The 53196-nt window shown below is 64.2% G+C and carries 61 protein-coding genes and 1 pseudogene (1 of these 62 only partly in view); 30 read left to right on the top strand and 32 right to left on the bottom strand.

Features of this window, described 5'->3' with window-relative positions:
- Positions 1-10 precede the first annotated feature (10 nt).
- From XH87_RS02630 to fabI, 4 genes are all read right to left on the bottom strand, one after another.
- Positions 11-1201 carry an adenylate/guanylate cyclase domain-containing protein gene (locus XH87_RS02630; RefSeq protein ID WP_271586055.1) on the bottom strand — a complete coding sequence of 397 codons (1191 nt, stop codon included), beginning with the start codon at positions 1199-1201 and terminating at the stop codon, positions 11-13.
- 159 nt (positions 1202-1360) lie between these two features.
- Positions 1361-2449 carry a chorismate synthase gene (gene aroC, locus XH87_RS02625; protein WP_271586054.1) on the bottom strand — a complete coding sequence of 363 codons (1089 nt, stop codon included), beginning with the start codon at positions 2447-2449 and terminating at the stop codon, positions 1361-1363.
- Between the two features lie 158 nt (positions 2450-2607).
- Positions 2608-3207: a histidine phosphatase family protein gene (locus tag XH87_RS02620; RefSeq protein ID WP_035710972.1), complete on the bottom strand. Its 600-nt coding sequence runs from the start codon at positions 3205-3207 to the stop codon at positions 2608-2610.
- Between the two features lie 12 nt (positions 3208-3219).
- On the bottom strand, positions 3220-4035 hold the full coding sequence (gene fabI, locus XH87_RS02615; RefSeq protein WP_035710971.1) for an enoyl-ACP reductase FabI: 816 nt from the start codon (positions 4033-4035) through the stop codon (positions 3220-3222).
- Positions 4036-4207: 172 nt separating this feature from the next.
- On the opposite strand from fabI, the gene XH87_RS02610 reads away from it, so the two are divergent.
- Both XH87_RS02610 and XH87_RS02605 read left to right on the top strand, forming a co-directional pair.
- Positions 4208-4696, top strand: coding sequence for a sigma-70 family RNA polymerase sigma factor (locus XH87_RS02610; RefSeq protein WP_027570971.1), 489 nt, complete (start codon positions 4208-4210; stop codon positions 4694-4696).
- Between the two features lie 106 nt (positions 4697-4802).
- Positions 4803-5573, top strand: coding sequence for an anti-sigma factor family protein (locus XH87_RS02605; RefSeq protein ID WP_158669225.1), 771 nt, complete (start codon positions 4803-4805; stop codon positions 5571-5573).
- 378 nt (positions 5574-5951) lie between these two features.
- Here XH87_RS02605 and XH87_RS02600 read toward each other — a convergent pair whose 3' ends face one another.
- Together XH87_RS02600 and XH87_RS02595 are read right to left on the bottom strand one after the other, a co-directional pair.
- Positions 5952-6917, bottom strand: coding sequence for a DnaJ C-terminal domain-containing protein (locus XH87_RS02600; RefSeq protein WP_035710964.1), 966 nt, complete (start codon positions 6915-6917; stop codon positions 5952-5954).
- Positions 6918-7026: 109 nt separating this feature from the next.
- Complete coding sequence (locus XH87_RS02595; RefSeq protein WP_035710962.1) at positions 7027-7434, bottom strand: RT0821/Lpp0805 family surface protein; 408 nt, start codon at positions 7432-7434, stop codon at positions 7027-7029.
- Positions 7435-7547: 113 nt separating this feature from the next.
- Here XH87_RS02595 and pdxH point away from each other — a divergent pair, with 113 nt between their 5' ends.
- From pdxH to XH87_RS02580, 3 genes are read left to right on the top strand one after another with little or no spacing between them, the layout of a single operon-like run.
- Positions 7548-8189: a pyridoxamine 5'-phosphate oxidase gene (gene pdxH / locus XH87_RS02590; RefSeq protein ID WP_035710959.1), complete on the top strand. Its 642-nt coding sequence runs from the start codon at positions 7548-7550 to the stop codon at positions 8187-8189.
- A 25-nt stretch (positions 8190-8214) separates the two neighbouring features.
- Positions 8215-8967, top strand: a complete 753-nt coding sequence (locus XH87_RS02585; RefSeq protein ID WP_271586053.1) for an SDR family NAD(P)-dependent oxidoreductase — start codon at positions 8215-8217, stop codon at positions 8965-8967.
- Between the two features lie 15 nt (positions 8968-8982).
- A complete protein-coding gene (locus XH87_RS02580) occupies positions 8983-9753 on the top strand; it encodes a class I SAM-dependent methyltransferase (protein WP_271586052.1) in 771 nt (256 codons plus the stop codon).
- A gap of 78 nt (positions 9754-9831) precedes the next feature.
- On the opposite strand, the gene XH87_RS02575 is transcribed toward XH87_RS02580, so the two are convergent.
- Both XH87_RS02575 and XH87_RS02570 read right to left on the bottom strand, forming a co-directional pair.
- Complete coding sequence (locus XH87_RS02575) at positions 9832-10050, bottom strand: hypothetical protein (RefSeq protein ID WP_158669221.1); 219 nt, start codon at positions 10048-10050, stop codon at positions 9832-9834.
- A gap of 205 nt (positions 10051-10255) precedes the next feature.
- Positions 10256-10594 (bottom strand): annotated as a pseudogene (locus XH87_RS02570) (CorA family divalent cation transporter); the annotation flags it as partial.
- Between the two features lie 124 nt (positions 10595-10718).
- On the opposite strand from XH87_RS02570, the gene XH87_RS36705 reads away from it, so the two are divergent.
- A complete protein-coding gene (locus tag XH87_RS36705; protein WP_442868233.1) occupies positions 10719-11096 on the top strand; it encodes a leucine-rich repeat domain-containing protein in 378 nt (125 codons plus the stop codon).
- Positions 11045-11638: a hypothetical protein gene (locus XH87_RS02565; protein WP_271586051.1), complete on the top strand. Its 594-nt coding sequence runs from the start codon at positions 11045-11047 to the stop codon at positions 11636-11638. Before XH87_RS36705 ends, XH87_RS02565 begins: the two co-directional genes overlap by 52 nt.
- 18 nt (positions 11639-11656) lie before the next feature.
- Here XH87_RS02565 and XH87_RS02560 read toward each other — a convergent pair whose 3' ends face one another.
- The gene (locus XH87_RS02560) at positions 11657-12634 is read right to left on the bottom strand and encodes a magnesium transporter CorA family protein (RefSeq protein WP_271586050.1); all 978 of its coding nucleotides are present in this window, start codon (positions 12632-12634) and stop codon (positions 11657-11659) included.
- Positions 12635-12973: 339 nt separating this feature from the next.
- Here XH87_RS02560 and XH87_RS02555 point away from each other — a divergent pair, with 339 nt between their 5' ends.
- On the top strand, positions 12974-13660 hold the full coding sequence (locus tag XH87_RS02555; RefSeq protein WP_035710954.1) for a L,D-transpeptidase: 687 nt from the start codon (positions 12974-12976) through the stop codon (positions 13658-13660).
- 36 nt (positions 13661-13696) lie between these two features.
- Here XH87_RS02555 and XH87_RS02550 read toward each other — a convergent pair whose 3' ends face one another.
- Positions 13697-14797 (bottom strand): extensin family protein, encoded by a 1101-nt coding sequence (locus XH87_RS02550; RefSeq protein ID WP_271586049.1) that lies wholly within the window; start codon positions 14795-14797, stop codon positions 13697-13699.
- Between the two features lie 65 nt (positions 14798-14862).
- Here XH87_RS02550 and XH87_RS02545 point away from each other — a divergent pair, with 65 nt between their 5' ends.
- Both XH87_RS02545 and XH87_RS02540 read left to right on the top strand, forming a co-directional pair.
- On the top strand, positions 14863-16491 hold the full coding sequence (locus XH87_RS02545; protein WP_035710950.1) for a fatty-acid--CoA ligase: 1629 nt from the start codon (positions 14863-14865) through the stop codon (positions 16489-16491).
- Positions 16492-16696: 205 nt separating this feature from the next.
- Positions 16697-17551, top strand: coding sequence for a DUF1499 domain-containing protein (locus XH87_RS02540; RefSeq protein WP_158669218.1), 855 nt, complete (start codon positions 16697-16699; stop codon positions 17549-17551).
- A gap of 73 nt (positions 17552-17624) precedes the next feature.
- Here XH87_RS02540 and XH87_RS02535 read toward each other — a convergent pair whose 3' ends face one another.
- The 4 genes from XH87_RS02535 to XH87_RS02520 all read right to left on the bottom strand — a co-directional run bounded on the left by XH87_RS02535 (position 17625) and on the right by XH87_RS02520 (position 23126).
- Positions 17625-18542, bottom strand: a complete 918-nt coding sequence (locus XH87_RS02535; protein WP_271586048.1) for an MBL fold metallo-hydrolase — start codon at positions 18540-18542, stop codon at positions 17625-17627.
- 176 nt (positions 18543-18718) lie between these two features.
- A complete protein-coding gene (locus XH87_RS02530; RefSeq protein WP_035710941.1) occupies positions 18719-19933 on the bottom strand; it encodes an acyl-CoA dehydrogenase in 1215 nt (404 codons plus the stop codon).
- 218 nt (positions 19934-20151) lie between these two features.
- Positions 20152-21228, bottom strand: a complete 1077-nt coding sequence (gene ribB, locus XH87_RS02525; RefSeq protein ID WP_271586047.1) for a 3,4-dihydroxy-2-butanone-4-phosphate synthase — start codon at positions 21226-21228, stop codon at positions 20152-20154.
- A gap of 167 nt (positions 21229-21395) precedes the next feature.
- Positions 21396-23126 carry a cation:proton antiporter gene (locus tag XH87_RS02520; RefSeq protein WP_271586046.1) on the bottom strand — a complete coding sequence of 577 codons (1731 nt, stop codon included), beginning with the start codon at positions 23124-23126 and terminating at the stop codon, positions 21396-21398.
- Between the two features lie 67 nt (positions 23127-23193).
- Here XH87_RS02520 and XH87_RS02515 point away from each other — a divergent pair, with 67 nt between their 5' ends.
- Complete coding sequence (locus XH87_RS02515; RefSeq protein WP_199763011.1) at positions 23194-23721, top strand: DUF3124 domain-containing protein; 528 nt, start codon at positions 23194-23196, stop codon at positions 23719-23721.
- 52 nt (positions 23722-23773) lie between these two features.
- Positions 23774-25006 (top strand): aminotransferase-like domain-containing protein, encoded by a 1233-nt coding sequence (locus XH87_RS02510; RefSeq protein WP_271586045.1) that lies wholly within the window; start codon positions 23774-23776, stop codon positions 25004-25006.
- A gap of 2 nt (positions 25007-25008) precedes the next feature.
- Here XH87_RS02510 and XH87_RS02505 read toward each other — a convergent pair whose 3' ends face one another.
- The gene (locus tag XH87_RS02505) at positions 25009-25281 is read right to left on the bottom strand and encodes a helix-turn-helix domain-containing protein (protein ID WP_271525863.1); all 273 of its coding nucleotides are present in this window, start codon (positions 25279-25281) and stop codon (positions 25009-25011) included.
- A gap of 159 nt (positions 25282-25440) precedes the next feature.
- On the opposite strand from XH87_RS02505, the gene XH87_RS02500 reads away from it, so the two are divergent.
- A complete protein-coding gene (locus XH87_RS02500) occupies positions 25441-25893 on the top strand; it encodes a hypothetical protein (protein WP_271586044.1) in 453 nt (150 codons plus the stop codon).
- A gap of 94 nt (positions 25894-25987) precedes the next feature.
- On the top strand, positions 25988-26218 hold the full coding sequence (locus XH87_RS02495; RefSeq protein WP_035710896.1) for a hypothetical protein: 231 nt from the start codon (positions 25988-25990) through the stop codon (positions 26216-26218).
- Positions 26219-26279: 61 nt separating this feature from the next.
- Here XH87_RS02495 and XH87_RS02490 read toward each other — a convergent pair whose 3' ends face one another.
- The 5 genes from XH87_RS02490 to XH87_RS02470 all read right to left on the bottom strand — a co-directional run bounded on the left by XH87_RS02490 (position 26280) and on the right by XH87_RS02470 (position 31328).
- Positions 26280-27098, bottom strand: a complete 819-nt coding sequence (locus tag XH87_RS02490) for an aldo/keto reductase (protein WP_271586043.1) — start codon at positions 27096-27098, stop codon at positions 26280-26282.
- Positions 27099-27314: 216 nt separating this feature from the next.
- Positions 27315-28880: an alkaline phosphatase D family protein gene (locus XH87_RS02485; RefSeq protein WP_271586042.1), complete on the bottom strand. Its 1566-nt coding sequence runs from the start codon at positions 28878-28880 to the stop codon at positions 27315-27317.
- A gap of 115 nt (positions 28881-28995) precedes the next feature.
- On the bottom strand, positions 28996-29415 hold the full coding sequence (locus XH87_RS02480) for a hypothetical protein (RefSeq protein ID WP_271586041.1): 420 nt from the start codon (positions 29413-29415) through the stop codon (positions 28996-28998).
- A 109-nt stretch (positions 29416-29524) separates the two neighbouring features.
- Complete coding sequence (locus tag XH87_RS02475) at positions 29525-30526, bottom strand: NAD(P)H-dependent flavin oxidoreductase (protein ID WP_271586040.1); 1002 nt, start codon at positions 30524-30526, stop codon at positions 29525-29527.
- A gap of 64 nt (positions 30527-30590) precedes the next feature.
- Positions 30591-31328 (bottom strand): SDR family oxidoreductase, encoded by a 738-nt coding sequence (locus XH87_RS02470; RefSeq protein WP_271586039.1) that lies wholly within the window; start codon positions 31326-31328, stop codon positions 30591-30593.
- A 154-nt stretch (positions 31329-31482) separates the two neighbouring features.
- Between XH87_RS02470 and XH87_RS02465 the strand changes: the two genes are divergently transcribed.
- Positions 31483-31983, top strand: coding sequence for a winged helix-turn-helix transcriptional regulator (locus XH87_RS02465; RefSeq protein ID WP_271586038.1), 501 nt, complete (start codon positions 31483-31485; stop codon positions 31981-31983).
- On the opposite strand, the gene XH87_RS02460 is transcribed toward XH87_RS02465, so the two are convergent.
- The 4 genes from XH87_RS02460 to XH87_RS02445 all read right to left on the bottom strand — a co-directional run bounded on the left by XH87_RS02460 (position 31952) and on the right by XH87_RS02445 (position 35467).
- On the bottom strand, positions 31952-33571 hold the full coding sequence (locus tag XH87_RS02460) for a DHA2 family efflux MFS transporter permease subunit (protein WP_035710872.1): 1620 nt from the start codon (positions 33569-33571) through the stop codon (positions 31952-31954). The two genes, XH87_RS02465 and XH87_RS02460, sit on opposite strands and share 32 nt — an antisense overlap.
- Complete coding sequence (locus XH87_RS02455) at positions 33568-34722, bottom strand: HlyD family secretion protein (RefSeq protein WP_271586037.1); 1155 nt, start codon at positions 34720-34722, stop codon at positions 33568-33570. Before XH87_RS02455 ends, XH87_RS02460 begins: the two co-directional genes overlap by 4 nt.
- Before the next feature lie 186 nt (positions 34723-34908).
- Positions 34909-35067 (bottom strand): hypothetical protein, encoded by a 159-nt coding sequence (locus tag XH87_RS02450; RefSeq protein ID WP_193374154.1) that lies wholly within the window; start codon positions 35065-35067, stop codon positions 34909-34911.
- 25 nt (positions 35068-35092) lie between these two features.
- Positions 35093-35467: a PRC-barrel domain-containing protein gene (locus XH87_RS02445; RefSeq protein WP_035710868.1), complete on the bottom strand. Its 375-nt coding sequence runs from the start codon at positions 35465-35467 to the stop codon at positions 35093-35095.
- A 142-nt stretch (positions 35468-35609) separates the two neighbouring features.
- Here XH87_RS02445 and XH87_RS02440 point away from each other — a divergent pair, with 142 nt between their 5' ends.
- The 6 genes from XH87_RS02440 (at position 35610) to XH87_RS02415 (ending at position 39074) form a co-directional block, all read left to right on the top strand.
- Entirely contained in the window at positions 35610-35837 is a 228-nt protein-coding gene (locus XH87_RS02440; protein WP_035710864.1) for a hypothetical protein, read from the top strand.
- Positions 35838-35915: 78 nt separating this feature from the next.
- The gene (locus XH87_RS02435) at positions 35916-36467 is read left to right on the top strand and encodes a DUF4142 domain-containing protein (protein WP_271586036.1); all 552 of its coding nucleotides are present in this window, start codon (positions 35916-35918) and stop codon (positions 36465-36467) included.
- 224 nt (positions 36468-36691) lie between these two features.
- The gene (locus XH87_RS02430; protein WP_271586035.1) at positions 36692-37582 is read left to right on the top strand and encodes an SDR family oxidoreductase; all 891 of its coding nucleotides are present in this window, start codon (positions 36692-36694) and stop codon (positions 37580-37582) included.
- A 78-nt stretch (positions 37583-37660) separates the two neighbouring features.
- Entirely contained in the window at positions 37661-38245 is a 585-nt protein-coding gene (locus tag XH87_RS02425) for a phosphatase PAP2 family protein (RefSeq protein ID WP_271586034.1), read from the top strand.
- Positions 38242-38589 (top strand): DUF3147 family protein, encoded by a 348-nt coding sequence (locus XH87_RS02420; RefSeq protein WP_035710859.1) that lies wholly within the window; start codon positions 38242-38244, stop codon positions 38587-38589. Before XH87_RS02425 ends, XH87_RS02420 begins: the two co-directional genes overlap by 4 nt.
- Positions 38589-39074, top strand: a complete 486-nt coding sequence (locus XH87_RS02415; RefSeq protein ID WP_271586033.1) for a hypothetical protein — start codon at positions 38589-38591, stop codon at positions 39072-39074. The genes XH87_RS02420 and XH87_RS02415 overlap by 1 nt, the downstream gene beginning before the upstream one ends.
- A 148-nt stretch (positions 39075-39222) precedes the next feature.
- Here the strand turns inward: XH87_RS02415 and XH87_RS02410 are convergent, their stop codons facing one another.
- Positions 39223-39381 (bottom strand): hypothetical protein, encoded by a 159-nt coding sequence (locus XH87_RS02410; RefSeq protein WP_193374152.1) that lies wholly within the window; start codon positions 39379-39381, stop codon positions 39223-39225.
- 171 nt (positions 39382-39552) lie between these two features.
- On the opposite strand from XH87_RS02410, the gene XH87_RS02405 reads away from it, so the two are divergent.
- The gene (locus XH87_RS02405) at positions 39553-39801 is read left to right on the top strand and encodes a hypothetical protein (protein ID WP_271586032.1); all 249 of its coding nucleotides are present in this window, start codon (positions 39553-39555) and stop codon (positions 39799-39801) included.
- Between the two features lie 144 nt (positions 39802-39945).
- Here the strand turns inward: XH87_RS02405 and XH87_RS02400 are convergent, their stop codons facing one another.
- From XH87_RS02400 to XH87_RS02390, 3 genes are all read right to left on the bottom strand, one after another.
- A complete protein-coding gene (locus tag XH87_RS02400; RefSeq protein ID WP_158667589.1) occupies positions 39946-40149 on the bottom strand; it encodes a hypothetical protein in 204 nt (67 codons plus the stop codon).
- A 71-nt stretch (positions 40150-40220) separates the two neighbouring features.
- On the bottom strand, positions 40221-40523 hold the full coding sequence (locus tag XH87_RS02395) for a hypothetical protein (RefSeq protein ID WP_271586031.1): 303 nt from the start codon (positions 40521-40523) through the stop codon (positions 40221-40223).
- Positions 40471-40665 (bottom strand): hypothetical protein, encoded by a 195-nt coding sequence (locus tag XH87_RS02390; protein ID WP_271586030.1) that lies wholly within the window; start codon positions 40663-40665, stop codon positions 40471-40473. The genes XH87_RS02395 and XH87_RS02390 overlap by 53 nt, the downstream gene beginning before the upstream one ends.
- 93 nt (positions 40666-40758) lie before the next feature.
- Between XH87_RS02390 and XH87_RS02385 the strand changes: the two genes are divergently transcribed.
- The 4 genes from XH87_RS02385 (at position 40759) to XH87_RS02370 (ending at position 49327) form a co-directional block, all read left to right on the top strand.
- On the top strand, positions 40759-41271 hold the full coding sequence (locus tag XH87_RS02385) for a DUF4142 domain-containing protein (protein WP_271586029.1): 513 nt from the start codon (positions 40759-40761) through the stop codon (positions 41269-41271).
- A 41-nt stretch (positions 41272-41312) separates the two neighbouring features.
- Entirely contained in the window at positions 41313-41462 is a 150-nt protein-coding gene (locus XH87_RS02380) for a hypothetical protein (protein WP_157461051.1), read from the top strand.
- A 67-nt stretch (positions 41463-41529) separates the two neighbouring features.
- Positions 41530-47826, top strand: a complete 6297-nt coding sequence (locus tag XH87_RS02375; protein ID WP_271586028.1) for a HAMP domain-containing protein — start codon at positions 41530-41532, stop codon at positions 47824-47826.
- Positions 47827-47839: 13 nt separating this feature from the next.
- Positions 47840-49327 carry an HWE histidine kinase domain-containing protein gene (locus XH87_RS02370; protein ID WP_271586027.1) on the top strand — a complete coding sequence of 496 codons (1488 nt, stop codon included), beginning with the start codon at positions 47840-47842 and terminating at the stop codon, positions 49325-49327.
- On the opposite strand, the gene XH87_RS02365 is transcribed toward XH87_RS02370, so the two are convergent.
- Positions 49324-49545, bottom strand: coding sequence for a hypothetical protein (locus XH87_RS02365; RefSeq protein WP_158667584.1), 222 nt, complete (start codon positions 49543-49545; stop codon positions 49324-49326). The genes XH87_RS02370 and XH87_RS02365 overlap by 4 nt on opposite strands.
- A gap of 134 nt (positions 49546-49679) precedes the next feature.
- Between XH87_RS02365 and XH87_RS02360 the strand changes: the two genes are divergently transcribed.
- Together XH87_RS02360 and XH87_RS02355 are read left to right on the top strand one after the other, a co-directional pair.
- The gene (locus XH87_RS02360; RefSeq protein WP_271586026.1) at positions 49680-49937 is read left to right on the top strand and encodes a hypothetical protein; all 258 of its coding nucleotides are present in this window, start codon (positions 49680-49682) and stop codon (positions 49935-49937) included.
- Positions 49938-50031: 94 nt separating this feature from the next.
- On the top strand, positions 50032-50274 hold the full coding sequence (locus tag XH87_RS02355; RefSeq protein WP_271586025.1) for a hypothetical protein: 243 nt from the start codon (positions 50032-50034) through the stop codon (positions 50272-50274).
- Positions 50275-50392: 118 nt separating this feature from the next.
- Here XH87_RS02355 and XH87_RS02350 read toward each other — a convergent pair whose 3' ends face one another.
- A complete protein-coding gene (locus XH87_RS02350) occupies positions 50393-50614 on the bottom strand; it encodes a hypothetical protein (protein WP_271586024.1) in 222 nt (73 codons plus the stop codon).
- A 115-nt stretch (positions 50615-50729) separates the two neighbouring features.
- Here XH87_RS02350 and XH87_RS02345 point away from each other — a divergent pair, with 115 nt between their 5' ends.
- Together XH87_RS02345 and XH87_RS02340 are read left to right on the top strand one after the other, a co-directional pair.
- Positions 50730-50924, top strand: a complete 195-nt coding sequence (locus tag XH87_RS02345; protein ID WP_271586023.1) for a DUF3072 domain-containing protein — start codon at positions 50730-50732, stop codon at positions 50922-50924.
- A gap of 93 nt (positions 50925-51017) precedes the next feature.
- Positions 51018-51308, top strand: a complete 291-nt coding sequence (locus XH87_RS02340) for a DUF6496 domain-containing protein (RefSeq protein ID WP_158667580.1) — start codon at positions 51018-51020, stop codon at positions 51306-51308.
- A gap of 12 nt (positions 51309-51320) precedes the next feature.
- On the opposite strand, the gene XH87_RS02335 is transcribed toward XH87_RS02340, so the two are convergent.
- Both XH87_RS02335 and XH87_RS02330 read right to left on the bottom strand, forming a co-directional pair.
- The gene (locus XH87_RS02335; RefSeq protein WP_271586022.1) at positions 51321-51683 is read right to left on the bottom strand and encodes a hypothetical protein; all 363 of its coding nucleotides are present in this window, start codon (positions 51681-51683) and stop codon (positions 51321-51323) included.
- A gap of 272 nt (positions 51684-51955) precedes the next feature.
- Positions 51956-53196: the 3' portion of a Do family serine endopeptidase gene (locus XH87_RS02330; RefSeq protein WP_271586021.1), read on the bottom strand. 304 nt of this gene lie beyond the right edge of the window; 1241 of the gene's 1545 nt are visible here — the last part of the coding sequence; its start codon lies beyond the right edge, outside the window — the gene reads right to left on this strand; its stop codon occupies positions 51956-51958.

Genomic DNA, 53196 nt, shown 5'->3' with positions numbered 1-53196 from the left:
TCATTGCGCGTCAGGCCATCACCACCGGCGTCTCCTCCGCGAGCCCGTACACGCGCTGCGCCTTGGAAAAGCCCGCGATCGGAAATTCGCCGAGCTGGTGCCAGTCGTGGCGGCAGACATTGGCAAAACCTTCCGAGGCGACCACGGTCCGCCCCAGGCGCCCCGTGATCTTCTCAAGTCTTGCGGCAAGGTTGACGGCCGGTCCGATGCAGGTGAAGTCGAGGCGGTTGCCGCCGCCGATATTGCCATAGAGGATGTTGCCGACATGGAGCGCAACGCCGAAGCGGAAGCGCTCGACGACGTCGCCGACCGGAAAGGCGAGCGCCTCGACGCTGGCGCGGGACTCGCGCGCCGCCCCCAGCACCCGCGCGCAGACATGCGCGGCATCGCCGACATATTCGTCGATCGGAAACACCGCGAGCAGGCCGTCGCCCATGAATTTCAGCACCTCGCCGCCATGACCGCGGATCGCGGTGACCTGGCAATCGAAGTATTGGTTGAGGATCTCGACCACGGTCTCGGCCGGCAGGCGGTCCGACAACGCGGTGAAGCCGCGCAGATCGGAAAGCCAGATCGCTGCCTGCATGGTGTCGTTATGGCCGCGGCGAATCTGGCCGCCGAGGATGCGCGCGCCGGCACGGTTGCCGACATAGGTGTCGAGCAGCATCTCGGCGGTGCGGCGCAGGCTGATGATCTCGCTGACGCGCGCCAGCGGCGTCACGATGGTCCGGATCGCCGCGATGTCCTCGTCGCTGAAGCCGCCAGGGTGCCGCGTCACCCAGCTCGTGGCGTGGATAGAGCCGTCGAGATACGGCATCGGCATCGCGACGTAGTCGGTGACGCCTTCGGCGCGCATGTCGTCGAGAAACGGAAACCGCTTGCTGTCCGGATCGTCCATCCGTCCCCGGACCTCCAGCCCCTGCTCGAACACGATCCGAAGCGGACTCCTGGCGAATTCGGGCGTATCCAGAATCTCGAAATCGACGGAGCCGATCTCGACCTCCTCGCCCTGCCGCCAGATGAAGTTGCGGCCGAAGATCTCCGGATGCAGCGTGCGGATGAAGATGCCGAACCGCCATAGCGGCAAACCGGCTTCGACCAGTTGTTCGCAGACGTCCGCGATCATCTCGGCCGGGGTTCCGGACGACCTCGCGCCGTCGATCAGCCAATTGGTGATGCGCTGGAGCTCGGAGTTTTGCATGTCCGCATTTGCGGACGAAGTTGTGGGGACGTCAAGCTGCGCGGTGGGCTGGTGCTGTGACACTACGCGTCCATCCGCGGTGTCTCAGTGAGACTGTAACCCCTCGCCCGGATCGCATCTTGATGCGATCCGACCTCTCCCTACGGGAGAGGTGAGAACTCAGCGGCCGACCTGCCCGCGATCGCGCAGGAAGTGATCGGCCAGCACGCAGGCCATCATGGCTTCGCCGACGGGAACGGCCCGGATGCCGACACAGGGGTCGTGGCGGCCCTTGGTGAAGATCTCGGTGTCCGCGCCCTTGCGATCGACGGTGAGACGAGGCTGCAGGATCGAGGAGGTCGGCTTCACGGCGAAGCGCACCACGATCGGCTGCCCGGTGGAGATGCCGCCCAGAATGCCGCCGGCATGGTTGGAGAGGAAGCGCGTGCCGTCATTGCCGGTCCGCATCTCGTCGGCGTTCTCTTCGCCGGTGAGCTCAGCCGCGCCGAAACCCGCACCGATCTCGACACCCTTCACCGCGTTGATGGTCATCACCGCGCCCGCCAGATCGGAATCGAGCTTGGCGTAGATCGGCGCACCGAGGCCTGCAGGCACGCCTTCTGCGACGATCTCGAGTACCGCACCGATCGAGGAGCCGCTCTTGCGGATGCCGTCGAGATAGGTCTCGAAAAACGCAGCCTTGTCCTTGTCAGGACAAAAGAACGGATTCTTGGCGATCTCGTCCCAGTCCCACTTGTCGCGATCGATCTTGTGCGGGCCGATCTGCACCAGCGCGCCGCGCACCTTCACGTCAGGCAGCACCTTTCGCGCGATCGCGCCGGCGGCAACCCGCATCGCGGTCTCGCGCGCGGAGGAACGACCGCCGCCGCGATAGTCGCGCAGGCCGTACTTGGCTTCATAGGTGAAGTCGGCGTGACCGGGGCGAAACTTGTCCTTGATCTCGGAATAATCTTTCGAGCGCTGGTCGGTGTTCTCGATCAGGAGCCCGATCGGCGTGCCCGTCGTCACCTGCACGCCGGTCTCCGGATGCGCCATCACACCGGACAGGATCTTGACCTGGTCCGGCTCCTGGCGCTGGGTGGTAAAGCGCGACTGACCGGGCCGGCGGCGGTCGAGATCGCGCTGGATGTCGGCTTCGGTGAGCGGGATCATCGGCGGGCAGCCATCGACCACGCAGCCGATCGCCACCCCGTGGCTCTCGCCGAAGGTGGTGACGCGGAACATGTGGCCGAAGGTATTGAAGGACATCCGTCTCTAGCTCGTCAGTCAGTGCTGACTTGTGGTAGCGCCCGGGAACACGACGTTCAACCCCGTTCCCGTCATTCCGGGGCGATGCGCAGCATCGAACCCGGAATCTCGATACTCCGGGTTCACCCCTCGGGCGCCCCGGAACGACGGTGAGGAGCTTAACTGAACTTCTCCAGCCGGCCGTCGCGGAACACATAGACGGCGCCCTGCTCGATATAGAGCTCGGCGGCGCTGGCGGGCGTCTCGATACCCAGCGCCACCATCAGGGCCCGGCAGGTGCCGCCGTGAGCGACCGCGACTGTGTCGACGAGGAGCGACTCATACCAGTCGAGCATGCGCAGCTGGACGGCGGCGTAGGTCTCCCCGCCGCTTGGGGCGACGGCCCATTTGTCGGCCAAGCGCCTCGCATAGACATCCGGATCGGAGGCTTCGCTCTCGGCCAGCGTCAACCCCTCCCAGCTGCCGTAGCCGATTTCGCGCAGGCGATCGTCGAGCGAATAGTCCGAAGGCGGCAATTCAAGCTTGCCGCGTGCGAGTTCCATGGTCTGCCGCGCACGGCCGAGCGGGCTCGACACGTAAGGCAGCGCCGCTCTGTCCCTGCCTTCGCGCGTGAACAGATCGGCCAGAATGCCGGCCGCCTGCACGGCCTGGACGCGGCCACGCGCATTCAGTGGGACGTCCTTGGTGCCCTGCAGTCGCCCGAGCGCGTTCCACTCGGTCTCGCCGTGGCGAAGGAAGTAGATCGTGGGCACCGGCATGTCGACTGAAAGTCAATCCTTGCCACTCAGCGAGATGTCCGGCGCGTCCGGGCGCTTCATGCCCAGTACGTGGTAGCCGGAATCGACATGATGCACCTCGCCGGTGACGCCGCGCGAGAGGTCGGAGAGGAAATACAGCGCGCTGCCGCCGACGTCTTCGGTCGAGACGTTGCGCCGCATCGGCGCGTTGTACTCGTTCCACCTCAGGATATAGCGGAAGTCGCCGATGCCGGATGCCGCGAGCGTCTTGATCGGCCCCGCCGAAATGGCGTTGACGCGGATGTTCTTCTCGCCGAGATCGGCGGCGAGATAGCGCACGCTGGCTTCCAGCGCCGCCTTGGCCACGCCCATCACGTTGTAATGCGGCATCCACTTCTCGGCGCCGTAATAGCTGAGCGTGATCAGCGAGCCGCCATCCGTCATCAGCTTCTCGGCGCGCTGCGCCACCGCGGTGAACGAATAGCAGGAGATCAGCATCGACTTCGAGAAATTCTCCTGCGTGGTGTCGACATAGCGGCCGTCGAGCTGCTCGCCATAGGCGATCGCATGCACCACGAAGTCGATCTTGCCCCACTTCTCCTTCAGCACCGCGAAGGCAGCATCGATGGTTGCGGCGTCCGTGACGTCGCAATGGCCAAGCACGAGACCACCGATCTCGGCGGCAAGCGGCTCGACCCGCTTCTTCAGCGCATCGCCCTGGTAAGTGAAGGCGAGCTCGGCGCCGGCGGCGTGGCATGCCTTGGCAATGCCCCAGGCGATCGAGCGGTTGTTGGCAACGCCGAAGATCACCCCGCGCTTGCCCTGCATCAGACCTGAATTCTGCGCCATTTTTGAACGTCCCGTCGAGCTCTCGTTGAGGTCTGGAGGTACACCAGCCCTCCCCTGCGGTACAGCCCTAATACTCGGCGTTAACGCTGTTTCAGGTGCCGGAATAGCTGTTCCGCTCGGGTGTTATGATCGTTGAGGCGCTCGCGCCGAACGTTGGGACTTCAAGACCGCAATGAATGCGTTTCGTCAGAGTGTAGAGGCCATGATCCCGGCGTTGCGCCGCTATGCCCGCGCGCTGACGCGCGATGCGGATGCGGCCGACGATCTGGTGCAGGATACGTTGGTGCGCGCGCTGCGTTCGGAGCGCCTGTTTCTTGGAGGCGACGTCAGGAGCTGGCTCTATACGATCCTGACCAACCTCAACAAGAACCGGCGGCGCTCACTGGCAAGGCGGCCGCAATTCATGCCGCTGACGGAAAACAACCCGGATGCCAGCGGGACCGAGGCCGAAGGACGTGACATCGAGAAGGCGCTTGCCACCCTCGTCGAGGAACAGCGTTCGGTGCTGCTGCTGGTGATGCTGGAGGGCATGAGCTATCGCGAGGTCGCCGACATCCAGGGCGTGCCGATCGGCACCGTGATGTCGCGCCTGGCCCGCGCCCGCGCCCACGTCAAAGCCTCGCTGGAGGGCGAGCGCCCGGCGCTCAGGCGGGTGAAATGATGGCAGGATGAAGTTCATGGCGAGCTGTTCGCCCGCACCATGCCGGTGAAGCGAGCGACGTTGAACCACGAAGGATTTTTGGGCCGCAGAGCCAGAGACGACCGATATGAACGACCGCAACATTCCAATCACCGAAGACGAGCTGCACGCCTATGTCGACGGCGAGCTGCCGGCGGAACGCCGCGCCGACGTAGAGGCCTGGCTTGCCGCCCATCCCGACGAGGGCGAGCGCGTGCAGTCCTGGCGCGCCATGGCCGAGATGCTGCACGCGCGCTACGACGCCGTCGCCCATGAGCCGGTGCCGGCCCGGCTGGAGCTCGAGCGGCTGGAACGCCGCCCGCGGCAATGGCTCTATGGCGCCGTCGCGGCCACGTTGGTTGCTTTCGTCGCCGGCGGCACGGCTGGCTGGGTCGCGCATGGTGCCGCCAACGCGCCATCCACGTTCCAGAGTTTTACGGCGGACGCGCTCGATGCCCACCGCCTCTATGTCGTCGAGGTCCGCCATCCCGTCGAGGTCGGCGGCAATGAGCGTGACCATCTCCAGGCCTGGCTGACCCGGCGCTGCGGCTGGACGGTGTTCGCGCCGAACCTGGAGGCAAGCGGGCTGAAGCTCGTCGGCGGCCGGCTCCTGCCGGGGCCGAATGGTCCCGCGTCGTTCCTGATGTATGAGGGCGCCTCGGGTGAGCGCTACACGATCTACACCGCCAAGACCGAGAATGGTGCGACCCAGATGCGCTACGCCAAGACGGACAAGGATGGAGCGCTGTTCTGGGCCGAACGCGGCGTCGGCTACGTCGTCAGCGGCGGCGGTGATCGCGAGCGGCTGACGAGGGTGGCGCAGGCCGTGTACGACCAGGTGGAGAAGAGCGGCACCTGAGCAACCGCATAAGCGCGGTGCCCAGATTCCGTCATTGAAAATTTGGAATCAGGACATCGACGCGTCTCATTATCGCACCGGATGATCACAAAAAAATGAGCTGCGTTCGATCCGCCGATCGACGCGGGCGGCCTCGATTGGGGCTTTTGGTACCGCGCTGGTCCCCCTCTCGAGGCCGCACCTCTCTATCGGCTGCCCCGCCGGACAGCCGGGACGTCATAAACGTCAGCGTCGAAGCGCAATGCGCGCTTCAGGCGCAAGCTGAGCATCATCCTTTCGGGATGGGAATGCTCCGACCGTCGAGGGCGGCCTCGGATAGCGCCCTCTTGTTTGCGCACGATCTTTCCGGAAAACCGCTGTGCACTTTTCCGGATCGTGCTAGCCGAGCCCGCTGCGTGGATTGTAGGGGTGCAGGTCCCGCCACTTTTCCATCAATGCTTCAAGCTCGGCGTCGTTCCCGTCCGGTAGCATAATCCTGATGGTGACGAAGAGATCCCCGGTTCCGCCAGCTTTCGGCAAGCCCTTCCCCTTGAGGCGGAAAGTCCGGCCACTGGAGGTGTTTTTCGGGACCGAAAGCTCCACGGCATTGCCGAGGGTCGGCACGCGGACCTTGCCGCCGAGCACCGCCTCATAGAGCGTCACCGGCAGGTCGATCCTGAGGTCGGCACCCTCGACCTTGAAGAACGGGTGCGGCGCGATGTTGATGGTGATCAGGAGATCGCCGGGTGGATGGCCCTGCGCGCTCTCGCCCTGCCCCCGTAGGCGAATCTGCTGGCCTTCGGCGACGCCGGCCGGAATCTTGACGTTGAGCTCCTTGCCGGTTGGCAACCGGACGCGCTTCTCGCCACCCTTGACCGACTCCTCCAGCGAGACGGACATGGCGACGTTGACGTCGAGATCGAGCCCGATGCCGCCGGTATCGAACTCGAACTGGGCACCGCCGCCGGCCCCGGGCCGCGCGCCGCGCATTCCGCCGCCGAACATGCTGTTGAGGATGTCCTCGAACGCGCCGCCGCCCGGGCCTCCAGCTGCACCGCCGCTCCGGAACGTATAGCTTTCGAACCCACCGGGACCCGCGCGGCCGCGCGGCCCCCCGCCGCCCGGAAAACCCTGGAAGCGCGGCTTGCCTTCGGCATCGATCTCGCCACGGTCGAACTGCTTGCGCTTGTCCTCGTCGCCGAGAATCTCGTTGGCCGAGTTGATCTCGGCGAAACGCTCGGCCGACTTGGGGTCACCCTTGTTGCTGTCCGGATGGTGCTTCTTGGCCAGCTTGCGATAGGCGCTCTTGATCGCGGCAGCGCTGGCGCTCCGCGGCACCCCCAAGACCTCATAGGGGTCGCGCATTCGTCACGTCTCCTTCAAGAAATCGAATTGTTCAAAGGGCTCCCCGCCCCACCTGCGCATCATGTGGGAAGAGAGTGGCATTTTTGCAACTAGGATCGCGGCGTTGAACCTAGCTCCGCCACGGCTTTAGCGTATGAATCTCCCAACGGCCACGGCTGCTTTGACAGCCGGCGCCCTGGAGCCAGCTTTCGGTGCTGCCGTTGACGTAGCTCGCCAGGAAATCGCGGCATTTGCGTCCGTCCTCGGCCGCATAGGACTGGGCGATCGGCGTCACCGAGCCGCGCGCCCCGGTCTCCGGATTCTCCCAGTGCTGGCTGGAATCCTTGTCGCCCTTGCTCAGGACGTCGGAGGCCGCGTTGCGGGTGAAGGCGAGATCGGTCTCGGTCGGGGGAGCATCCTTCGCCGGCCGCGCGATCGAGCCGGTGAGGTCGCTGTCGTCGGCCTTGGCGTAGGCGCTGCTGTCGCTGCGGGAAAAGCTGCACCCCCCGGCGCCAACCCCGATCAGAATCATCGTCATGACAAAGCCGGACGGTCGGATCGCCGATAGGCCAACGCGTCCCCATGCCCTATATAGGGCGGTAGCGGACAACAGCGCGTTTTGGGCCGCGGGACGCAACTCGGACTCCAGACATGACCGACACGACCTCAATGAAACACCAGACACCCTTAACATCCGGTGATTTCACCGCCGCCGACGAGCCTCTTGCGCTGTTCGAAACCTGGCTGAACGAGGCGATCAAGAGCGAGCCGAACGATCCGAACGCCATGGCGCTCGCAACCGTCGGCCCTGACGGGCTGCCCGATGTGCGCATGGTGCTGATGAAGGGCTTCGATACCGAGGGTTTCGTCTTCTACAGCCACATCGCGAGCCAAAAGGGCCGCGAACTCGCTGCAAACCCCAAGGCAGCGTTACTTTTTCACTGGAAATCGCTGCGCCGTCAGGTCCGCATTCGCGGCAGCGTGACGCCGGTGACCGACGCCGAGGCCGACGCCTATTTCGCCACCCGGCCCAAGCAGGCCCAGATCGGCGCCTGGGCGAGCAAGCAGTCGCAAGAGCTGGAGAGTCGCTTCGCCTTCGAGCAGGCCATCGCCAAGGTTGCGGCCAGATACGTCATCGGCGAAGTGCCCCGGCCGCCGGGCTGGAGCGGCTGGCGCATCACACCTTCGCGCATCGAGTTCTGGCACGACCGCCCCTTCCGCCTGCACGACCGCATCGAATTTCGCCGTGACGCGGCCAGCCAACCGTGGTCCAAGACGCGGATGTATCCGTAAGATTGGGCCGACCTGAAAGATGTTCATGCCGCATTCGTCCAATGCGCCGCGCCGCACGCTGCTCCTGACCGGAGCCAGCCGCGGCATCGGCCACGCCACCGTGATCCGCTTTTCCTCCGCGGGATGGCGCGTCATCACCTGCTCGCGGCATCCCTTCCCGGAGGACTGCCCGTGGGACGCGGGGCCCGAGGACCACATCCAGGTCGACCTCGGCGCCCCCCAGGACACCGCGCGCGCGATCTCCGAGATCCGCAACCGGCTGGAGGGCGGCACGCTGCATGCGCTGGTCAACAACGCCGCGATCTCGCCGAAGGGCCCGGGCGGCTCGCGGCTCGGCTCGGTCGACACCGACCTCGACACCTGGACGCATGTCTTCCATGTCAACTTCTTCGCGCCGATCATGATCGCGCGCGGACTGATCGAGGAATTGAAGGCGGCCAAGGGCTCGGTGGTGAATGTCACCTCGATCGCGGGCTCGCGCGTGCACCCCTTCGCGGGCGCCGCCTATGCCACCTCGAAGGCCGCGCTCGCCGCGCTGACGCGCGAGATGGCCTCCGATTTCGGCCGCGTCGGGGTGCGCGTCAACGCGATCGCGCCGGGCGAGATCGACACCTCGATCCTGTCGCCGGGGACCGAGAAGATCGTCGAGCAGCAGATCCCGATGCACCGCCTCGGCACACCCGACGAAGTGGCAAAGATCATCTACGTGCTGTGCACGGACACCAGTTCTTACGTCAACGGCGCCGAAATCCACATCAACGGCGGCCAGCACGTCTAGGCAGGGCGCGAAAGCATGGGCCGGTTCGCAAGCACCGCCTCACTCTACGAGCATTTGCGGCCGCCTTATCCGCGCGAATTCTTCCGCAGCGTCGCGCAAAAACTCGGTCTCACCAAACAGAGCAGCCTGATCGATCTCGGTACCGGACCCGCGCTGCTGGCGCTCGGCTTCGGCCCCTATGTCGGCCGTGTCGTCGGAGTCGATCCGGAGCCTGCGATGCTCGACGCAGCGCGGCTTGCCGCTTCGCGCGCGGGTCGACATGTCACGCTGATTGAAGGCAAGGCAGAGACGCTTCCATCCGACATCGGCACCTTCGACATCGTCACGATCGGCCGGGCGTTGCATTGGATGGATCGCGATGCGACGCTTGCGCAACTCGACCAACTGGTCGCACACGGGGGCGCGATCGCGATCTGCGCTTCGTTCTCGGCTACCGACGGCCGCAACCCCTGGCTCGATGGTTACAACGAAATTCGCCGCCGCTGGTCGCCGGCGCAACTCTGGGAGGAGGCAGGCCGGGGCACGCGGACCCATCGCGACCTTTCCGCATTCTTCCGCGGCAGCCCGTTGCGGCTCACCGAGCTTGTCACGGTCGAGACCGGCCATCTGGTCGGCCTGCACGATTTGGCGGAGCGCACGCTTACTTATTCGTCGTCGTCACGGGATGCACTGGGCGAGAATGTCGAGGCGATGCTGAGCGACATCGGAAAACATCTCGTCCCGTTCAGCCGCGACGGCGCGATCGCAGAGACCATCGTCTCGACGGCGCAGATCGTGAAGCGCTAGCAGATTTGCCGAAGAGTGGAAGCAAGGCGATCCAGACAACGCCGCCGCAAGGCCCGGATCGCCCTTACCTTCCGTTGCTCAATCGAGACGAATCCGACGTGACCTCTCGCGCGGCCGCGGAGCGGCCGTGCTGTATGCGGTCGAGCAGTCGTCGTCGTTCTCGCCGTCGAGCAGCGGAGCACCACAGTGCCGGCACATGCGTGCCGACATCGACGGCGCCTTGCCGCTCGTCATCGCCTGGCGATAGTTCGCCAGATCGATGACGTTGCGGGGCGACGTTATGTGTTTCTCAACCATGGCTGTTCCTCGCGGCTACGCACTGCTTATCGCAGACAAATTTCGCGCAAACGTTCAGCCCACCGCTCAAATTTTACCGGAGGAATTGCGGCGCGGTGCGGACACCACCGCGTCGCCTCAATCCCGATCTATTCTGCGACACGTCCTGCCGTGTCTCTGCGAGCGGCGTAAGGTCTCGGTAGGTATCTTCGCTCGAGCATGGCCCCTACAGCCACTTCTTCCACTTGAATATCCAGTACGGGACGATGGCGGCGGCCAGCATCATCACCAGCGCCATCGGATAGCCGTGCACCCATTCGAGTTCCGGCATGACCTTGAAGTTCATGCCGTAGACCGAAGCGATCAGTGTCGGCGGCATCAGGACGACGGCCATCACCGAGAACAGCTTGATGATGTTGTTCTGCTCGAGATTGACGACGCCGAGCATGGCATCGAGCACGAAGGTGATCTTGTTGGAGAGATAGGAGGCGTGGTCGGTCAGCGAGGCGACGTCGCGCTGCATGGTCTTGAGCTGCTCGCGCATGTCCTTCGACCCACGCCCTCCACAAGTACGGAGGCATGGCCACCAAGCTTTGTTCCCCTCTTGCGGGAAGATATCGTTGCTCGGTATGATTGAATGAAACAATGAATCAACCTCCGCCCACGAACGTGAATTTTAGGGAAGGCAGATGCCGGACGAGGCATATCAAGTTGCACGGCGCAGAATCATAAACAATGCGAAACGGCGAAAACAAGAAAGCCTCGATCTCAGTGGGAAAGGATTGAAGGCTCTTCCTGCCGAAATCGGACAATTGACTAGTTTGAAGAAGCTCGACTTGAGCGGAAATCAGCTTACAACGCTACCTTCGGAGATAAATCTACTAACCAATCTCGAAGACCTCAACTTAAGCGACAACGCAATAACGAGCCTCCCGGACGGGTTTTGGCAACTGCCGATGCTTATCGCTCTCCGGCTCAACGGCAACGGTCTCGGCGGTTTGGCCTGCAAGACCTGTTGGCCGTATTCCCAATTGTTCGGGAGATCGAGGCGGAACGACTTGCCCTAGCTATTCAGAGCGACCTCGGGACTCTCGAAACAATCCAGGCAAACACTTCGTCAGTCAAAGAAATTGCTGCGGCCTCGGAGATTGTGACAGATGCAGCGGCGAATGCGTTAAGGGAAGATGACGATCAAATCCACAACGCCCGCAACGTAGCCGTTCAAGCTCGACTGATAGCAGATCAACTTCTAATTCTCCGAAATTTTGCAGGCGGGGCGGCGCTTTTTGCAAGGCGCGCGTTGGGACCGAGCGCCAAGCAAGTTGGGATAGAACTCGGCGAACTTGGCATGAAGAGCTGGGAAGAGATTAAGGATAATCTCCCCGCCGGAGTGGGGATTGCCTCAAGGGCGCTACCAGTAGTCGCACTCATTGGTTTATTAGCAGCGATATCCCCTCCAGTTGCCGGTATAGCTGGTGCGGCGGCAGCTTTTCGGCCTCTATCCAGGGCGCTAAAGCAGATTCTCGGGTCAGCGAACTCATCAACACGGGAGAGGGCTCCCGCAGATGCAAAGGCCAAATCTGCCAAGAAAGGGCGAGGTAGAAAGTAGCCGCAGCAATACTTTGCTCTACAGCCACTTCTTCCACTTGAATATCCAGTACGGGACGATGGCGGCGGCCAGCATCATCACCAGCGCCATCGGATAGCCGTGCACCCATTCGAGTTCCGGCATGACCTTGAAGTTCATGCCGTAGACCGAAGCGATCAGTGTCGGCGGCATCAGGACGACGGCCATCACCGAGAACAGCTTGATGATGTTGTTCTGCTCGAGATTGACGACGCCGAGCATGGCATCGAGCACGAAGGTGATCTTGTTGGAGAGATAGGAGGCGTGGTCGGTCAGCGAGGCGACGTCGCGCTGCATGGTCTTGAGCTGCTCGCGCATGTCCTTCGACCATTTCACGCCCTCGACCACCGCCGACAGAAACGTCACGACGCGACCGATCGACACCAGGCTCTCGCGAACCTTCGAGGTCAAGTCGCCTTTGCGGCCGATCGAGATCAGGATCTGGGAATACCTCTTTGCGTGTCCGTGGCGCTCGCTCTCAGGCTCGAAGATGTCGTGGCTGACCTGATCGATGTCGGTGCCGCAACGCTCCAGAATATCGGCGCAGCGGTCGATCACCGCGTCCAGCAGTTCCATCAGCACCATCTCGCCGGTGACGGACGGCGTGCAGGAGCGGGCGAGCTTGGCTTCGACCAGGGCGAACGGCTTCGGCTGGTCGTAGCGCACCGTCACCAGGCGGTGGTCGCCGAGGATGAAGGTCACCGCCGTGGTTCGGGGCATGTCGGTATCGGAGTGGCACATCAGCGTCGCGGTCATGTAGCGCGCGCCGTTCTCGATATAGAGGCGGCTGGAGATCTCGATCTCCTGCATGTCTTCCCGGGTCGGAATGGCGATGCCCGCGAGCCGCTCCACCGCCTTGTCCTCGGCCGCGCTCGGATTGACGAGGTCGATCCAGACGGCGTTTTCCGGCACGGCCGCAAGATCCTCGATGACAGCCTTCTTGAGCGCGGACTCGGAGGGAACAAACACGGAAAACATGAACAGCTCCAAGGGTCCTGCGACAGAATGACAGCCTTTAGCGCGATTCTGACAGGTTCACGATGACAACAACATTAACTGAGCGTTTGCATGTGCGGCGCCCGCCGGGGTTCAACTGTGGCGCGGAATCGACAATCCGGCCCGTCCTGCCAAAAAAACCTCACAAAGCCGCAAAATTTGCGGCAGAAAAGCCACAGCTGGGCTCTTGCAGCGCGGGAAAAGGGCTTCAGCGCTGGAATTGTGGCAGATTTCAACGATAATGGGACTAACGGAGTCGAGGAACTTGGGCGCTCGAGCTCAGGCCCTTCCGCACGGTATTGTTTTGATTGGAACCAAACCATGTCGTCGCTGAAAGTTAAGTTTGGGATTTTGGCCGCTGGCCTGATGTTGTCGGGCTGTATGCAGGCCACGCATTTCGAGGCGACCGACACCAAGGCATTCAAGCCGAAGGACAAGGAACTGCTTGCCAAGGTCCGGTACGAGAACACCCCGGTTGCCGAGCCGTTCCGCCGTGCCATCGTCGAATACCACCGCAAGGAATCGCCGGGCTCGATCGTGGTCGATTCCGACAACCACTACCTCTACTACGTCCTGGATGGCGGCAAGGCGATCCGCTACGGCATCACCGTCGGCGAAGAGGCCATGGCCTGGTCGGGCATCGCCAAGGTCGGCAGCATGACCGAGTGGCCGGCCTGGCACCCCACCCCCGGTGAGATTTCGCGCCTGGGCGTGCCGACCTATGTCGCGCCCGGTCCGGACAATCCGATGGGCTCCCGCGCGATGTACCTCTATTCGGGCGGCAAGGACACGCTGTTCCGTATCCACGGCACCAACCAGCCGGAATATATCGGCGCCTCGATCTCGTCGGGCTGCATCCGTCTGACCAACGAGGACGCGATCGACCTCTATAACCGGGTCAAGGTCGGCACCATCGTCGTGGTGCTCGAGCCCAAGCACGGCGACTCCCCGTACAACTCGCGACTGGCGCTCGGCAACAGCCAAACCGGCCAGGCGGGCAGCTACTGATCGCCTCTTGATCCCTGACAGCCAAAGGCGCCGGTCTCACCGGCGCTTTTTTGTTGCCGGCTTGTGCCGCTGGCGTTTGTCGCCATCGGACGCCGGTTTGTCGGCGGGCGGAGGGGATTTCTCCACCGCCTCCTCGCCAGCTCCTTCCTTTGCCTCTCCCTCCGTCGCCTCGGGCCTGGCCGCGACCTCGCGTGGCGGCGCCTCCTCGGGGCGCTCGGCCGGCAGCAGCGGGGCGACCTGCGGCAGAGGATCCCAGACATTCCACTGGCAGATCCGATAGCCGTTGCGCCGCTGCGCCAGGTCGAGATGGATGTGGTCCTCGTGGTACCAGTCCGACCCCGGACCGAGCACGGTGGAAAAGCGCGCGCAGACGGAGTGCAGCACGCGCTCGCGCAGGTCGCGCGACAGGGTGCGGTCGGTAAGGCCGATCGACTGCCCATTGGCGAGCTTGACGGCGCGGATGTCGATGGCATTGGCCTTGCCGTGCTCGGACAGCATCGCGCCAGCAACGCGGTTGCGGCCGCGGCACTCGAAGGAATCGAAATTGTCGAGGTCGCTGATGGGCGAGCCGAGGCTGGTGGCAAGCGGCACCATGTCCTTGCGCAGCCAATCGGCGATCGCCGACGCCATGGTGCAGCGCAGGACCGCCGCCGGCTTGACCGTCACCTTGCGCTTGTCCGGCAGCACGACGGCTTCCAGCCGCACCAGATCCTCGCCGCCGCAGGCGCCGGGGCCGCGGATGTCGGGAATTGAGGGCGCGATCGCAATGTCCTCGGTCAATGCGAGGCGGCAGGCTGAGGCCTGTTTCTGAGGCGGCGACGCGGCCTCGGCAGGCTTGTCGGCGCCCGGCTGGTCGGGAGACGGCTGTCCCTCTGCCTCCGGCGGGGCGTCGTTCGATGCTTTCGGGGCCTCTTCGGGGCGGGGTCTCGGTAACGGGATCTTGGCGGAATGAACCGTCGCACGCGGTCGTGGTGCGGTCATGCCAAAGATGTCCAGCGGCAAGGCAAGTTTTCGCGCCTCTGCCCTCTCGGCGGGCACCAGCAACAGCCCGAGCACGGCGGTAACCATTGCCGCGCCAGCGGACATATAGCCGCGACAAGACCATTTGCGGCGAAAGTCCGGCAGGCTAATAGTCATGACAATTCTTTGGCCCAACGCTGAGAGCGACAACGCGCCCAGCGACTTCTCGGAGGGACGTCGGAATGCTTGGTTTGATGCAAGATTGGCCCCTGCTCTGCCACCGGATCATCGAACACGCCGCCAGGATTCATGGCAAGCAGGAGGTGGTCACACGCTCGGTCGAGGGACCGATCCATCGCACCAACTACGCCGAGATCCACAAGCGCGCGCTCAAGGTCTCGCAGATGCTGGAACGCGACGGCATCAAGCTCGGCGACCGTGTCGCAACGATCGCCTGGAACACCTGGCGCCATCTCGAGGTCTGGTACGGCATCATGGGCATTGGTGCCATCTGCCATACCGTCAATCCCCGCCTGTTCCCGGAGCAGATCGCCTGGATCATCAATCATGCGCAGGACCGCATCGTGATGACCGACATCACCTTCGTTCCGATCCTGGAGAAGATCGCCGACAAGCTGCCAAGCGTGGAGCGCTACATCGTGCTCACCGACAAGGCGCACATGCCTGAGACCACGCTGAAGAACGTGGTCGCCTACGAGGACTGGATTGCCGAGGCCGACGGCAAATTCAAATGGAAGGAGTTTGACGAGAACACGGCAGCCGCGATGTGCTACACCTCCGGCACGACCGGAGATCCCAAGGGTGTGCTGTATTCGCATCGCTCCAACGTGCTGCACGCGCTGATGGCCAACAATGTCGACGCGCTCGGCACGAGTGCGTCCGAGACAATGCTGCCGGTGGTTCCGCTGTTCCATGCCAACAGCTGGGGCATCGCCTTTTCCGCGCCCTCGCAGGGCACCAAGCTGGTCATGCCCGGCGCCAAGCTCGACGGCGCCTCGGTCTATGAGCTGCTCTCGACCGAGAAAGTGACGCACACCGCCGGCGTGCCGACCGTGTGGCTGATGCTGCTCCAGCACATGGCCGCCAACAATCTCAAGCTGCCGCACCTGAAGATGGTGATCTGCGGCGGCTCGGCGATGCCGCGCTCGATGATCAAGGCCTTCCTCGACATGGGCTCGAACGTCCGTCACGCCTGGGGCATGACCGAGATGAGCCCGATCGGCAGCGTCGCGGCGCTGAAGCCTCCGTTCCAGAATGCCACCGGAGACGCGCTACTCGACGTGCTCCAGATGCAGGGTTATGCGCCCTTCGCCGTGCAGATGAAGATCACCGACGATGCCGGCAAGGAGCTGCCCTGGGACGGCAAGACGTTCGGCCGCCTCAAGGTCTCCGGCCCCGCGGTCGCCAAGGCCTATTACCGCGTCGACACCAACATCCTCGACGAGGAAGGCTTCTTCGACACCGGCGACGTCTCGACGATCGACGAGGACGGCTACATGCGGATCACCGACCGCTCCAAGGACGTGATCAAGTCCGGCGGCGAGTGGATCTCCTCGATCGACCTCGAAAATCTCGCGGTCGGCCACCCGGCCGTGGCGGAGGCCGCCGTGATCGGCGTGTTCCACCCCAAATGGGACGAGCGGCCGCTTCTGATCGTGCAGCTCAAGCAGGGCCAGCAGGCCACGCGCGAGGACATCCTGAAGTTCATGGACGGCAAGATCGCCAAATGGTGGATGCCCGACGACGTCGCCTTCGTCGAAGGTATTCCGCATACGGCCACCGGCAAGATCCTGAAGACGGCGCTGCGCGACCAATTCAAGGACTATCGCTTCCCGAACGCGGCGGCGTAGGCAGCCACAACTGACACCGTCATTCCGGGGCGCCCGAAGGGCGAACCCGGAATCTCGAGATTCCGGGTCTGGTCCTTCGGACCATCCCGGAATGACGGGGAAGCAACCCGCTCTCCCTTGAATTTGCCCTCGGGCCGTGGTCTCAACGGCGCATCGTCGCGCCAATCGGCCGGCGCCGCCCTCAACATCCGGTAGAACTCACCCGATGGCCCGCAGGTTTTCCGCTCCCTATCAGTCGGAGCCCGTGTCCGGCCTCGCGAGCTGGGCGCGCAATCTGGCCGTGTTCGCAGTGATGGCGGTGGTGGTGTCCATCATCGTCGTCCGCTTCGATTTCCTCGAGCCGAAGCCGGCGCTCGCGACTTTCTTCGGCGGACTCGCGATCGCCGGTCTCTCGATCCTGTTCGGGCTCGCGGGTTTTGCCGCGATCTGGCAGAACGGCTCGCGCGGCATGGCGCGCATCCTGCTCGCCTTCCTGATCGACGGGGCGATCCTCGCCTATCCCGCCTATCTCGGCCTGCAGTATCGCAAGCTGCCGTCGATCTACGACATCACCACCGACCCGATCGATCCGCCGCGCTTCGACGCACTGGCGCGGCTGCGCACCGGCGAGGGCACCAACACCGCGGTCTATGCCGGCCTCTACTCGGCGGAGCAGCAGCGCCATTTCTATCCCGAAATCGAGCCGGTCGAGCTCGAGATTTCCGTCGACCGCGCCTATGCGATCGCGCTCCAGCTCGTGCACAAGCGCAAATGGATCGTCATCGACGAGCGCGCGCCGCAGCCGCCGCGCCGCATCGGCCGCATCGAGGCGGTGGCGCGCACGCCGATCATGGGTTTTCGCGAGGACGTTTCGATAAGGGTCGTGCCGGATGGCGATGATTCCCGGGTCGATATGCGCTCGGCTTCGCGCAATTTCGACAGCGATCTCGGCAGCAACGCCGCGCGCATCAAGAAATTCATCGACGATCTCAACACCGCCGCCGATGCCGACGCGCTCAAGCCGGTGAAAAAGACCCCGGTCGCGCCGCCCAAGGCGCCGGCGAAGACGGTGAAGAAGTGAAAATGGCGAATAGAGAGTAGCGAATGGCGAATGGAAGACACTCCATTCGCTACTCGCCATTCACTATTCGCTCTCAAGCCATTCGATACGTCCCGCCGATCACGGGATCACCATCCGTCGCCACCACCCCGCGCGCGACCAGATCTTCCAGATGAGCGAGCACGGAGTAGCCGGCGGCCGTCGTCAGCCGCGGATCGATACCGATATAGATCGCGCGGACCATGGTCGGGATGTCGGTCTCGCCCTTGGCGAGGCGGTGCAGGATCGAGGCCTCACGCGCCTTGCGGTGACGGATCAGGAAGCGCACGAAGCGCCGGCCCTCGGGGATCTCGGGGCCGTGGCCCGAGAAATAGAGATCCTCCTCGCGTGCCGCGAGCCGGTCCAGCGAGTCCATGTAGTCGATCATCGAGCCGTCGGGCGGCGCCACGATCGAGGTCGACCAGCCCATTACGTGGTCTCCGACGAAGCTGAACCTTCGCTCGGGCCAGGCGAATGCCAGATGATTGGCGGTGTGGCCGGGCGTCGCCACCGCCTCCAGCCGCCAGCCGTCACCTTCTACGACGTCGCCGTGTGCGAGGTTGACGTCTGGCGCAAAATCGCGATCGGCGCCGGATTCCGGATTGTGCTTCTCGCTCTCGAAACGGGGGCGCGAGGCGCGATGCGGGCCTTCGGCATACACCGGCGCACCCGTCGCCCGCTTGATCCGCGCGGTGTTCGGCGAATGGTCGCGGTGGGTGTGGGTGACGAAGATATGGCTCACCGTCTCGCCGCGCACGGCATCGAGCAGCGCAGCCGCATGCGCCTCGTCGTCCGGACCGGGATCGATGATCGCGACATTGCCCTTGCCGACGATGTAGCTGACCGTGCCGGTGAAGGTGAACGGGCTCGGATTGTTGCAGAGCACGCGCCGCACGCCGGGGCGGACCTCCTCGACGAGGCCGGGCTTCAGCGGAAAGTTGCGGTTGAACGGGACGTCGTCATTGTCGGACATGGCTTGCTCATACCTTGCTGACTTCGTCATGCCCGGCCTTGTGCCGGGCATCCACGTTCTCCTCTCCGCCCAGAACGTGGATGGCCGGGACATCTAGCGCGAAGACGCGCTTCGCGCTTTGCCCGGCCATGACGCAATTGGAGAGTTCTCGCATCGCCACGCCGAAGAGCGCAGACTCAGAAAAACGCCTGAATGCCCGTGATCGCGCGGCCCAGGATCAGGGCGTGGACGTCGTGGGTGCCCTCGTAGGTGTTGACCGTCTCGAGGTTATGGACGTGGCGCATCACGTGATACTCGATCGAGATGCCGTTGCCGCCATGCATGTCGCGGGCGGTGCGGGCGATGTCGAGAGCCTTGCCGCAATTGTTGCGCTTCATGATCGAGATCATCTCGGGCGCGAACTTGCCCTCGTCCATCAGGCGGCCGACGCGAAGCGAGCCCTGCAGACCCAGCGCGATCTCGGTCTCCATGTCGGCGAGCTTCTTCTGCACCAGCTGGGTCGCGGCGAGCGGCTTGCCGAACTGCTTGCGGTCGAGCGTGTACTGGCGGGCGCGATGCATGCAGTCCTCGGCGGCCCCTAACGCACCCCAGGAGATGCCGTAACGGGCGCGGTTGAGGCAGCCGAACGGGCCCTTCAGGCCGGAGACGTTGGGCAGCAGCGCGTCTTCCGGAACCACGACGCCGTCCATCACGACTTCGCCGGTGATCGAGGCGCGCAAGGACAGCTTGCCGCCGATCTTCGGTGCGGAGAGGCCCTTCATGCCCTTCTCCAGCACGAAGCCGCGGATCTGGTTGTCATGCGCGGCCGACTTGGCCCAGACCACGAACACGTCGGCGATCGGCGCGTTCGAGATCCACATCTTGCTGCCGGTAAGGCGATAGCCGTCCGAGACCTTCTCCGCGCGGGTCTTCATGCCGGCCGGATCGGAGCCGGCGTCGGGCTCCGTCAGGCCGAAGCAGCCGACCCACTCGCCGCTGGCGAGCTTCGGCAGGTACTTCTTGCGCTGGTTCTCGTCGCCATAGGCGTAGATCGGATACATCACCAGCGACGACTGCACCGAGTTCATCGAGCGATAGCCGGAATCGACCCGCTCGATCTCGCGCGCGACGAGACCATAGGCGACGTAGCTCGCATTCGCGCAGCCGTACTCTTCCGGCAGCGTGATGCCGATCAGGCCGAGCTCGCCCATCTCATTGAAGATCTCGCGGTCGGTCTTCTCTTCGAGATAGGCATTGGAGACGCGCGGCAGCAGCTTGTCCTGGGCGTAGGCGCGGGCGGTGTCGCGCACCATGCGCTCGTCTTCGGTCAGTTGCTCGTCGAGCAGGAACGGATCGTCCCACTGGAAAGAAGCCGCAGCCGGCTTGTCCTTGGCCTGAGGGCGCACGCTCATGAAACGTCCTTTCGCGTCTGGTTCCGTCAATAATTGCCCGACAAATTAAAGCGCCGCGGCAACAAGTGCAATTGCATCCTGGTTTCGTCATTCCTGGGCGATGCGACGGGACCCGCGTAAAGCGCGGCCCGGAGCATCGAACCCGGAATCTCTTCGCGCGACAACAGCTGGATTCCGGGTCTGGTGCCTTCGGCGCCATCCCGGAATGACACTGCGCGTCAACTCTCGAGCTGCTCGTTGGCGACGATCTCGATGCCGAAGCCCGACAGACCCTTGTAGTCGTGCACCGAGGAGGTGAGATGCCGGATCGAGGTGACGCCGAGGTCGCGCAGGATCTGCGCGCCGACGCCAACCTCGCGCCATTGGCGGTTGCGGTCGGCCTCCGTCGACGACTCGTCCGGCAGCGGCGCCACGGGCACACCGGCCGCGCCATCGCGCAGGTAAACCAGCACGCCACGGCCCGATTTCCTGAAATGCTCGAGCACGGCCGCCATGCGCTTGTGGCCGGTGAAGGTGTCCTTGACGATGTTCGGCTTGTGGAAGCGCGTCAGCACGTTCTTGCCGTCGCCGACGCCGTTGTAGACGAAAGCGACATGAGCAATGGAATCGAACGGCGAGCGGTAGGCATAGCCCTGCAGGGGACCGATCGGGCTTTCGGTGACGAAGGTCGAGACCCGCTCGATCAGTTTTTCGCGCGCCTGGCGGTAAGCGATCATATCCGCGATGGTGACGTGCTTGAGCTTGTGCCGGGCGGCGAAGCGGGCGACCTGCTCGCCCTTCATCACGCTGCCGTCGTCATTCATCAGCTCGCTGATGACGCCGACCGGCGGCAGGCCGGAGAGCTTGCAGAGGTCGACGGCGGCCTCGGTGTGGCCCGAGCGCAGGAGCACGCCGCCGTCCTTGGCGATCAGCGGGAAGATGTGGCCGGGCCGGGCGAAGTCGTTGGCGCCGACATTGGGATTGGCGAGCGCGCGGCAGCACGAGGCGCGCTCCTCGGCGGAGATGCCGGTCCCGCCATCGGGCTTGTAATCGATCGAGACCGTGAACGCAGTGGTGTGCGCGGAATCGTTGTGGGCGACCATCGGATCGAGCCGCAGGCGGCGGGCGTCCTCGGTGGTCACGGGCGCGCAGACGATGCCGGAGGTATGGCGGATGATGAAAGCCATCTTCTCGGCGGTGCAAAGCGAGGCGGCGACAATCAGATCGCCCTCGCCCTCACGGTCCTCGTCGTCGGTGACGACCACGAGCTCACCCTGGGCAAAGGCCTGCAAGACTTCCTGAACGCTATCGGGCATGTCCCAATCTCTATCGGTTATGCCGGGTGGCTTAGCCGGACTTCGGCCGCGGCGCTAGTGCCCTGGACGCAAGCGCATATTCCGGGCTACGCGCCATCGGAGCCAAGCTTGCACCGAAGATACCAGGGATATAGGTGCAGACGGCCGGGCAGGAAGGCCGGCCGCCCTCAGGGCAACACTTCGCGGCGCTCGCCGAGCCGCTGATCGAGCTCGGCGCGCTTGTCGGCCAGAAGCCCGGCCTGGGCCGCCTCGATCACCGTGAACAGCTCATGGGCATCACTGACCCGGGTCACGGTGACGTAGCTGGCGCCGGCCTCATAGAGGGCGCCGACGTCGGCCAAGAGGTCGGCCGTGGCGACGATCAGGGCGGTCGGATTGAGCGCGCGGACATGGCGGACCAGCTTCTCGTTGGTGGCGCCCTTCAGCAGCGAATCCGGCACGCTGAGGATGATCATCTCGGATTTGCCGATGCCGGCATGGAGCAGCGTATCGACATTGCTGATGTCGCCATAGATCACGTGCAGGCCGCGTGAAAGCAGGGTCTGGTACACATTGGGGTTGAAATCGACCACGGTGATCTGCTCGAGCAGCACCGGCGTCTGCCGTTCGATCTCGGCTAGAAGCGCGCTCGCCGCACGGAAAAAGCCGAGGATGACGATGCGGCGGGCTTCGCCATGGCCGCCCTCGTGCCCCTCCTCGGCATGACCGTTGCCATGGTCGAGGTCGCGCAGGCCGATCCGCTTCAAGGGGCCGATCGCCCAGCGGGTGATCTCGTCGCTGCGGGTCATCACGAAGGTCGAGAGCACCGCCAGCACCACGAAGGCGAAGGAGGCGGCATTCGCTGTCTCCGCGGCGATATGATGTTCGGCGACACCGGTCTGGATCACAACCAGCGAGAACTCGGAGATCTGCGCGAGGTTGAGGGCCGGCAACAGGCTGGCGCGCAAGCCCTGCTTCATCATGTAGAGCGGGGTGAAGGTGGTGACGAGGCGGCTCACCACCGTGAACGCCGCGATCATCAAGGCAAGGCCAATCACCGAGAGGCCGGGCACGGGGATGGTCATGCCGAGCGCGACGAAGAACAGCGTGATGAAGAAGTCGCGAAGCGTGGTGACCTTGGCGGTGACGTCGAGCGCGTAAGGGAAGGTCGAGAGCGAGACGCCGGCAATCAGCGCGCCCATTTCGCGCGACAGCGAGAGCCGCTCGGCGGTCTCGGCGACAAGGAAGCACCAGGCCAGCGCGCCGAGCAGGATCAACTCGGGCCGCCGGGCAATCTGATGGAACAGGCGCGGCAACACGTAGCGGCTGACGAGAAGCGCGGCCGCGACCAGTACGGCGACGCGGCCGATCGAGAGCAGGATGACGCTGGCTTGCAGGTTGGCAAGGCTCGGCTGCACGGCCAGGAACAGGATCGCGAAGATGTCCTGGAGCACCAGCACGCCGAGGGTGATGCGGCCCGGCAGCGTGTCGAGCTCGCGCTTCTCATAGAGCACCTTGACGATGATGACGGTGCTCGACAGCGCGCAGGCGACGGAGAGATAGATCGCATCGAAATGCCCGCCGCCGAGCGACAGACCGATGCCGACGAAAAACAGGACGCCGAGCAGGCAGCCGCCGAGCAGCTGACCGCCCGCCGCGAACAGGATCACCTTGCCCGCCCGCACGATCTTCTTGAGGTCGATCTCGAGCCCGATCATGAAGAGCATGAAGATCAGGCCGAGTTCGGAGATGACGCGGATCGATTCCTCCGACTTGACCCAACCGGCGCCGAATGGACCTATGCAAAAGCCGGCGATAAGGTAGGCCAGGATCAGCGGTTGCCGGGAGAAATGGGCGAGCAGGCCCAGCATCCACGCAAACAGAATACAGAGAGTGATGTCTCGAATGAGCTCGTGCATGCCAAATTGGTCCGTTTTGCCGCACCCTAGAGGCGGGTTGCGGTGCGGCAAGCGAGCAATTCGTCACATGCGGAGAGGGCTCGTCGCAGCCATGCTGCTGGGTCCCCTCGCCTTTGCCGATTCGCTCACCGCGCAATCCAAGGTCAATATCGAACAAAACTTTGCCGATTCGCTCACCGTGCTGCCGAAGGAGGATCTCGCCGTTTCCGGCGGGTTCTACGTGCCCGCCTATTCCAGCGTCGCGATGAGCCAGGGCAAGCTGCGCGTCGACTTCTCGGTGACCTTGAGCGTGCACAACGCCTCCGAGACCCAGCCGCTGGTCGTCAAACGCATCGCCTATTTCGACACCGCAGGCAAGCAGGTTGAGAGCTATCTGAAGGCGCCGCTCGCGTTGAAGCCGCTCGCCACCGTCTCGATCTTCGTTCCGACCGATGACGTGCGCGGCGGGACGGGGGCCAACTTCCTGGTCGACTGGGCCGCCACGGGCGAGATCGCCGAGCCGGTGGTCGAGGCCCTCATGGTTGGCGGCATCGCCAACGCGCATTACGCTTTCATCAGCCAGGGCCGTCCGACCAGGACGGCCGGCAGGAAGTAAGGCGGCCGGTGTCAAGCTGCCGCTCAACAAGAACAAAACGAGGAACGCTCCCATGACGCCCAGCTTCGATTTCGCGCCCCTGTTTCCCGCAGGGTTGCCGGCCCCTTCTGCGCGCTGGACGGGTCTTGCCAGATACAGCTTCGTCGGCGGCAACAACGATCCCGAGCAACTGCCGCTCGACGGCCTGATCGAGGCGACCAACCTCGTCCTGCAACGCGAGGGCCGTTCGCTTGCCACTTACGGGCTGGCGCATGGTCCCCAGGGCTACCTGCCGTTGCGCGAATTCCTGGTGACGAAACTCAAGCGCGATGCCGGCATCAGCTGCACGGTGGACGATCTGCTGATCGTCTCGGGCTCGCTCCAGGCGCTTGATCTCGTCAACGCCACGCTGCTGGCGCGGGGCGACACCGTGATTTTCGAGCAGGAGAGCTACCAGGGCTCGTTGAACCGCCTGGCGCGGCTCGGCGTCAACGTCGTCGGCATTCCCCTCGACAAGGAGGGCATGCGCATGGACGTGCTGGCGACGACGCTGGCCGACCTGAAGAGCCGCGGCATTCGCCCGAAATACATCTACACTATTCCGACCGTGCAGAACCCGACCGGCAGCATCATGCCGGAGACCCGGCGCGCCGAGCTGCTGCGGCTGTCGGCCGAATACGGCGTGCCCATCTTCGAGGACGATTGCTATGCCGACCTCGTCTGGTCGGGACAGCGGCCGCCGGCCATCTACGCCATGAGCCGGAACGGCGGCGTGATCCACATCGGATCGTTCTCGAAGTCGATCGCGCCGGCGCTGCGCGTCGGCTTCATCGCGGCGCCCTGGGAGGTGATGTCGCGAATGCTGGCGTTGAAGACCGATGCGGGCTCCGGCGCGCTCGAGCAGATGGTGCTCGCCACCTATTGCAAGCCGCATTTTTCGACCCATGTGCCGGCCCTGACGAAGGCGCTGCGCACCAAGCTCGACACGCTGATGGAGGCGCTGAACGAGCAGTTCGGGACCGCAGCCGAATTCGAGGAACCCAAGGGGGGCATCTTCCTCTGGGTGAAGCTGCCCGACCAGGTCGATACGCTGCGACTGTATCAGGCCGCGCTCGCCGCCGGCGTCTCGATCAACCCGGGACCGGAATGGTCGACCGACAAGGCCCACACCGTCTCGCGGCTGCGGCTGTGCTTTGCAAGCCCCACGCATCAGCAGATCCGCGAGGGCGTCGCCGTGCTGGCCGAGGTCTGCCGCAAGGAATTCGGGGCGCCGGCCCGCAGCGCCAATGTGGAGAGGCGGGCCTGATATCAGGCCGCCTGTGGCTGACTGCCGTGGATCGCGGAGGCGAGCCGCAGCAACAGGACGATCGAGACGTTGCCCTTGCCGGCCTCGATCTGGGCGATATAGCGCTCGGAGATCCCGGAGCGGCGCGCCAGCTCGCGGCGCGAGAGGTCGCAGCGTATGCGCGAGGACCGCAAGCGATCGCCCAGCTCGGTCAGAAACGCCGCCTCGGAATAAGGCGGTACGGCACAGCTCCCCGGCAGCACTTCGCCCGCAAAATCCATGACTTGATTCAGCATTGGTCTATCCACGTTCGCCTTCGGGAAATGCCATTCTACGCTCGAAACGCCCTGCCTCATTGACGCGGATCAAATTCGCGAGCGATCGGCGGCTGCCGTGGAACGGCCGCGAGCGTGATGCTATGCTTTAAAATCCTTCGAGGCGGGGTTTTGCGGGACATGATGCGTTGTTGGAGCCGCTGGATCGCGGCTGCGGTGCTGTGGGTTGCGTTCACCTCCATCGCCGGTGCCGAGACGCTGGCCGCCACCGTCGAGCAATGGGGCTTGCTCGGCTCATGGGCGGTCGACTGCAAGGCTCGTCCCGACCGAGACAAGGGTGCGCTCTTGACTTACGAAATCAGGAAAGACGGCCGGGTGATGTACCGCCGCAATTTCGGCGAGGCCAAAGACGAGAACGAGGTGGTGTCGGCCACGGTCAATGCCGAGGGCCTGCTCAACGTGATGGTGTTCTTCCCCTCGCTGCGTCAGACGCGCGAGTTTGGACTGCTCTTGCAGAAGGACGGCAGCCTGCGCGCGATCTACAACCGCAGCGAGCGCGGCGAGTACACGATCAGGGACGGCAAATACGTCGCGACAGGCGCGCCGACCCCAGTGCAGCAACGCTGCGATTGACGACCTGAACAGCCATTCAGAAATCTCCCGCAGTTCCTCCGGAACGTTCGCGTAAATCTGCGGTTTAGATGTGCATTCGATTGGAGGAGGACATATGAAGAAGCTTGGTTATGTGGCTGCAGCTCTCGGTGCGCTCGTGATCGCAGCGCCGACGCTGGCAAGCGCAGAGACGGTGGTGATCAAGCGCGGTCATCATCACGGCCCGTACGGCGCCCGCGCGGAATACCACATGCATCATGATCGCGGCTGGCATCGCGGCTGGCACCATCGTGGCGACAGGGTCGTCGTGATCAAGCGCAGCCACCGCCACCACCACTGGGACTAATGCGCAACGCAACTCGGAAATGGCCCCTCACGGGGCCATTTCCATTGCCTGAGCGATCGAGCTAATCCCACGCCGGCGCAAAGGCAGGATTGACGCAGCGCGTGTCCTTCGCCAGCACGGCGATCTTCTTGCGGTCGGCATCGTCGAGCGCGATCTTCAGCGCGTCGAGATTGGCCTTTTGGCTCTCGCGGCGCGAGGCCTTCGGGATCGCGGCGACGCCGTCCTGGTCGAGCAGCCATTTCAGCGCGACCTGCGCGGCGGTTGCGTCGTGCCTCGCGCCGATCTCGGCCAGCACCGGATCCGAGGCGATGCGCCCCTGCGCCAGCGGACAATAGGCGACGAGCGGGATCGACCTGGCCCGGAGATAGGCCAGCACCTTCGATTGATCGAGCATGGCGTGATATTCGACCTGGTTGCAGGCAATCGGCGCCTTGATGTCCTCGACCGCGACCTTGAGCAGCGCCGTGGTGAAATTGGCAACACCGATGGCGCGCGTGCGCCCCTCCTCCTTGAGCCTCATCAGGGTCTCGAACACCGCACCCCAGTTGGCGGACTTCGACGGCCAGTGCACGAGATAGAGATCGACATGGTCGAGCCTGAGCTTCTTCAGGCTGGCATCGAAGGCACGCCGGATCGCGTCGGGGGCGAGGTTCTCGTGCCAGACTTTTGTGGTGACGTGCAGCTGGCCGCGCGGCACCCGGGACGAGGCGATGGCCGAGCCGATCGGCTCCTCATTGGCATACATCTCGGCAGTATCGATGTGGCGATAGCCGATCGACAGCGCGCTCTCGACCGCAGCACGGCAGGCATCGCCCTGCATGCGGAAGGTACCGAGGCCGAGCTTGGGCAGGCTGATGCCCTGTGTTTTCAGATGGTCCATGAAACAGCTCCTGACGTAACTCACCCCACCAGACACGCGACGAGGCCGCGCGACGGATATTTCGGTGATGGAAAAGAAGTGGCGGGAGCCCTGACTCTAGCGCGGGAGGCGCGAGGCGGCCAATCAAGATCGGGTCAAGAGCGATTGGGTCGATTGTCGCCACAGACAGGGGTGCCCTCTTCCGCACGCGGGAGAGCCGAAAGAGCGAGCCGCCGGTCACGAATGCTGCGCCACCATAGCCGGTCGTGCCTGTGGCTGCGGCACGATGTCGACCGACCAGAGGTCGCGATTGTCGACGTCTTTCAGGGTCACCCTCATCACGCCGGTTGCACCATCGATGTCGACCCTGCCGAAGAATTGCAAGCCGAAGCACGGCGCCAGATTCTCGCCCTGCGCTGCGCTGCAGCCACGCTGGTACATCGCGACCGGGCCGAACGTGTCGTCGAGCTCGCCGGCTCCCCAGCTGCCCGCATGCAGCGGGCCGGAGACGAACTCCCAGAACGGCTCGAAATCCTGGAATTGCGCCTTGCTCGGATCGTAGTAGTGCGCGGCGGTGTAGTGCATGTCGGCAGTGAGCCAGACGATGTTGCGGATGCCGGCGCGCTTGATGGAAGCGAGCAGATCGGCGATTTCGTGCTCGCGCCGGTCAGGCGGCCCGTCGCCGAGTGCGACGGCATCCAGGCTGATCAGGCCGATCGGCAGATCGGCCGCGATCACCTTCCAGGTCGCGCGGGAGGCGGCGAGCTCCCGCTTCAGCCAGGCGAGCTGCTCGGCGCCCAGGATCCAGCCGCGGCGATCATCACCCTTGTTCCAGGTTTCATCGCGGTAGCTGCGCATGTCGATCATGAAGACGTCCAGCAGCGGGCCGTAGGCGATCTTGCGATAGACGCGTCCTTTGCGCGCGCCGACGTCGCGGATCGGCATGAAATCGAAGAAGGCGCGGCGGGCGCGCGCGACCAGGCGCGGCGTGCCGTCGTCCTCGTAACCGGCCTCGTCATGGCTCCCGACCGGTGACCAGTCGTTGGTGACCTCGTGATCGTCCCATTGCGCGAACATCGGGACCTCGGCGTGGAAGGCGCTGAAGTGCTGGTCGAGGTGGTTGTATTTGTAGTTGCCGCGGAACTGCGCCAGCGTGTGCGCGACTTCCGATTTTTCCTCAGTCACGACATTGCGCCAGGTCTCGCCGTTCGGCAGTTTCAGCTCGGATGGAATCGGGCAGTCGGCATAGATGTGATCGCCGCAATGGATGAAGAAATCCGGACGGCCATCGAGCATGGTCCGATAGCTGCGATAGCCGCCGCGCGAGACGTCGATGCCCCAGCCCTGCCCCGCGGTGTCGCCCGACCACAGGAACGAGATCGACTGGCCCGCGACCGGAGCGGTGCGGAAATGGCCGATGCGGCTTTCGCCGGCGGCACCGGCGGCAATGTCGTCGAAGCGCACCCGGTAAAAGATGTCCTGCCCGGGAGGCAAATCGTTCAGCAGCAGTTTTGAGGTGAGATCGGCGTCGGGCAGCGCATCGCCGCAGGCTGACGCGATGATCGTCCTGAAGCTCTCGACGGTCGAGTATTCCACCTGCATCCGCGCGGGCCGGTCGGCGCGCGCCCAGATCACGGCCGAGCCGTCGGAGACATCGCCGGACTGGATGCCGCCTGCGATCTGCGGGCGGTCAGCGGCGCGGCTGATGGAGGGCGTCGCAAGCGAGGCAATGGCGAGGCTGGAGGCGGAGCGGACCAGGAACTGCCGCCGGGTCCATGCGCGCGCAGCGCGGGGCGATGCCATTCAGGAAACCTTCGAATCACGACGGAAGGTGCCTGCGCTCCTTGACTTCCAGCTTACGGTTTCTTGACTCGGCGCCTACGGTTTTGCGACGCGGGGATGACGACTTTGGCCTCGACTAGCGCTTCCAGTTGCAGATACCGCCGGAGCGACATGGCCAGGTCTGGATGCGGGTGTCCATCGCCTGCGCGTCGAGCGGATTGCCGTGGCGGCGCGCAAGCTTCGCGCGGGCTGCGCCGCGCGCCTGCGCGCTCCTGGCGTGCGTGGTCTTCGGCTCGGACACACGGACGCGTTCGGCGGCAACCTTCTTCGGCACGTCGATGGGCGCAACGCGAGCCTGCGCCTCGTTGCCGCCGCGCGCTTCGAGTGCAACCGGCGCGAACTGCGTCTCCGGACCGAGCCGCTTCGGCGACAGCACGGCCTTGGAGAGATCGAGGCCCAGATATTCGTCAGGCTTGTAGTCATCGGCGCGCGCAATGCCGCCCCCTGCGACGACGAGGGCAAGACCAATTGCGAAGGGAACGCTTTTCAGGACCACGGACGCCTCCTGAAATCGATTTAGCAAAGGGGTAATTTACCCCTATTTAGGAGGCGTCACGCGCAATTCCAGCGGTCAAATGCCGCCGTGGTTAAGAAGTTTGACGGTGTCAGGCGACCTTCCGCGTCGCCGCGGTCCCGTCCAGGAACCCCATCAGGCGGCTGCGAATGATGGTCTCCGCCTCGCCCATGATGCGATCAATGAGTTCCTTGCAGGATGGGATGTCGTGGATCAGGCCTGCGACCATGCCGCAGCTCCAGGCACCGGCGTCCATCTGCCCATCGAGCATGATCCTGGGATAGACGCCCGCGACCTGGTCGTGGATGTCGTCGATCGTGAGCTTGTCGCCCTTCTCGCGCTCGATCTCGAGCAGACGATCGACATTGGCGTTCTTCAGGACGCGCTCGGTGTTGCGCAGGCTCCGCATGATCAGGCGGGTGTCGAGCTCGGTCGCCGCGACGAGCGCGTTCTTCACGTTCTGATGCACCGGCGCTTCCTTGGTGGCGATGAAGCGCGTGCCCATGTTCATGCCCGCCGCGCCCAGCGACAGCGCCGCGACCAGGCTGCGTCCGTCGGCCATGCCGCCGGAGGCCACGAACGGGATCTTCAACTCTTCCGCCGCACGCGGCAGCAGGATCATGTTGGGGATGTCGTCCTCGCCGGGATGTCCGCCGCATTCAAAACCGTCGACGCTGACGGCGTCGCAGCCGATCCGCTCCGCCTTCAGCGAATGACGCACCGAGGTGCATTTGTGGATGACCTTGATGCCGGCCGCCTTCAGCGCCGGCATGTAGGCTTCCGGGCTGCGGCCCGCGGTCTCCACCGCCTTGATGCCGCCTTCGACGATGGCGGCGATGTATTCGGGATAGGGCGGCGCCGAGAACGTCGGCAGGAAGGTGAGGTTGACGCCGAACGGCTTGTCGGTCATGTCGCGGCAGCGCGCGATCTCCTTTGCGAGCAATTCCGGCGTCTTCTGCGTGAGACCGGTGATGATGCCGAGCCCGCCGGCGTTGGAGACGGCAGCGGCCAGCTCGGCAAAGCCGACGAAATGCATGCCGCCCTGAATGATCGGGTGCTCGATGCCGAACAGTTCGGTGATCGCGGTCTTCACTTAGTTCTCCTCCCGGAATTTTGCATGGCGTTGGAATCAGTCTAACCGCAGCTGCGTGCCGCGGTCACCATTTCTCTCCGAACGGGCGGATCTCCATCTCGAAGGTCCAGGCGCTCTTCGGCTGCTGGTAAAGCTGCCAGTAAGCGTTCGCGACCGACGACGGCGGCATCAGGAGGTCGGGATTATCGAGTGCATTCGGCCCGAGCGCCTCGAGCCGGCGCTGGCGGACCCATTCGGTGTCGACGCCGGAATCGATGATGAGATGGGCGACGTGGATGTTCTTCGGCCCGAGCTCGCGCGCCATCGCCTGCGCCACGGCGCGCAGGCCGAACTTGGCGCTGGCAAAGGCGGCAAAGCCGCTGCCGCCGCGCAAGCTTGCCGTCGCACCCGTGAAGAAGATGTTGCCGCCGCCGCGCGGCAGCATCAGCCGCGCCGCTTCGCGGCCCGCGAGAAAGCCGGAATAGCAGGCCATCTCCCAGACCTTCCGGAAGACGCGCTCGGTGGTGTCGAGGATCGGGAAATTGACGTTGGCGCCGACGTTGAAGATGCAGACTTCGAGCGGCGCATGCTTGTCGGCGTCGTTGAGGAAGGAGATCACTTCTTCCTCCTGGCGCGCATCGAGCGAGCGCGCGTGGATGTCGCCGCCGGCAGCTTCGATATCTTGCACCAGCGGCGCGAGCTTGTCGCCATTGCGGCGGCCGGCATAGATCGAGAAACCTTCGGCGGCAAACTTCCTGGCGATCTCCGAGCCGATGAAATCTCCGGCGCCGATCACGGCGGCTGTCGCATTTCGCTTGGGCAAGGTCGCCTCCTCCGCTGATGGCCTGATTGAGGAAAGGCTATAGTTCTAAAATAGAACTGTCAAACACCCAGCCTGAATGCTACGCTGAAACTGAAATTGCCCTGATCGTTCAAGTCAGTTCCTTTTTCTGACTGACTGAGCCGGAGACCGGATCATGAAATGGGAGACGCTGGACGAGGAGACCTGCTCACTCTCCCGCACGGTCGCGGTGGTGGGCGATCGCTGGACACTGCTGATCCTGCGCGACTGCTTCCTGCGCGTGCGCCGGTTCGAGGCATTCCAGTCGTCGCTCCAGATCACGCGGCACCTGCTCTCGGAGCGGCTGAAGAAGCTGGTCCGCTTCGGCATCCTGCGCCGCGTGCCCTACTCCGAGGCGCCCAAACGCTACGAATATATCCTCACGCAGAAGGGGCTCGACCTCTATCCGATCATCATGGCAATGGTGCATTGGGGCGACACCCACATGGGGGACGAGCGCGGCCGCCCGCTGCTGCACGAGCACAAGATTTGCGGCAAGCTGTTCGATCCCGTGATGGTGTGCTCGGAATGCGGCGAGCCGCTACATGCCAGGCAGGTGCATGTGCATCCGGGACCGGGAAGGAAGGAAGCCGTGGGGAGGGGCCTCAATGCCCCCGCGTCGGCGCGCCCAGCTTGATCGGGCGCAGCACGGCTGCCGTCGGGATCATCAGTAATGCGATGATGGCGAGCGTCCAGAACACGTCGATATAGGCGAGGAAATCGACCTGCTGCTGCACGGTGCGGCCGACCCAGGCAACTGCCTGTGCCGCCGCATCGCTCGCATTCGAGCCTTGCGCCTGGAAATAGCGCGTCATGACGTCGATGGTCTGCTGGTAGCCGAGATCGGACGGCGCGGCGTGCTCGATCAGGCGGCTCTGGTGGAATTGCTGGCGCTGCGCCAATACGGTTTGCGCCAGCGCCACGCCCATCGATCCCCCGATGTTGCGGGCGACGTTGATCAGCGCGGAGGCCTGGTTGGTCTTGTCGGGCGGCACGCCGTCATAGGACGCGGTCGTGACGGGCAGGAACAGGAACGGCAGACCGAGCGCCAGGAAGATGCGCGACAGCGCCGCATAACCATAAGTGATGTCGCCGGTGAGCCCGGTGAGATGCCACATCGAGAACGCAACGATCGCCGCGCCGAACATGATGAGATATTTCGGCTGTACCGTGCTGACGAGACGACCGACCACGGGCATCAGCACAAGGGTCGCTATGCCGCCGGGGGATAGCGCGAGACCTGCCAGCAGCGCCGTGTAGTTCAGCTCGGTCTGGAGCAGTTGCGGCAGGAGCTGCGTGGTCGAGATCAGCACGGCACCGGTGGCAAGCATCACCATGAAGCAGGCGGCAAACTGGCGGCCGCCGAGGAGCCGCAAATCGACGATCGGATCCTCGCGCGTCAGCTCCCACGGGATCAGCGCAACCAGGGAGGCAGCCGCAAACACCGCGAAAAAGACGATCATGTTCGATCCGAACCAGTCGTTGCGCTGCCCTTCGTCGAGCACGAATTCGAGCGAGCCGAGACCGATCGCGACGAGCATGAAGCCGATATAGTCGACCCGAAGCCCCTTGCTCAGCAGCCTCTCCCTTTCCTCTTCCGCTCCCGACGGTTCCTTGACCAGCGTGCCGACAAGGAACAGCGAGAGCAGCCCCATCGGCACGTTGATCAGAAACACCCAGTGCCAGGTGTAGGTGTCGGTGATCCAGCCACCAAGCGTCGGGCCGATCACCGGCGCCACCACGACGGCAACGCCGTAGATCGCAAACGCCTGGCCGCGCTTGTGCGGCGGAAACGAGTCCGCAAGGATCGCCTGCTCGCTGGTCGCCATGCCGCCACCGCCGAGCCCCTGAAGGATGCGGAACAGCACCAGCGACTCCAGATTCCATGCAAACCCGCAGAGCAGCGAGGCGAAGGTGAAGGTCGCGACGCAGATCATGTAAAAGCGCTTGCGGCCGATCACGGTCGACAACCAGCCCGAGATGGACAGCACGATGGCGTTGGCGACGAGATAGCTGGTGATGACGTAGGTGCTTTCGTCGATACCGACGGCGAGGCTGCCGGCGATGTGACGCAACGCGACATTTGCGATGGTGGTGTCGAGCACCTCCATGAAGGTCGCGATCGAAACGACGAAGGCAATCAAATAGGGATTGTGCCCGCCTGCCGCCGAGCGCTCCGGCGACCAGCCGCCGGCCGAGGCGCCGCCTTCCACGGCGTCCGTCATCGCACCCTGGTCCAGGGCACGACCGACATGCCGGGACCGACAGGCAAATCCGCCGGCCAATTGTCGACCACGATCTTCACCGGCACGCGCTGCACCACCTTGACGTAATTGCCGGTGGCATTCTCGGCCGGCAGCAGGCTAAACGCGGTACCGGAGCCCGGCTGCACGGAATCGACATGGCCGGTCAGCCTGAGGCCCGGATAGGCGTCGATGCGTATCTCCACCGGCTGGCCGGGCCGCATGTCCCTGAGCTGGGTCTCCTTGTAGTTGGCGACGACCCAGACCTCGTCGGGCACGAACATCATCAGGCTCTGCCCCGCGGTGACGAAGGTGCCCTTGGCGCCCGATAGCTTGACGACGCGACCGGACTGGACGGCGACGACGCTGGTGTACTGCAAGTTCAGTTTGGCTCGGTCGAGTTGCGCCTGCGACCGATCGAGCTGGGCCTTGGCCCCTTCGAGTTGCGCCTGGAGCGTCTTGATGCCGAGTTGCGCCGCCATCACCGCAGTCTTGGCGCGCTCGGTATTGGCCTGCTGCGCCTGGAGATCGGACCGGGTCTGCTGCTCGCGCTGCACGGTGCCAGCGCCCTTCTCGACCAACTCCTCTGCGCGCTTGAACTCCTCCTGCGAGAACCGGAGCCGAGCCTGCGCCTGTTCGAGCTGCGCCTCGGCCTCCTTGATCTGCTCCTGCTGCGAGACGATCTGCGCCTCGACATTGTCAATATTGGCCTTCGAGACCGCGACTTGGGCCGTGGCCTCATCGACGGCGATGCGATAATCGCGCTCGTCGATCTTGGCGAGGAGATCGCCGACATTGACGTGCTGGTTGTCGGTGACCGGGATGTCCGTCACGTAGCCACCGACCTTCGAGGCCACGGAGAAGCTGCGCGCGGCCACGAAGGCATCGTCGGTGGACTCGTAGTGGCGCACCTCCAGCCAGTAGAGCAGACCGCCGATGAGGGCTGCGGTCAGCGCAACGGCACCGACGGTTGCGAGCAGCCAATGCTCGCGAAGCCGTTCGCGCAACGATGGTGTCTTCGCCGGCTTCGGATCGCGGGCGTTGCGGGTCTGGTCAGGCGACGCGCTGGGAGCTTCCTTCGCCCTCTGCGGCTGCTCGGCGGACGGATCGCGCTCCCGGGTTTGAGCATCCACGGCGATCACCTTTCTCGGCACTGAACCGACGCTGGAGCGGTCAAGGCGAGTTCACGCGCCGCGAGCCAAACTGCAACGTCAGAACATGGTTCCGGCTTCGGGAGCATCGCTGTCATTCCCGAATGCACTGTTCAAAAGAGCGCGACACCCTTCGTGCCGCGCTCATTTCGATTTTTCGCCGTCCGTTCAGTGCGTTTTGGTCTCTTGCCACTTTTCGAGGTCGGGCTTTGCCTCGTGCGGCTTCTGCTCCTTCTCCGGATTGCCCTTCCAGGGCTTGTTCGTCTGAGCGTGCGATCCCCAGTCATTCTGATGCCTGGGATCGTCGGTGGGCCGTTCCTTGCTCATCCGGTTCTCCTTTCCACGAAGCGCCTCAGGCGAAGGGAACGCCGTAATAGGCATTGACGCCGCGCATCGCGGCATCATCGTCCCAGTTCCAGTCGCTGCGTTCGCCGTATTTCGGCGCGCCTTCCAGCGCCTTGGCGGTGATGCCGGTGACGTAGCCGCCGAGATCGGTATCGTATTTCAGCGACTGCCACGGCAACGGATAGTGGTCGTTGCCGAGACCGAGGAAGCCTCCGAAGCCGAGCACGGCGTAGGACACCTTGCCGCTGACCTTGTCGATCATCACGCGTTCGATCGAACCGATCCGGCTGCGATCGGCGCCATAGACCGATGTTCCCTCGACCTTGTCGCTGCCGATCAGCCGGCCCGTCTCGGTTCGATCCAGTTCACCTTGATTCAGCATATCAATTCTCCAATCAGCCGATGCGCGGATCAACTTGCGTGAACGGGCGTTCGTTCCAGAAGGCCCCCGCGACCAAACGGGAACATCGCGGGGAAGACGATGTTTTCAACGTCTCGCATGAAGAACGGGAATGAGGTGAACCATGAGCGATTTTCGAGACATCCAGCATGGCGTCAACGATCCCGTCGATGGCGTCGATGTGAAGTATCAGATCAGCAGCAACCAGACGCCGCACGAGCGCGCGCAGCGCCACGCCGATGTGCGCGCCGAACCGTCCGCCTCGCCAGCCGAGCCGTTCCTGCCAGAGCGGTTGCGCCGCAAGCCCACTGATCCGATCAATCCGCGCACCGGACGCCACCCGACGGATTAGGAACCTCGGCCCCGAGAACGGGTTGGCGCAAGGAGGTGCGCGGCGAGCGGCTGCGCAATCATTCCAGAGGACCGGACCATGAAACGTGCTGTCATCGCATTCGCCTGCGTGCTTCTTGCAGGCCCCGCACTCGCCCAATCGCTGGGCGAGAAGACCGGCGTCAATTCGGCGCTCGGCGTTGCGCCGACCACTGCCGACTTCGTCAAGGAGGTCGCCATCAGCGACATGTTCGAGATCGAGTCGAGCAAGCTGGCCGCGCAGAAAGGCAGCGCACAGGAGAAGAAATTCGCTCAGCAGATGGTGACCGATCACACCAAGACCAGCGGCGAACTGAAGAGCCTGGTGGGCGACGGCAAGGTTCAGGCAACCTTGCCGACGGCGCTCGACAGCTCGCACCAGAGCAAGCTCGACAAGCTCAAAAACGCCTCGGGCAAGGACTTCAGCTCGGACTACAATTCTTACCAGGTGAGCGCCCATGAGGATGCCGTCTCGCTGTTCGAGCGCTATGCCAAGGGCGGCGACAATTCCGCGCTGAAAGACTGGGCCGGCAAGACGCTGCCGACGCTGAAGCACCACCTCGACATGGCCAAGGAGCTCGGCAAGGCGCCGAGCATCGGACAGTCGAAGTAAATATCCTTCGAGGACGCCGCCCCCGCCGGCGTCCTCGCATTGGCAACGATGCGCCTCTCCACCGGTTGAGACTGCAAGGTCGCGGAGACCGCTCATGGCGCATCAAGGCAATCATGGCGCATGAAGGCAAGACCTCAATATCCCGCCGGCACATCGTGCGCGCGGCGAGCGCAACGCTTGCCGCGGCTTCGCTGGCGACCTCGACACCGAAAGGAAATACTGACATGGCCGAGCAGAACCTCGTCGATCCCGTCACCCGCTATCCGAAGCCGCCGTTCAGGAAGCAGTCGCAGCCTTGGCCGGGCCTCGCCGGCAAGATGGAGCCGCGCCCGGATCATGGCGAAACCAGCTACAAGGGCTCGGGACGCCTCGCCGGGCGCAAGGCGCTGATCACCGGCGGCGATTCAGGCATGGGTCGGGCCGCCGCGATCGCCTATGCGCGCGAGGGTGCCGACGTCGCCATCAATTATGTCCCGAACGAGGAGCCCGACGCGCAAGAGGTGATTGCGCTGATCAAAAAGGAAGGACGCACCGGGCTCGCCATTCCCGGCGACCTCCGCGACGAGAACTTCTGCAAGCAACTGGTCGAGCAGGCCCGGCAAGGGCTCGGAGGTCTCGACATCGTGGTCTGCAACGCCGCGCGGCAACAGAGCCGCGAGTCGATCCTCGACGTCTCCTCGGAGGATTTCGACGCGACCATGAAGACGAATATCTATGCCCCGTTCTGGATCATCAAGGCGGCGTTGCCGCATCTGAAGCCCGGCGCGTGCATCATCGGCACGACGTCCGAGCAGGCGTACGACCCGTCTCCGGAACTCTACGACTATGCGCAGACCAAGGCGGCGACGATGAATTACGTCAAGTCGCTCGCCAAGCAGTTCGGCCCGAAAGGCATCCGCGTCAACGGCGTGGCACCGGGGCCGATCTGGACGCCGCTTCAGGTCTCCGGTGGCGCCTCGATGGAAAAGTTGGAGAAGTTCGGCGGCATGACGCCGCTCGAGCGTCCAGGTCAGCCCGCCGAGCTTGCCTCGATCTATGTGCAGCTTGCGGCGGCCGATGCCAGCTATGCGACCGGGCAGGTGTATGGCTCTTCCGGTGGATCGGGACAGCCGTAGCGCACCGCGCTCAGGAACTCCGCGGGCTTCCGGGCTTTGGACATCTTTCATGGAGAAACCTTCGCCGGTCGCGAATCGATGGCGCCTTTAACAGTCAAACCGACACGGATCGATACGGTGATCGCCGGCGAGATCGCAGCCCACACGAGGTCCGGGCTCGAGGATGCCGCGGAAGCGATGACCTGGGGGGCCGACGAGTATGTGCTCCTCTCTCTCGCCGCAGCAGGCTGGCTTTATGTCCGGCTACGCCAGCCAGCGAAGCAGCCGATCGCCAATCACATCCTGGCGGCTTCATTGGCAACGGCGGTGATACCGCATCTTCTCAAATCGGTGTTCGACCAGACCAGGCCCGACCGGCTGACAATTGTCGGCCATCGGCATGGTGTTCCCCTCTCTGGCAAGCCGCGCGATGCCTTTCCGTTCGGCCATGCCGTTCACATGGGCGCGCTGGCGTCCGCGGCCGGCCTGCTGCCGCCGGCGCGACGCCGCGCGGTGCGCGCGATTGCGGTCGCGCTGTCGCTGACACGTGTTGCGCTGCTCGCACATTGGGCCAGCGACGTCGCCGCGGGCTTCGCACTCGGCGCGGCGGTCGAACGATTGCTTCGACCGTGGACATTGACCGGACCACGCCGCGAGCGCGCAAAGTCACGGGCTGCGCGATGACCGAATATGTCCTGCGGTTCATCGCCGGCGGCGTCATCGTTTCGATGTTTTCGATCCTCGGCGACATGCTCAGGCCCAAAAGCTTCGCCGGTCTCCTGGGCGCGGCGCCTTCGGTCGCACTCGCCACGCTGGGGATCGTCGTCATCCAGCACGGCCCCGCCTATGCAGCAGCCGAAAGTTGGACCATGATCTACGGTGCCGTTGCGCTCGCCTGCTACAGCGTGGTCGTCTGTCACTTGCTGATGAGGTTTTACCTCGCGGCCCTTCCCGCCACGATCATTGCTCTCGTCGTGTGGCTTGCTGTTGCCTTCGGCTTGCTTGCAGGCCTGGGAGGCGCCGCCTGATGCTGATCAAGCTGTCGTCATCCGCTCTGAAGCAGACACGCTGGTACGAGTACGGCGTACGCTTCCTGCTCGGCGGGGGAGCGACGGTTTTCGCAGGGCTTGTCGGTGCACGCCTCGGCACCTCGACCGGCGGGCTCTTCCTTGCTCTCCCCGCCATCTTCTGCGCCAGCGCAACGCTCATCGAAAGCCACGCGCGCCGCACCAAGGAGAAAGCCGGCTTCAGCGGACGAAGACGCGGCCGGCAGGCCGCAGCGCTGGACGCTGCGGGGGCCGGCCTTGGAAGCATCGGTCTTGCCGCGTTCGCCGTTACTTTCTACGCCCTGGTTTCGATGAGCGTCATCGGCGCATTCGCCGCCGCAATTCTGGTCTGGACCACCATCTCGGTATCGGCGTGGTGGCTGAGGCGGACGCTTCGCATCACCTCCCGCCGCATCCGGCCCGCACGCGGCGAACGATCAGCGAAGGACCGCGGCCTCTTCACGTAGCATCAGGAAGCCATACATCTCGGCAGCGGTCTGAAGCTGATCGAGCCGGGCAAGAACGGAGTTCCGCTCCTCGCCATCCGGCAGGCCGGTAAGCTCATTCTCAAGCCGCAGCCTCTGCGCATCGAGACGTTGTTCGAATGTGTGTGGCTCAGATCGTCTTCGCATCTTCCGTCCTCGGTGGCTGCAGGCCCGGGCTGTTGGCCCAGCGTTCGACCTGTTCGATGACCTTCTGGTGGCTTGGCCGCACCGGCCCGGGCGCCTCGGGCTCTTCGGAAAGCTTCCGGGGTAACCTGACTTCGTCCGTCATGGCCTCTCTCCCTTTCGGAAAGAATGCGCCAAGGCAGAATCTGTTTCAATATAACTTATTGATTTTACTGAATTTTTTTACTCATTTGACGACTTTGTCGACTCTGGCGGAACTCTTGCCAAATTGGTTCGTTGAGTAAACTACTCAATCTACTCAATTTGCGTGATCGCCATGAACGACCTTCGCGCCGAGCGCCTTCAGGTCATGCTCTCACCAGAAGAATTGGCCACCATTGACAATTTCCGGTTCAAACACCGAATGCCGACGCGGGCGGCAGCAGTCCGCGAACTCCTCAAGTTCGGACTCGCCGCTGCGGGCGTCGACGCAGCCGCCGGCGTGAAGTCGAGCAGCTTCGGCGTTTTCGGCCGCGGACCTGATGGACATACTCAGAGGGATCCGGAGAGCGACACCGAGAGCTGACCCACAGGAGTCCCGCCCACAAGCAAACGGCCCTGGCACAGTGCGTGCCAGGGCCGTGTCGCTGGAGATTGCTTCCAGCGCGGGGGCATGACAACCGGAAGCAGTCCGTCGACTCTTCGCGCGGGAATTCGTTCCTCGTGAGAACTAGCCCGTCGCATCGCTCGAGCCGTCCGGCATGGCGCCGGAGCCTGGCGTCTTGCTATTGTCGTTCAGCTTGGGATCGCGCGTCGCTTCACGCGAGGGCGAACCTTTCCAATCCGTCTTGTGCACGGACTGTGCACGCTTCTTGTCTCGCGGCTGCTCCTCCGCGCGCTTGTCCTTGACGATACCTTGGTCGGAATGGGCCATCATGGGCTCTCGCTTCTCGTGAAGTCTCGGAGCGCTTACGCACTGCCGCGTCGAATGTTCCGGTGCAGTTGCTAGCTGCGCACCGCGTGGGCGGCGGCAGATGCGTTTTCAAGATGTACCTGCCGCACCGTCGTCACCGTCGCGAACGCCACCGAGACGCCGAAGGCGAGAATGAGGGAAAGAAGAGCCAGACGTGGAGCCATCGCCAAAACCTCCTTCTGAAACTGGAAATCGACGCGATCGACGATTCCCGGATCATCCCAGATCAGTCGCTTGCCTTCCGTGAGCGGTCTCACGCGCAGATTCACGAGGACGAGGGGCTCACTCGCTTCGCTTTTGCGCAGCGTGGACCGCGACGGGCGGGATTTCGCCATCGAGCCAATCCTGCTCGTTGGCGAGCGCCGTCCAGGCGTCGGCCATACGCGAATAGCGCTTGTGGGCGGGTTGTCCGTTGGCGCGCTCGGCAAGCTGAAGACAATTGTCGGCGTTATCCCTGAAGATGTCAGACTGCTTCATGCGGAGGACGTGGGGACGGAACCTCCGCGTCGCAAGCCGCTTACCGGATCGTAATAATCGGGGAACTTCGCACGCCGTCCGTCATTGATATCGATGCGAGTTCTTGCCGCGATCATCCTGGCATTCATCAACACCGCGGCGCTTGCCGACAGTGCCGGCGAGCGAAGCCTTGGCGAACGGCCACCCACTGCGATCGAGGTTATCAGCGGCGCCTACAACTTCAGCCGATTTCAACAGGGGCTTCTTGAGAACACCGACCTCAAGGGCAATGCGGAGGTCAAGAACCTCGCCGCCCTGCGCGCAGAGGAAGCGGCCAAGCGCGACAAGAGTCTGAAAGAGGTGCAGGAGGCAATTGGCGCGGAGCCACGCGCCGGCAAGGCCTCATCCTCGACCGCGAGCCTCGTCGCGCCCGAAATGTCGGATGGTCCGACCTACGTCAGAAGCTTCTATGCCGCGCAGATTCCCGAGTATGAATCGATCATCGGACTTCTCGAGCGCTATCTGAAGGCGCCCGACAACGCTGCGCTCGCAGCGTTCGCGCGCGAACAGCTCCCGATGTTGCGCTCACAGGTCAGGGACGCGGAGCGTACCATGGCGGACAAATAGCCGTCAGGCTCGGTGCTCCGTTCCGAAGGATGGATGCCGGGATGGACGTGCAGGCAGCGGGCCGGCGACGGCATTTTCCTTCTGATGGCATGGAACCGATTGGGCGGATCATCGTTGTTTCGGCCGGGCTGAGCAAAGCGGGTTCCATTTCCTCGCGCCGCACCTTGGCGCTTGATTTCGAATTTGGCTGACGCTCTATTTCATTTCGACCAAACGCGTCGTGCCGCGGATTCGGCCGACGCCTGCGGGGGAATTAGTATGAGCGACCTCGATCCCGGAACTGCATCACGCTCCGGTCGTCGCGTCCCAAAGCCAAAAACCAACGGTGCGTCGGAGCCGGATTCCCGGGCGGAACTTCTGCTCGCCTTGCAGGCGATGCGCAGCGGTGACTTTTCGGTGCGCATGAGCGGCGACTATCTCGGCATCGACGGCAAGATCGCCGACACTCTCAACGAAATAATCGCCGCCAACCAGCGCATGGCGCAGCAGCTCGAGCTGGTCGGCCAGGTGGTGGGGCGCGAAGGCAAGACCCGCCAGCGTGTGAAGTTCGGCCTCGCCTCAGGCTCATGGGCCGACATGGAAGGTTCCGTCAACACGCTGATCGACGACCTGCTGTGGCCGACGCGCGAGGTGACGCGCGCGGTCGCCGCCGTCGCACAAGGTGACCTGCTGCAGACCGTCAAGCTCGACGTCGATGGCCGCCCCCTCGGCGGCGAGTTCTTGCAGTCGGCGAACATCGTCAACACCATGATCAAGCAGCTGGGCGTGTTCACCTCCGAGGTCACGCGCGTGGCACGCGAGGTCGGCACCGAAGGCAAGCTCGGCGGACAGGCCCAGGTGCCTGAGGTGACCGGCGTCTGGAAGGACTTGACCGAGAGCGTCAACTCGATGGCGAACAACCTGACCAACCAGGTTCGCAACATCGCGGAGGTGACGATCGCGGTCGCCAACGGTGACCTCTCCAAGAAGATCACGGTGGACGTCCGCGGCGAGATCCTCCAGCTCAAGGAAGCCATCAATACGATGGTGGACCAGCTCCGCTCCTTCGCTTCCGAAGTGACGCGCGTGGCTCGCGAGGTCGGCACCGACGGTAAGCTCGGCGGCCAGGCGATCGTGCCGGGCGTGGCCGGCACCTGGAAGGACCTGACCGACTCCGTCAACGCCATGTGCGGCAACCTGACTGCACAGGTGCGCAACATCGCCAACGTCACCACCGCCGTGGCGCGCGGCGACCTCTCGCGCAAGATCACGGTGGACGTGCGCGGCGAGATCCTGGAGCTGAAGGACACCATCAACACCATGGTGGACCAGCTCAACTCGTTCGCTTCGGAAGTGACGCGCGTGGCGCGCGAGGTCGGCACCGAGGGCAAGCTCGGCGGCCAGGCTCAGGTGCCCGGTGTGGCCGGCACCTGGAAGGACCTCACCGACAACGTCAACTTCATGGCCTCGAACCTGACCGCGCAGGTTCGCAACATCGCCGACGTCGCAAGCGCCATCGCGAGCGGCGACCTGTCGAAGAAGATCACGGTGAACGTATCCGGCGAGATCCTTCAGCTGAAGGAGACGCTCAACACCATGGTCGACCAGCTCAACGCCTTCGCCGGCGAAGTCACGCGCGTGGCGCGCGAGGTCGGCACCGACGGGCGGCTCGGCGGCCAGGCCAACGTGCTCGGCGTCGCCGGCACCTGGAAGGACCTGACCGAGAGCGTCAACTCGATGGCCTCGAACCTGACCGCGCAGGTCCGCAACATCGCCGAGGTGACGACGGCGGTCGCCGGCGGCGACCTGTCGAAGAAGATCACCGTGGACGTGCGCGGCGAAATCCTGGAGCTGAAGGACACCATCAACACCATGGTGGACCAGCTCAACGCCTTCGCCGGCGAAGTCACGCGCGTGGCGCGCGAGGTCGGCACCGAAGGCAAGCTCGGCGGCCAGGCCGTGGTGCGCGGCGTCGGCGGCACCTGGAAGGACCTCACCGACAGCGTCAACTCGATGGCTTCGAACCTCACCGGCCAGGTCCGTAACATCGCCGAGGTCGCGACCGCGGTGGCGAAGGGCGATCTGTCGAAGAAGATCACCGTGAACGTGTCGGGCGAAATCCTTCAGCTGAAGGAAACGCTCAACACCATGGTGGACCAGCTCAACGCCTTCGCCGGCGAAGTGACGCGCGTGGCGCGCGAGGTCGGCACCGACGGCAAGCTCGGCGGCCAGGCCGGTGTGCCCGGCGTCGCCGGCACCTGGAAGGACTTGACCGACTCCGTGAACTCGATGGCGGGCAACCTCACCGCCCAGGTCCGCAACATCGCCGAAGTGGCAACCGCGATCGCCGGCGGCGACCTGTCGCGCAAGATCACCGTGGACGTACGCGGCGAGATCCTTCAGCTCAAGGACACGCTGAACACGATGGTCGACCAGCTGAACCGCTTCGCTGGCGAGGTGACGCGCGTGGCGCGCGAGGTCGGCACCGAAGGCCGCCTGGGCGGTCAGGCCAACGTGCCCGGCGTCGCCGGCACCTGGAAGGACCTGACCGACAGCGTGAACTCGATGGCGGGCAACCTCACCGCCCAGGTCCGCAACATCGCCGAGGTGACCACGGCCGTCGCGCGCGGCGACCTCTCCCGCAAGATCACCGTCGACGTGAAGGGCGAAATCCTCGAGCTCAAGAACACCATCAACACCATGGTGGACCAGCTCAACGGCTTCGCCGGCGAAGTCACGCGCGTGGCGCGCGAAGTCGGCACCGAAGGCAAGCTGGGCGGCCAGGCCGAAGTGCCCGGCGTCGCCGGCACCTGGAAGGACCTCACCGACAACGTCAATTTCATGGCCTCGAACCTGACGGCCCAGGTCCGCAACATCGCCGAGGTCGCGACCGCCATCGCCGGCGGCGACCTCTCGAAGAAGATCACGGTGGACGTGCGCGGCGAGATCCTTCTCCTGAAGGACACGCTGAACACCATGGTCGAGCAGCTCCGCTCCTTCGCCGCCGAAGTGACGCGCGTGGCGCGCGAGGTCGGCACCGAAGGTCGGCTCGGCGGTCAGGCCGTCGTGCCCGGCGTCGGCGGCACCTGGAAGGATCTCACCGACAACGTCAACCTCTTGGCTGCGAACCTCACCACGCAGGTCCGCAACATCGCCGAAGTGACCACCGCCGTCGCGCGCGGCGACTTGTCGCGCAAGATCACCGTCGACGTGAAGGGCGAAATCCTCGAGCTCAAGAACACCATCAACACCATGGTGGACCAGCTCAACGCCTTCGCCGGCGAAGTGACGCGCGTGGCGCGCGAGGTCGGCACCGAAGGCAAGCTGGGCGGCCAGGCGCAGGTGCCCGGCGTCGCCGGCACCTGGAAGGATCTCACCGACACGGTGAACCTGATGGCTGCGAACCTGACCGAGCAGGTGCGCGGCATCGTCAAGGTGGTGACCGCGGTGGCCAACGGCGATCTCAAGCAGAACTTGACGATGAAATCGCGCGGCGAGGTCGCCGCTCTCGCCGACACCATCAACAACATGACCGAGACGCTCGCGACCTTCGCCGATCAGGTGACGTCGGTGGCGCGCGAGGTCGGCGTCGAGGGCCGGCTCGGCGGCCAGGCCAACGTGCCCGGCGCCGCCGGCACCTGGAAGGATCTCACCGGCAACGTCAACCTTCTGGCCGCCAACCTCACCTCGCAGGTGCGAGCGATCGCCGAGGTCGCCACCGCCGTGACCAAGGGCGACCTGACGCGGTCGATCCAGGTCGACGCCCGCGGCGAAGTCGCCGAGCTGAAGGACAACATCAACACGATGATCACGAACCTCCGTCTCACGACGGACGTGAACACCGAGCAGGACTGGCTGAAGACCAACCTCGCCAAATTCACCAACATGCTCCAGGGCCAGCGCGACCTCACCACCGTCGGCCGGCTTCTGCTCACCGAACTGTCGCCGCTGGTGAACGCCCATACCGGCGTGATCTACCAGGTCGAGAACGAGGACAATTCCCAGCTGCTGCTGCTGGCGTCCTACGCCAGCGACGGCATCTATCCCTATCAGCGCGTACTCCAGTTCGGCGAAGGTCTGATCGGCCAGTGCGCCATCGACAAGCGGCCGCGCCTGGTCGCGGATATTCCCACCGAAGTGGTGCCGATCAATTCGGCGCTGTTCCGCGTCGCCCCGAAGAACCTCGTGGTGCTGCCGGTGCTGTTCGAAGCTCAGGTCAAGGCCGTGATCGAGCTCGCTTCGCTCACCTCCTTCACGACGTCGCAAATGACATTCCTCGAGCAGCTCACCGACTCCATCGGCATCGTCCTCAACTCGATCGAGGCGACGATGCAGACCGAAGGCCTGCTCAAGCAGTCGCAGCAGCTCGCCGGCGAGTTGCAGACCCAGCAGCGCGAATTGCAGCAGACCAACGACCAGCTCGAACAGAAGGCGCAGCAGCTCGCCGAGCGCAACGTCGAGGTGGAACGCAAGAACCAGGAGATCGAGCAGGCCCGCCGCGCGCTCGAGGAGAAGGCGACCGAGCTTGCGCTGACCTCGAAATACAAGTCCGAATTCCTTGCCAATATGAGCCACGAGCTGCGAACGCCGCTGAATTCGATCCTGATCCTGGGACAGCAGCTCACCGACAACCCGGACGGCAACCTCTCGGCCAAGCAGGTCGAATTCGCCCGCACCATCCACGGCGCCGGCACCGACCTGCTCAATCTCATCAGCGACATTCTCGATCTCTCCAAGATCGAGTCCGGCACGGTGACGGTCGACGCCGAGGAAATCCTGACCGCGAACCTGCTCGAGACCGTCGGCCGGCCGTTCCGGCACGAGGCGGACAACCGTAACCTGTCGTTCAAGATCGACGTCGATCCAAATCTGCCACGCAGCATCGTCACCGACTCCAAGCGCCTGCAACAGGTCCTGAAGAACCTGCTCTCCAACGCCTTCAAGTTCACCGCCGAAGGCGAAGTGCGCCTGAAGGTCGCCGGCGCGATCGGCGGCTGGGGGACGGACCACCCGGTGCTGAACTCCGCGCCGGCCGTGATCGCGTTCGAGGTGTCCGATACCGGCATCGGCATTCCCCTGGAGAAGCAGAAGCTGATCTTCGAGGCGTTCCAGCAGGCCGACGCCGGCACCAGCCGGAAATACGGGGGCACCGGACTTGGACTCGCGATCAGCCGCGAGCTCGCAAGCCTGCTCGGAGGCGAGATCCATCTGCGCAGCGCGCCGGGCAAGGGCTCGTCCTTCACGCTCTATCTGCCCTTGAAATATTCCGGCCCGACGCTCGCGCCGCGGGCCGCGCCGGCGCCGCAGCAATACAGCCAGCCGCCTGCGCTGCAGCCGGCCGCGCCCGAGCAGCAGCGCGTCATCGAGCAGCTTCCCGACGACCGGTTGAACCTGGAGCCCGGCGACAGCATCCTCCTGATCGTCGAGGACGACCCGCATTACGCGCGTGTGCTGGTCGACCTCGCGCGCGACAAGGGCTTCAAGGTCCTGGTCGCCGCGCGGGGCGCGGAGGCGCTGGAGCTCGCCAAGCAGTACCAGCCGAGGGCGGTCTCGCTCGACGTGTTCCTGCCCGACATGCTCGGCTGGACCGTGCTGAGCCAGCTCAAGCACAATCCGTTGACCCGCCACATCCCCGTGCAGATCATCACACTCGATGAGGACCGCCAGCATGCGCTGGCGCGTGGCGCCTTCTCGTTCGTCAACAAGCCGACGACGACCGAAGGCGTCTCGGCCGCGCTGACGCAGATCAAGGAATATGCGCGACCGCGACGCAAGCGGCTCTTGATCGTCGAGGACAACGAAGCCGAGCAGCTTTCGATCCGCGAGCTGCTGCACCACGACGACATCGAGATCGTGATCACGGCCACCGGCGCGGAGGCACTTTCGACGCTGCGCGAGCAACCGTGTGATTGCGTGGTGCTCGACCTGCGGCTGCCCGACATGAGCGGCTTCGAGGTGCTGGACCAGATCCGCAACGACGAGGGACTGTCGAGCATTCCGGTCGTGGTCTTCACCGGCCGCGAGCTTTCGGCGGAGGAGGACGCGGAACTCCACACCATGGCGCGCAGCATCGTTGTCAAGGGCGTGGAATCGCCAGAACGCCTGCTCGACGAGACCGCGCTGTTCCTGCACCGCGTGATCACGGAACTGCCGATCGAGAAGCAGCGCATGCTGGAGAAGCTGAACAGTTCCGACGAGGACTTGATCGGCAAGACCGCCCTGCTCGTCGACGACGACGCCCGCAACATCTTCGCCCTGTCGAGCGTGCTGGAACGACGCGGCATGAAAGTGCTGACGGCGACGACCGGCAGCGAAGCGGTGACGCTGGCCGAATCCAATCCGGAGATCGCGATCGTGCTGATGGACATCATGATGCCGCAGATGGATGGCTATCAGACCATCGGCGTGATCCGCGAGAACCCGGCCTTCGCTCGTCTCCCGATCATCGCGCTGACCGCCAAGGCGATGAAGGGCGACAGGGAGAAATGCCTCGAAGCCGGCGCGTCCGATTACCTCGCCAAGCCTGTCAACACCGACCAATTGCTGCTTGCGATCCGCATGTGGCTGCATCGCTGAGTTGGGCCCGCGAATGGACCAGGAAAAGGTCAACATCCTGCTCGTCGACGATCAGCCGGCCAAGCTGCTCGCCTATGAGGTGATCCTGAAGGATCTCGGCGAGAACCTCGTGATCGCCTCCTCGGGGCGCGAGGCGCTCGAGGTGCTGCTCAAGACCGAGATCGCGGTGATCCTGGTCGACGTCTGCATGCCCGAACTCGACGGCTTCGAGCTCGCCGCGATGATCCGCGAGCATCCGCGTTTCCAGAAGACCGCGATGATCTTCATCTCGGCCATCCAGGTCAGCGATATCGACCGGTTGCGCGGCTACGAGATGGGCGCGGTGGACTACGTGCCGGTGCCGGTCGTGCCGGAGGTGCTGCGCGCCAAGATCAAGGTGTTCGCCGAACTCTACCGCAAGACGCGCGAGCTCGAACGGCTGAACCACGAGCTCGAGGACCGCGTCCGCGCGCGCACTGCGGAACTCGAGAGCTCCACCGCGAAGCTGCGCGAGAGCGAGCAGCGGCGCAGCATGGCGATCGCTGCCGGCAAGATGGGTTCCTGGGACTGGGACTGGATCAACGGCGATTGGATGTGGGACGAGGGGCAATACCGCATCTTCGGCGTCGGCCCGGGGAGCTTCGAGGTCAATCCGGCCAACGTTCAGGCGCTGTTGCATCCTGACGACGTCGATCAGTTGCGCAAGGCGGTCGCCGAATTCAACAAGGGCACGCGCGCCTATGAAACCGAGTTCCGCATCGTGCGACCCGACGGCGAGGTGCGCTGGTGCGTCGGCACGGCGGCGGCAACGGTCGACAGAAGCGGGCGCGTGGTGCGCGTCAGCGGCGTCACCGTCGATATCACCGAACGCAAGCGCGCGGAGGAGCAGCAGAATCTCCTGGCGCGGGAAGTCGATCATCGCGCCAAGAATGCGCTGGCGCTGGCGCAGTCGATCGTGCGGCTCACCCGGGCCGACGAGGTCAAGGCCTATGTCAATGCCGTCGAGGGACGCATCAATGCACTGGCGCGCGTGCACACCATCCTGTCGCTGTCGAGCTGGCAGGGCGCCGAACTCTCCAAGCTGATCGACGAGGAGCTTGCGCCCTATTCGCTCGGCGACCAGATCAGATTGGCGGGTCCCGAAGTCCAGTTGCTGCCGGCAACGGCCCAGACGCTGGCGCTGGCGCTGCACGAGCTCTTCACCAACTCGGCCAAGTATGGCGCGCTCTCGACTCGATCGGGACAGCTCGCGATCGATTGGCGGGTCGAGGACGGGCTGCTCACGCTGAGCTGGGAGGAATCCGGCGGTCCGCTGGTCATGACCCCGAAGTCGCGCGGCTTCGGCACGCGGAGCCTGCTTGCGAGCATCGAGTCCCAGCTTGGCGGACAGGCGCAATTCGATTGGCGCGCCGAGGGCCTGTTGTGCCGCCTGGAGGTGCCGTTGACGCGCAAGGCGTCGACGACCGCACTCGGCAAGTTCGACAGTGGCGGCTCCGCCGAGTTGGAGCGCGCTTCCGGTTAACCGGACACCGCGCTCGTCGTGCGCGAGGCAATCCGCGGATCGCGCGCGACCCGCCCTTCCAGCCAGGCTTCCGTTCGGGCGAGATCGCGCAGCGCCCTGGCGTAGCGGCGTGCCGCGCTTCGCTCTGCTCCGCAGGGCAGCCTGCGGGCCTTGCGCAGGATGTCTGCGGCCGCGTTGCGATAGGCCAGCGAGCGGTAAAGAAAGACGACCTTACCCATGTCGATGTTCCCGTTCTGATGGCCCTCATCCTCGCAAGCCCGGCATGAACGCCGGATGAAGCGGACGATGACAATTATTTCAAGGAACCAGGGAATTGCTCGGGCGTTGGCATGCCAGTTCGGGATGCACTCCCATGCGCACGAAGAAGTCGTCAGAGCTGATCTCTGCCAGCGGCCTTGTCACGCTGATGACGCATGCAATGATGGGCGCAGCCCTCGGCCTCACCTTCGGCCTCACGCTCGTCCTGTCCAATCCAGCCGTGGCCAACCTGCTGAATAACGGCGGAAGCCAGGCCGTTCTGGTTTTCGCTCTTACCTTGGTGACGACGTTCGCGGTCGGCGCGACGCTCACCGGCGTCGTGTTCATCATTGATGAGGACAAGAAATCTTGAAGCGTACGTCTCTCGCGGGAGATGCTTTGTCGGGAACTCCTGCGGCGAATGGCGGTTGGCTGCCTGCGTCAAATTAACTCAGGGAGTTTCCCGCATGAAGACGACCAAGCTCGCTCTCGCCGTAATGTTGGCAACCGGCCTCGCCGCCGCGCCGTTCGCCGTGCAGGCCAAGTCGCATAAGGCCAAGCATGGATCCTCGATGTCATCATCGCAGACCACCGGCGCGAATACCAAATCTTCCAAGGGCGCTGATCCTTCCGGCCAAGGCGGCTCTGGCTCCGGCTCCGATCAGGGCGGCACCATGATGAACAAAGGCGGCATGACCCATACCAAATAGGCTACCCCTTGGAATCCATGAGGGCTCCGCATCGCGGGGCCCTTTGCCTTGGTGCTCGACACTCCAAGCCGTCAGCATCGGACGTCCACCAGCGCCGGCACTCACGCTGCGCGCACATTCAGTGGCGCCCGATCGCACGCGGGGGGTTGCCGACTGGCTTCGCGGGACGAAGGCGCACCCGGTTACGCACGTCGGGCAGCACATCGCTGCCGCCAGCCGCCCTCCATTCGCCGATCAGGAGGTTGATTCTCCGGCGCAGATCCATCTGCACCAGGGCCTTCTCCGTGCAGTTGCAGTCGCGCTCGACGAGGTCGCGCACCGACGCTTCGAGGTCGGCCATTTCGAGCCTCAAGGCCCTGATTTTACGTCGGATTTCATTAATTCTGTTGTCCATGGCTTGTTAGAACAAAATAAGAACATATAGTCAAGTCACGATTTCAGAACGGAGAAGCCGGATGCAGGTTCAAGGTAAATACGACGCCAGGGTTTTTCTGAGCGAGCAGATGACGCGGGCGCAGGGCCTCAGGCTGAAGCGGCTGAGCGAAGAAGCCTATCAACCCGCTCAATATGCGCGGGACCTGTCCTTTGGCGAGGCCGCACGGCGCATCCAGGTGCTCGAAGCGGAGATCGAGCTGGCGAATTCCTTCTAACAGGCTGCGTCGCGCGTCTGGAACGTTGCGTGCGCGCGCCGCCCGGAACCTTGGCCGTGCCGAATGGTTTTCTTCGGCCAAGGGAGAACATGCATGGCACGGAAGGCAAAGAAGCGCCGCTACTCACGCAGCGCGGGTAGCGATGTCGAAAGCGAGATGCGGCGCTACAAGAAGGGGACCGCGAAGAGCGGGCGCGGGGGGCGCGGCGGACGCGTGAAGAGCCGCAAGCAGGCGATCGCGATCGGACTGTCGAAGGCGCGAAAGAAGGGCAAGAAGGTCCCGAAGAAGGCTTCGAAGCGGAAGAGCGCCAAGAAGACGCCCGGCAAGAAGACGTCCAGAAGGTCGTCAAAGAAATCGTCGAAGCGCAAATCCAGCAAACGCTGACGCTGACCTGTCTCAGATCATGCTGCCCGGCATGAAGCAGCGGATCGAAATCCCGAACGCAGTTTTCACCGGCCACACCATGGTGCGGCCGGCCCGGTTCGGCTCGGTGATGACGGCTTCGTCCGGCACCTCGATCCACTGCCCGTCGAGACGCACGCGGTAGCGCCCGTTGTGCGACTCCCAGTCGGGATCGGCGACGGCAAGACCATCCGCGTCCGAGCAGCATGGACCAAGGTGGCTGCGCAAGCTGTCGAACCATGGTTTCAGGGGGGAGTCCGCGTAGCGGCCGTCGTCACGCCCGAGCGCGTTTCCGCCCCAGAGCACCAATGGCGCTACGAGTAGCGCACTCCTCAGCGAGAGCTTCAATCGATCCATGTCGGCACCGATCAAATGCGAACCGCCTGCTAGTTCCACAAAGCGGCGGCCAGCTCGAAGTTCCACGATTGCAGCCCGCGGCTCCATTACCGCAAGGAAGGCTGCGAGAGCTGGAACTGTGATGAACGAACACGGCTTTTTCGGACGAACTGCGTCACCATCCCTGCGGTTAACGAGAATGTTATCGATAGCCCCGCGGGGAGGTCCGAGGATGAGCAGGAAAGGCGGCCCGAGGGCCGCCTTTTTTCACTCCGTCGCTCGGTGCGGTCGTCTTACGCCAGCGGGACGGCGACGAACCTTGTCGCCTCCGCGCTTCTGACCTGCAACAGCACGCTGCGCTTTCCCGACGATTTGGCCTGCGCCAGTTCCGAGCGGACCTCGCCGACATTGGCAACGGCCTTGCCGCCGACATTGAGGATGACGTCGCCGGTCTGAATGCCATGCTGTGCCGCCGGCCCTTGCGGGTCGACCTCGGTGACGACGAGGCCCTTCTGGCCCGCCCCCTGGACGTCACCTGCCGGCGCCAGGCTGAGGCCCAGGCGCGGCGTGCCGGCACTTGGCTGCCCCCTGCCCTCATCGGTGCCATTTCCCTTGGCTTGCCGCTCGTTCGGCAGCTCGCCGAGCGCCACGGTCATCGTTCTGCTGTCGCCGTTGCGGAAGACATCGAGCTTCACGGACGTACCCGGCGCCAGGGTGGCGATGGTGCGGGCGAGGTCGCGGGAGTCCTTGATCGTGGTGCCGTTGACGGCGGTGATGACGTCGCCCGCCTCGATGCCGGCCTTCGCCGCCGGGCTGCCAGGTTGCGGATTGTCGACGATCGCGCCGCGCGCTTCCTTGAGGCCGAGGCTGTCGGCAATATCCGACGTCACCGGCTGCACCTGCACGCCGAGCCAGCCTCGGGTGACCGCGCCCTTGTCCTTCAATTGCGCGACGACGAGCTTGGCGGTCGAGGCCGGAATATCGAAGCCGATGCCGACCGAGCCGCCCGAGGGCGAGAAGATCGCGGTGTTCACGCCGATCACGTTGCCGTTCATGTCGAAGGCCGGGCCGCCGGAATTGCCCTTGTTGATGGGCGCATCGATCTGGATGAAGTCGTCATAGGGGCCATTGCCGATATCCCTGCCGCTGGCCGAGACGATGCCGGCGGTCACAGTGCCGCCAAGACCGAAGGGATTGCCGACCGCGACCACCCAGTCGCCGATGCGCGGCTTCTGGTCGGAGAATTTGACGAACGGAAAGTCCTTCTTGCCATCGACCTTGATCAGCGCGAGATCGGTCTTCGGATCGGTGCCGACGACCTTCGCGGTGTAGGTCGTGCCGTCGTCCATCGTCACCTGCACCGACTCGGCGTGGTCGACGACGTGGTTGTTGGTCACCGCATAGCCGTCGGCGGAGATGAAGAAGCCGGAGCCTTCGCCCGTGATCACCTGATGGCGCTGGCGCGGTATGCCGTTCATGCCGTCCGGGAAACGGAAGCCGAACTGTCGCGAGAACTGGTCGAACGGCGTGTCCT

It is taken from the genome of Bradyrhizobium sp. CCBAU 53415, assembly GCF_028128735.1.
GTDB lineage: Bacteria > Pseudomonadota > Alphaproteobacteria > Rhizobiales > Xanthobacteraceae > Bradyrhizobium.
Note: the sequence above shows the minus strand (reverse complement) of the source record. Positions and strands in the feature narration are given on the sequence as shown.

What these genes read in the sequence shown, in the direction of transcription:
- XH87_RS02560 (WP_271586050.1), bottom strand. Translation starts at nt 12,634, where the DNA reads ATGTTTTCCGTGTTTGTTCCCTCCGAGTCCGCGCTCAAGAAGGCTGTC.
- XH87_RS02405 (WP_271586032.1), top strand. Translation starts at nt 39,553, where the DNA reads ATGAACGACCTTCGCGCCGAGCGCCTTCAGGTCATGCTCTCACCAGAA.
- XH87_RS36705 (WP_442868233.1), top strand. Translation starts at nt 10,719, where the DNA reads ATGCCGGACGAGGCATATCAAGTTGCACGGCGCAGAATCATAAACAAT.
- XH87_RS02415 (WP_271586033.1), top strand. Translation starts at nt 38,589, where the DNA reads ATGCTGATCAAGCTGTCGTCATCCGCTCTGAAGCAGACACGCTGGTAC.
- XH87_RS02535 (WP_271586048.1), bottom strand. Translation starts at nt 18,542, where the DNA reads ATGTCCGACAATGACGACGTCCCGTTCAACCGCAACTTTCCGCTGAAG.
- XH87_RS02380 (WP_157461051.1), top strand. Translation starts at nt 41,313, where the DNA reads ATGGACGTGCAGGCAGCGGGCCGGCGACGGCATTTTCCTTCTGATGGC.
- XH87_RS02495 (WP_035710896.1), top strand. Translation starts at nt 25,988, where the DNA reads ATGAAGAAGCTTGGTTATGTGGCTGCAGCTCTCGGTGCGCTCGTGATC.
- XH87_RS02515 (WP_199763011.1), top strand. Translation starts at nt 23,194, where the DNA reads ATGCGGAGAGGGCTCGTCGCAGCCATGCTGCTGGGTCCCCTCGCCTTT.
- XH87_RS02465 (WP_271586038.1), top strand. Translation starts at nt 31,483, where the DNA reads ATGAAATGGGAGACGCTGGACGAGGAGACCTGCTCACTCTCCCGCACG.
- XH87_RS02425 (WP_271586034.1), top strand. Translation starts at nt 37,661, where the DNA reads ATGGCGCCTTTAACAGTCAAACCGACACGGATCGATACGGTGATCGCC.
- XH87_RS02490 (WP_271586043.1), bottom strand. Translation starts at nt 27,098, where the DNA reads ATGGACCATCTGAAAACACAGGGCATCAGCCTGCCCAAGCTCGGCCTC.
- XH87_RS02485 (WP_271586042.1), bottom strand. Translation starts at nt 28,880, where the DNA reads ATGGCATCGCCCCGCGCTGCGCGCGCATGGACCCGGCGGCAGTTCCTG.
- XH87_RS02595 (WP_035710962.1), bottom strand. Translation starts at nt 7,434, where the DNA reads ATGACGATGATTCTGATCGGGGTTGGCGCCGGGGGGTGCAGCTTTTCC.
- XH87_RS02605 (WP_158669225.1), top strand. Translation starts at nt 4,803, where the DNA reads ATGAACGACCGCAACATTCCAATCACCGAAGACGAGCTGCACGCCTAT.
- XH87_RS02505 (WP_271525863.1), bottom strand. Translation starts at nt 25,281, where the DNA reads ATGCTGAATCAAGTCATGGATTTTGCGGGCGAAGTGCTGCCGGGGAGC.
- XH87_RS02340 (WP_158667580.1), top strand. Translation starts at nt 51,018, where the DNA reads ATGGCACGGAAGGCAAAGAAGCGCCGCTACTCACGCAGCGCGGGTAGC.
- ribB (WP_271586047.1), bottom strand. Translation starts at nt 21,228, where the DNA reads ATGCCCGATAGCGTTCAGGAAGTCTTGCAGGCCTTTGCCCAGGGTGAG.
- XH87_RS02580 (WP_271586052.1), top strand. Translation starts at nt 8,983, where the DNA reads ATGGGCCGGTTCGCAAGCACCGCCTCACTCTACGAGCATTTGCGGCCG.
- XH87_RS02435 (WP_271586036.1), top strand. Translation starts at nt 35,916, where the DNA reads ATGAAACGTGCTGTCATCGCATTCGCCTGCGTGCTTCTTGCAGGCCCC.
- XH87_RS02520 (WP_271586046.1), bottom strand. Translation starts at nt 23,126, where the DNA reads ATGCACGAGCTCATTCGAGACATCACTCTCTGTATTCTGTTTGCGTGG.
- XH87_RS02420 (WP_035710859.1), top strand. Translation starts at nt 38,242, where the DNA reads ATGACCGAATATGTCCTGCGGTTCATCGCCGGCGGCGTCATCGTTTCG.
- XH87_RS02530 (WP_035710941.1), bottom strand. Translation starts at nt 19,933, where the DNA reads ATGAGCGTGCGCCCTCAGGCCAAGGACAAGCCGGCTGCGGCTTCTTTC.
- XH87_RS02545 (WP_035710950.1), top strand. Translation starts at nt 14,863, where the DNA reads ATGCTTGGTTTGATGCAAGATTGGCCCCTGCTCTGCCACCGGATCATC.
- XH87_RS02430 (WP_271586035.1), top strand. Translation starts at nt 36,692, where the DNA reads ATGGCCGAGCAGAACCTCGTCGATCCCGTCACCCGCTATCCGAAGCCG.
- XH87_RS02360 (WP_271586026.1), top strand. Translation starts at nt 49,680, where the DNA reads ATGCGCACGAAGAAGTCGTCAGAGCTGATCTCTGCCAGCGGCCTTGTC.
- XH87_RS02370 (WP_271586027.1), top strand. Translation starts at nt 47,840, where the DNA reads ATGGACCAGGAAAAGGTCAACATCCTGCTCGTCGACGATCAGCCGGCC.
- XH87_RS02365 (WP_158667584.1), bottom strand. Translation starts at nt 49,545, where the DNA reads ATGGGTAAGGTCGTCTTTCTTTACCGCTCGCTGGCCTATCGCAACGCG.
- XH87_RS02375 (WP_271586028.1), top strand. Translation starts at nt 41,530, where the DNA reads ATGAGCGACCTCGATCCCGGAACTGCATCACGCTCCGGTCGTCGCGTC.
- XH87_RS02540 (WP_158669218.1), top strand. Translation starts at nt 16,697, where the DNA reads ATGGCCCGCAGGTTTTCCGCTCCCTATCAGTCGGAGCCCGTGTCCGGC.
- XH87_RS02555 (WP_035710954.1), top strand. Translation starts at nt 12,974, where the DNA reads ATGTCGTCGCTGAAAGTTAAGTTTGGGATTTTGGCCGCTGGCCTGATG.
- XH87_RS02385 (WP_271586029.1), top strand. Translation starts at nt 40,759, where the DNA reads ATGCGAGTTCTTGCCGCGATCATCCTGGCATTCATCAACACCGCGGCG.
- XH87_RS02620 (WP_035710972.1), bottom strand. Translation starts at nt 3,207, where the DNA reads ATGCCGGTGCCCACGATCTACTTCCTTCGCCACGGCGAGACCGAGTGG.
- XH87_RS02460 (WP_035710872.1), bottom strand. Translation starts at nt 33,571, where the DNA reads ATGACGGACGCCGTGGAAGGCGGCGCCTCGGCCGGCGGCTGGTCGCCG.
- XH87_RS02390 (WP_271586030.1), bottom strand. Translation starts at nt 40,665, where the DNA reads ATGAAGCAGTCTGACATCTTCAGGGATAACGCCGACAATTGTCTTCAG.
- XH87_RS02335 (WP_271586022.1), bottom strand. Translation starts at nt 51,683, where the DNA reads ATGGATCGATTGAAGCTCTCGCTGAGGAGTGCGCTACTCGTAGCGCCA.
- XH87_RS02450 (WP_193374154.1), bottom strand. Translation starts at nt 35,067, where the DNA reads ATGAGCAAGGAACGGCCCACCGACGATCCCAGGCATCAGAATGACTGG.
- XH87_RS02410 (WP_193374152.1), bottom strand. Translation starts at nt 39,381, where the DNA reads ATGACGGACGAAGTCAGGTTACCCCGGAAGCTTTCCGAAGAGCCCGAG.
- XH87_RS02445 (WP_035710868.1), bottom strand. Translation starts at nt 35,467, where the DNA reads ATGCTGAATCAAGGTGAACTGGATCGAACCGAGACGGGCCGGCTGATC.
- XH87_RS02395 (WP_271586031.1), bottom strand. Translation starts at nt 40,523, where the DNA reads ATGGCGAAATCCCGCCCGTCGCGGTCCACGCTGCGCAAAAGCGAAGCG.
- pdxH (WP_035710959.1), top strand. Translation starts at nt 7,548, where the DNA reads ATGACCGACACGACCTCAATGAAACACCAGACACCCTTAACATCCGGT.
- XH87_RS02575 (WP_158669221.1), bottom strand. Translation starts at nt 10,050, where the DNA reads ATGGTTGAGAAACACATAACGTCGCCCCGCAACGTCATCGATCTGGCG.
- XH87_RS02400 (WP_158667589.1), bottom strand. Translation starts at nt 40,149, where the DNA reads ATGGCCCATTCCGACCAAGGTATCGTCAAGGACAAGCGCGCGGAGGAG.
- XH87_RS02630 (WP_271586055.1), bottom strand. Translation starts at nt 1,201, where the DNA reads ATGCAAAACTCCGAGCTCCAGCGCATCACCAATTGGCTGATCGACGGC.
- XH87_RS02610 (WP_027570971.1), top strand. Translation starts at nt 4,208, where the DNA reads ATGAATGCGTTTCGTCAGAGTGTAGAGGCCATGATCCCGGCGTTGCGC.
- XH87_RS02350 (WP_271586024.1), bottom strand. Translation starts at nt 50,614, where the DNA reads ATGGCCGACCTCGAAGCGTCGGTGCGCGACCTCGTCGAGCGCGACTGC.
- XH87_RS02510 (WP_271586045.1), top strand. Translation starts at nt 23,774, where the DNA reads ATGACGCCCAGCTTCGATTTCGCGCCCCTGTTTCCCGCAGGGTTGCCG.
- XH87_RS02440 (WP_035710864.1), top strand. Translation starts at nt 35,610, where the DNA reads ATGAGCGATTTTCGAGACATCCAGCATGGCGTCAACGATCCCGTCGAT.
- XH87_RS02585 (WP_271586053.1), top strand. Translation starts at nt 8,215, where the DNA reads ATGCCGCATTCGTCCAATGCGCCGCGCCGCACGCTGCTCCTGACCGGA.
- XH87_RS02500 (WP_271586044.1), top strand. Translation starts at nt 25,441, where the DNA reads ATGATGCGTTGTTGGAGCCGCTGGATCGCGGCTGCGGTGCTGTGGGTT.
- XH87_RS02345 (WP_271586023.1), top strand. Translation starts at nt 50,730, where the DNA reads ATGCAGGTTCAAGGTAAATACGACGCCAGGGTTTTTCTGAGCGAGCAG.
- XH87_RS02600 (WP_035710964.1), bottom strand. Translation starts at nt 6,917, where the DNA reads ATGCGCGACCCCTATGAGGTCTTGGGGGTGCCGCGGAGCGCCAGCGCT.
- XH87_RS02550 (WP_271586049.1), bottom strand. Translation starts at nt 14,797, where the DNA reads ATGACTATTAGCCTGCCGGACTTTCGCCGCAAATGGTCTTGTCGCGGC.
- aroC (WP_271586054.1), bottom strand. Translation starts at nt 2,449, where the DNA reads ATGTCCTTCAATACCTTCGGCCACATGTTCCGCGTCACCACCTTCGGC.
- fabI (WP_035710971.1), bottom strand. Translation starts at nt 4,035, where the DNA reads ATGGCGCAGAATTCAGGTCTGATGCAGGGCAAGCGCGGGGTGATCTTC.
- XH87_RS02355 (WP_271586025.1), top strand. Translation starts at nt 50,032, where the DNA reads ATGAAGACGACCAAGCTCGCTCTCGCCGTAATGTTGGCAACCGGCCTC.